General features: G+C 68.4%; 49 protein-coding genes and 2 tRNA genes (2 of these 51 running past the window's edge). 44 read left to right on the top strand and 7 right to left on the bottom strand.

The annotated features are described in order from the left end of the window. The 35 genes from trpB to ACFONC_RS05975 all read left to right on the top strand — a co-directional run. A protein-coding gene (gene trpB / locus ACFONC_RS06145; protein ID WP_386743076.1) for a tryptophan synthase subunit beta crosses the window boundary here: on the top strand, positions 1-882 show its 3' portion. The gene continues 318 nt to the left of window position 1, outside the view; 882 of the gene's 1,200 nt are visible here — the last part of the coding sequence; its start codon lies beyond the left edge, outside the window; the stop codon is at positions 880-882. A gap of 55 nt (positions 883-937) precedes the next feature. Then, on the top strand, positions 938-1,747 hold the full coding sequence (gene trpA, locus ACFONC_RS06140; RefSeq protein ID WP_386742829.1) for a tryptophan synthase subunit alpha: 810 nt from the start codon (positions 938-940) through the stop codon (positions 1,745-1,747). Between the two features lie 65 nt (positions 1,748-1,812). Then, complete coding sequence (accD, locus tag ACFONC_RS06135; protein ID WP_386742828.1) at positions 1,813-2,709, top strand: acetyl-CoA carboxylase, carboxyltransferase subunit beta; 897 nt, start codon at positions 1,813-1,815, stop codon at positions 2,707-2,709. After that, positions 2,706-4,076: a phosphoglucosamine mutase gene (glmM, locus tag ACFONC_RS06130; RefSeq protein ID WP_386742827.1), complete on the top strand. Its 1,371-nt coding sequence runs from the start codon at positions 2,706-2,708 to the stop codon at positions 4,074-4,076. Before accD ends, glmM begins: the two co-directional genes overlap by 4 nt. A gap of 145 nt (positions 4,077-4,221) precedes the next feature. Then, a complete protein-coding gene (locus ACFONC_RS06125; RefSeq protein ID WP_386742826.1) occupies positions 4,222-5,175 on the top strand; it encodes an isopenicillin N synthase family dioxygenase in 954 nt (317 codons plus the stop codon). 244 nt (positions 5,176-5,419) lie between these two features. Next, positions 5,420-6,175, top strand: coding sequence for a triose-phosphate isomerase (tpiA, locus tag ACFONC_RS06120; RefSeq protein ID WP_386742825.1), 756 nt, complete (start codon positions 5,420-5,422; stop codon positions 6,173-6,175). A 49-nt stretch (positions 6,176-6,224) separates the two neighbouring features. Beyond that, positions 6,225-6,671: a preprotein translocase subunit SecG gene (gene secG / locus ACFONC_RS06115; protein ID WP_386742824.1), complete on the top strand. Its 447-nt coding sequence runs from the start codon at positions 6,225-6,227 to the stop codon at positions 6,669-6,671. A 52-nt stretch (positions 6,672-6,723) separates the two neighbouring features. Beyond that, positions 6,724-6,808 (top strand) — tRNA-Leu (locus ACFONC_RS06110). A gap of 143 nt (positions 6,809-6,951) precedes the next feature. Next, complete coding sequence (locus ACFONC_RS06105; protein WP_386742823.1) at positions 6,952-7,308, top strand: NADH-quinone oxidoreductase subunit A; 357 nt, start codon at positions 6,952-6,954, stop codon at positions 7,306-7,308. After that, positions 7,299-7,886 (top strand): NuoB/complex I 20 kDa subunit family protein, encoded by a 588-nt coding sequence (locus ACFONC_RS06100; protein ID WP_386742822.1) that lies wholly within the window; start codon positions 7,299-7,301, stop codon positions 7,884-7,886. The genes ACFONC_RS06105 and ACFONC_RS06100 overlap by 10 nt, the downstream gene beginning before the upstream one ends. Beyond that, positions 7,879-8,694 carry an NADH-quinone oxidoreductase subunit C gene (locus ACFONC_RS06095; protein ID WP_386742821.1) on the top strand — a complete coding sequence of 272 codons (816 nt, stop codon included), beginning with the start codon at positions 7,879-7,881 and terminating at the stop codon, positions 8,692-8,694. The genes ACFONC_RS06100 and ACFONC_RS06095 overlap by 8 nt, the downstream gene beginning before the upstream one ends. Beyond that, entirely contained in the window at positions 8,691-10,001 is a 1,311-nt protein-coding gene (locus ACFONC_RS06090; RefSeq protein ID WP_386742820.1) for an NADH-quinone oxidoreductase subunit D, read from the top strand. Before ACFONC_RS06095 ends, ACFONC_RS06090 begins: the two co-directional genes overlap by 4 nt. Beyond that, positions 9,998-10,525 carry an NADH-quinone oxidoreductase subunit NuoE gene (gene nuoE, locus ACFONC_RS06085; protein ID WP_386742819.1) on the top strand — a complete coding sequence of 176 codons (528 nt, stop codon included), beginning with the start codon at positions 9,998-10,000 and terminating at the stop codon, positions 10,523-10,525. Before ACFONC_RS06090 ends, nuoE begins: the two co-directional genes overlap by 4 nt. A gap of 14 nt (positions 10,526-10,539) precedes the next feature. Further along, a complete protein-coding gene (gene nuoF, locus ACFONC_RS06080; RefSeq protein ID WP_386742818.1) occupies positions 10,540-11,910 on the top strand; it encodes an NADH-quinone oxidoreductase subunit NuoF in 1,371 nt (456 codons plus the stop codon). Next, the gene (gene nuoG, locus ACFONC_RS06075; RefSeq protein ID WP_386742817.1) at positions 11,907-14,138 is read left to right on the top strand and encodes an NADH-quinone oxidoreductase subunit NuoG; all 2,232 of its coding nucleotides are present in this window, start codon (positions 11,907-11,909) and stop codon (positions 14,136-14,138) included. Before nuoF ends, nuoG begins: the two co-directional genes overlap by 4 nt. After that, positions 14,135-15,211 carry an NADH-quinone oxidoreductase subunit NuoH gene (nuoH, locus tag ACFONC_RS06070; RefSeq protein ID WP_386742816.1) on the top strand — a complete coding sequence of 359 codons (1,077 nt, stop codon included), beginning with the start codon at positions 14,135-14,137 and terminating at the stop codon, positions 15,209-15,211. The genes nuoG and nuoH overlap by 4 nt, the downstream gene beginning before the upstream one ends. Further along, positions 15,211-15,699, top strand: a complete 489-nt coding sequence (gene nuoI / locus ACFONC_RS06065; RefSeq protein WP_386742815.1) for an NADH-quinone oxidoreductase subunit NuoI — start codon at positions 15,211-15,213, stop codon at positions 15,697-15,699. The genes nuoH and nuoI overlap by 1 nt, the downstream gene beginning before the upstream one ends. A 7-nt stretch (positions 15,700-15,706) precedes the next feature. Then, positions 15,707-16,354, top strand: coding sequence for an NADH-quinone oxidoreductase subunit J (locus ACFONC_RS06060; RefSeq protein WP_386742814.1), 648 nt, complete (start codon positions 15,707-15,709; stop codon positions 16,352-16,354). Next, positions 16,354-16,677 (top strand): NADH-quinone oxidoreductase subunit NuoK, encoded by a 324-nt coding sequence (gene nuoK, locus ACFONC_RS06055; RefSeq protein WP_386742813.1) that lies wholly within the window; start codon positions 16,354-16,356, stop codon positions 16,675-16,677. The genes ACFONC_RS06060 and nuoK overlap by 1 nt, the downstream gene beginning before the upstream one ends. Positions 16,678-16,693: 16 nt before the next feature. Further along, entirely contained in the window at positions 16,694-18,757 is a 2,064-nt protein-coding gene (gene nuoL / locus ACFONC_RS06050) for an NADH-quinone oxidoreductase subunit L (RefSeq protein ID WP_386742812.1), read from the top strand. 19 nt (positions 18,758-18,776) lie between these two features. Beyond that, the gene (locus ACFONC_RS06045; RefSeq protein ID WP_386742811.1) at positions 18,777-20,288 is read left to right on the top strand and encodes an NADH-quinone oxidoreductase subunit M; all 1,512 of its coding nucleotides are present in this window, start codon (positions 18,777-18,779) and stop codon (positions 20,286-20,288) included. Between the two features lie 42 nt (positions 20,289-20,330). Beyond that, positions 20,331-21,782 (top strand): NADH-quinone oxidoreductase subunit NuoN, encoded by a 1,452-nt coding sequence (gene nuoN, locus ACFONC_RS06040; protein ID WP_386743075.1) that lies wholly within the window; start codon positions 20,331-20,333, stop codon positions 21,780-21,782. 272 nt (positions 21,783-22,054) lie between these two features. Beyond that, positions 22,055-22,131: transfer RNA gene (locus ACFONC_RS06035), tRNA-Met, on the top strand. A 188-nt stretch (positions 22,132-22,319) separates the two neighbouring features. Further along, complete coding sequence (rimP, locus tag ACFONC_RS06030; RefSeq protein WP_386742810.1) at positions 22,320-22,922, top strand: ribosome maturation factor RimP; 603 nt, start codon at positions 22,320-22,322, stop codon at positions 22,920-22,922. A gap of 7 nt (positions 22,923-22,929) precedes the next feature. Continuing rightward, on the top strand, positions 22,930-24,441 hold the full coding sequence (gene nusA, locus ACFONC_RS06025) for a transcription termination factor NusA (RefSeq protein ID WP_386742809.1): 1,512 nt from the start codon (positions 22,930-22,932) through the stop codon (positions 24,439-24,441). Between the two features lie 245 nt (positions 24,442-24,686). Next, on the top strand, positions 24,687-27,287 hold the full coding sequence (infB, locus tag ACFONC_RS06020; protein WP_386742808.1) for a translation initiation factor IF-2: 2,601 nt from the start codon (positions 24,687-24,689) through the stop codon (positions 27,285-27,287). After that, the gene (gene rbfA / locus ACFONC_RS06015; RefSeq protein ID WP_386742807.1) at positions 27,287-27,652 is read left to right on the top strand and encodes a 30S ribosome-binding factor RbfA; all 366 of its coding nucleotides are present in this window, start codon (positions 27,287-27,289) and stop codon (positions 27,650-27,652) included. The genes infB and rbfA overlap by 1 nt, the downstream gene beginning before the upstream one ends. A 207-nt stretch (positions 27,653-27,859) precedes the next feature. After that, a complete protein-coding gene (truB, locus tag ACFONC_RS06010) occupies positions 27,860-28,831 on the top strand; it encodes a tRNA pseudouridine(55) synthase TruB (protein ID WP_386742806.1) in 972 nt (323 codons plus the stop codon). Positions 28,832-28,994: 163 nt separating this feature from the next. Next, positions 28,995-29,255 carry a 30S ribosomal protein S15 gene (gene rpsO / locus ACFONC_RS06005; protein WP_386742805.1) on the top strand — a complete coding sequence of 87 codons (261 nt, stop codon included), beginning with the start codon at positions 28,995-28,997 and terminating at the stop codon, positions 29,253-29,255. Between the two features lie 126 nt (positions 29,256-29,381). Beyond that, the gene (pnp, locus tag ACFONC_RS06000) at positions 29,382-31,490 is read left to right on the top strand and encodes a polyribonucleotide nucleotidyltransferase (RefSeq protein WP_386742804.1); all 2,109 of its coding nucleotides are present in this window, start codon (positions 29,382-29,384) and stop codon (positions 31,488-31,490) included. Positions 31,491-31,793: 303 nt separating this feature from the next. Next, positions 31,794-32,429 carry a DUF5671 domain-containing protein gene (locus ACFONC_RS05995; protein WP_386742803.1) on the top strand — a complete coding sequence of 212 codons (636 nt, stop codon included), beginning with the start codon at positions 31,794-31,796 and terminating at the stop codon, positions 32,427-32,429. Beyond that, a complete protein-coding gene (locus ACFONC_RS05990) occupies positions 32,426-32,881 on the top strand; it encodes a hypothetical protein (protein WP_386742802.1) in 456 nt (151 codons plus the stop codon). The genes ACFONC_RS05995 and ACFONC_RS05990 overlap by 4 nt, the downstream gene beginning before the upstream one ends. A 117-nt stretch (positions 32,882-32,998) precedes the next feature. Further along, positions 32,999-33,454: a MarR family transcriptional regulator gene (locus ACFONC_RS05985; RefSeq protein ID WP_386742801.1), complete on the top strand. Its 456-nt coding sequence runs from the start codon at positions 32,999-33,001 to the stop codon at positions 33,452-33,454. After that, positions 33,451-35,181 carry a chloride channel protein gene (locus ACFONC_RS05980; protein ID WP_386742800.1) on the top strand — a complete coding sequence of 577 codons (1,731 nt, stop codon included), beginning with the start codon at positions 33,451-33,453 and terminating at the stop codon, positions 35,179-35,181. The genes ACFONC_RS05985 and ACFONC_RS05980 overlap by 4 nt, the downstream gene beginning before the upstream one ends. A gap of 304 nt (positions 35,182-35,485) precedes the next feature. After that, the gene (locus ACFONC_RS05975; protein ID WP_386742799.1) at positions 35,486-36,115 is read left to right on the top strand and encodes a trimeric intracellular cation channel family protein; all 630 of its coding nucleotides are present in this window, start codon (positions 35,486-35,488) and stop codon (positions 36,113-36,115) included. Positions 36,116-36,210: 95 nt separating this feature from the next. Here ACFONC_RS05975 and ACFONC_RS05970 read toward each other — a convergent pair whose 3' ends face one another. From ACFONC_RS05970 to ACFONC_RS05955, 4 genes are all read right to left on the bottom strand, one after another. After that, entirely contained in the window at positions 36,211-37,515 is a 1,305-nt protein-coding gene (locus ACFONC_RS05970; RefSeq protein WP_386742798.1) for a hypothetical protein, read from the bottom strand. A gap of 240 nt (positions 37,516-37,755) precedes the next feature. Beyond that, positions 37,756-39,108 (bottom strand): DUF1501 domain-containing protein, encoded by a 1,353-nt coding sequence (locus ACFONC_RS05965; protein WP_386742797.1) that lies wholly within the window; start codon positions 39,106-39,108, stop codon positions 37,756-37,758. Positions 39,109-39,118: 10 nt separating this feature from the next. Beyond that, complete coding sequence (locus ACFONC_RS05960) at positions 39,119-41,137, bottom strand: DUF1800 domain-containing protein (RefSeq protein WP_386742796.1); 2,019 nt, start codon at positions 41,135-41,137, stop codon at positions 39,119-39,121. A 119-nt stretch (positions 41,138-41,256) separates the two neighbouring features. After that, positions 41,257-42,660, bottom strand: coding sequence for a GntP family permease (locus ACFONC_RS05955; RefSeq protein WP_386742795.1), 1,404 nt, complete (start codon positions 42,658-42,660; stop codon positions 41,257-41,259). 170 nt (positions 42,661-42,830) lie between these two features. Between ACFONC_RS05955 and ACFONC_RS05950 the strand changes: the two genes are divergently transcribed. Both ACFONC_RS05950 and ACFONC_RS05945 read left to right on the top strand, forming a co-directional pair. Next, a complete protein-coding gene (locus tag ACFONC_RS05950; protein WP_386742794.1) occupies positions 42,831-45,104 on the top strand; it encodes a TonB-dependent receptor in 2,274 nt (757 codons plus the stop codon). Positions 45,105-45,723: 619 nt separating this feature from the next. Continuing rightward, entirely contained in the window at positions 45,724-49,047 is a 3,324-nt protein-coding gene (locus tag ACFONC_RS05945; RefSeq protein WP_386742793.1) for a PAS-domain containing protein, read from the top strand. Between the two features lie 116 nt (positions 49,048-49,163). On the opposite strand, the gene ACFONC_RS05940 is transcribed toward ACFONC_RS05945, so the two are convergent. Then, entirely contained in the window at positions 49,164-49,829 is a 666-nt protein-coding gene (locus ACFONC_RS05940; RefSeq protein WP_386742792.1) for a response regulator transcription factor, read from the bottom strand. 97 nt (positions 49,830-49,926) lie between these two features. Between ACFONC_RS05940 and ACFONC_RS05935 the strand changes: the two genes are divergently transcribed. From ACFONC_RS05935 to ACFONC_RS05905, 7 genes are all read left to right on the top strand, one after another. After that, a complete protein-coding gene (locus tag ACFONC_RS05935) occupies positions 49,927-51,759 on the top strand; it encodes a 3-hydroxybutyrate oligomer hydrolase family protein (RefSeq protein ID WP_386742791.1) in 1,833 nt (610 codons plus the stop codon). A gap of 339 nt (positions 51,760-52,098) precedes the next feature. After that, positions 52,099-52,719: a CDP-alcohol phosphatidyltransferase family protein gene (locus ACFONC_RS05930; RefSeq protein ID WP_386742790.1), complete on the top strand. Its 621-nt coding sequence runs from the start codon at positions 52,099-52,101 to the stop codon at positions 52,717-52,719. An 89-nt stretch (positions 52,720-52,808) separates the two neighbouring features. Continuing rightward, positions 52,809-53,831: a class III poly(R)-hydroxyalkanoic acid synthase subunit PhaE gene (gene phaE, locus ACFONC_RS05925; protein WP_386742789.1), complete on the top strand. Its 1,023-nt coding sequence runs from the start codon at positions 52,809-52,811 to the stop codon at positions 53,829-53,831. A gap of 1 nt (position 53,832) precedes the next feature. Continuing rightward, the gene (locus tag ACFONC_RS05920) at positions 53,833-54,903 is read left to right on the top strand and encodes a class III poly(R)-hydroxyalkanoic acid synthase subunit PhaC (protein ID WP_386742788.1); all 1,071 of its coding nucleotides are present in this window, start codon (positions 53,833-53,835) and stop codon (positions 54,901-54,903) included. Between the two features lie 85 nt (positions 54,904-54,988). Beyond that, positions 54,989-55,189 (top strand): PspC domain-containing protein, encoded by a 201-nt coding sequence (locus tag ACFONC_RS05915; RefSeq protein ID WP_386742787.1) that lies wholly within the window; start codon positions 54,989-54,991, stop codon positions 55,187-55,189. Between the two features lie 23 nt (positions 55,190-55,212). After that, a complete protein-coding gene (locus ACFONC_RS05910; RefSeq protein ID WP_386742786.1) occupies positions 55,213-55,650 on the top strand; it encodes a hypothetical protein in 438 nt (145 codons plus the stop codon). 375 nt (positions 55,651-56,025) lie between these two features. Continuing rightward, on the top strand, positions 56,026-56,442 hold the full coding sequence (locus ACFONC_RS05905) for a hypothetical protein (RefSeq protein WP_386742785.1): 417 nt from the start codon (positions 56,026-56,028) through the stop codon (positions 56,440-56,442). Positions 56,443-56,614: 172 nt separating this feature from the next. Here ACFONC_RS05905 and ACFONC_RS05900 read toward each other — a convergent pair whose 3' ends face one another. Continuing rightward, the gene (locus ACFONC_RS05900; protein ID WP_386742784.1) at positions 56,615-57,436 is read right to left on the bottom strand and encodes an NRDE family protein; all 822 of its coding nucleotides are present in this window, start codon (positions 57,434-57,436) and stop codon (positions 56,615-56,617) included. An 8-nt stretch (positions 57,437-57,444) separates the two neighbouring features. Further along, positions 57,445-57,476: the 3' end of an arsenate reductase (glutaredoxin) gene (gene arsC / locus ACFONC_RS05895; protein WP_386742783.1), read on the bottom strand. The gene runs 337 nt beyond the window's last position; only the last 32 of its 369 coding nucleotides appear in the window; its start codon lies beyond the right edge, outside the window — the gene reads right to left on this strand; its stop codon occupies positions 57,445-57,447.

The following is a 57,476-nucleotide window of genomic DNA, read 5'->3' as shown; positions in this document are numbered from 1 at the left end:
GGCAAGACCCGGATCATCGCCGAGACGGGGGCCGGCCAGCACGGCGTCGCCAGCGCCACCGTCGCCGCGCGGCTCGGCCTGGAGTGCGTGGTCTACATGGGCGCCACCGACATCGAGCGCCAGAAGATCAACGTCTACCGCATGCAGCTGCTCGGTGCACGCGTGGTGCCAGTGACCAGCGGTTCGGCGACGCTCAAGGACGCGCTCAACGAGGCGATGCGCGACTGGGTCACCAACGTGCGCGACACCTTCTACATCATCGGTACCGTCGCCGGCCCGGACCCGTACCCGCGCATGGTGCGCGATTTCAACGCCGTGGTCGGGCGCGAGGCACGGGCGCAGATGCTGGCCGAACAAGGCCGCCTGCCGGACGCGATCACCGCTTGCGTGGGCGGTGGCAGCAACGCGATCGGCCTGTTCCACGCCTTCCTCAATGATCCAGGCGTGCGCATTGTCGGCGCGGAAGCGGCGGGCGAGGGCATCGCCAGCGGCCGCCACGCCGCGTCGCTTGCTGCCGGTCGCGTCGGCGTACTGCACGGCAACCGCACCTACGTGCTGTGCGACGACGACGGGCAGATCACGGAAACGCATTCGGTGTCCGCGGGCCTGGATTATCCCGGCGTCGGTCCCGAGCACGCCTTCCTCAAGGACACCGGCCGCGCCGAGTACCTGGGCGTGACCGACGACGAGGCGCTGGCCGCGTTCCACCTGCTGGCGAAGACCGAGGGCATCCTTGCCGCGCTCGAGTCCAGCCACGCCATCGCCCAGGCCATCAAGCTGGCACGTGACATGCCGAAGGACGCGATCGTGCTGTGCAACCTGTCCGGCCGCGGCGACAAGGACGTCCACACCATCGCCGCGCGCGAAGGGATGGATCTGTGAAGCGCGGAACGCCTGGCATTTGGCTCCCTCCCCTTGAAGGGGAAGGAGAAGAACGATGAGCCGCATCGACAGCAAGTTCGCCCAGCTCAGGGCCGCCCACCGCAAGGCCCTGATTCCCTTCGTCACCGCTGGCGACCCATCGCTCGAATCGCTGGTGCCGGTGATGCATGCGCTGGTGCAGGCCGGTGCCGACGTGATCGAGCTCGGCGTACCGTTCTCCGACCCGATGGCCGACGGCCCGACCATCCAGCGCAGTTCCGAACGCGCGTTGGCGCGCGGCGCCGGGCTTCCGTACGTGTTCGAAAGCGTGCGCGCGTTCCGCCAGCGCGACGCCGCCACGCCGGTGGTGCTGATGGGCTACCTCAACCCGGTCGAGGTTCGCGGCGCGGACCGCTTCGCCCGGGAAGCCGCCGATGCGGGCGTCGACGGCGTGCTGCTGGTCGACCTGCCGCCGGAAGAAGCCGACGGCTTCCGCGAGGCCTTCGCCGCGCACGGCGTGGCGCTGGTGCTGCTGGCGTCGCCGACCACGACGCCCGAACGGCTGGAAACGCTGTGCGCGCAGGTGCAGGGCTACCTGTATTACGTCAGCCTGGCCGGCGTCACCGGCGCATCCGGGCAGCTCGACACCGGCGCCGCCTCCGCGCGCCTGCGCACGATCCGGGCCATGAGCGCGGCTCCCGTGGTGGCCGGGTTCGGTATCCACGATGCCGCGAGCGCCGCGGCCATGGCCGTCGATGCGGACGGGGTCGTGGTCGGCAGCGCGCTGGTCGCCGCGATGGCCGGTGCGGGCGACCCGGCGGAGGCGGCCGCCCGCGCCGCCGCCTTCCTGGCGCCGCTGCGCGCGGCGCTGGACCAGGCAGGCTGAATTGGCCCCGTGCGCTAAACTTTCCGGCCTGACGCGGCCACCGCCGCCCCAAGGCAAGTAATCGAATGTCCTGGCTGAAGAAAGTGATGCCTGCCCGCATCCGCACCGAACCCGGCGCACCCAAGAAGCGCAGCGTCCCCGAGGGGTTGTGGGAGAAATGCGACCGTTGCGGCTCGGTCCTGTACCGGCCCGAGCTCGAGGAAAACCTCGAGGTCTGCCCGAAGTGCAACCACCACCGGGCGATCCGCGCCCGCGTACGCCTGCGCGCGTTCTTCGATGCCGACAGCACGCAGGAGATCGGCGCCGCGCTCGGTCCGACCGACGTGCTCAGGTTCAAGGACCAGAAGAAGTACGTCGACCGGATCAAGGCCGCGCAGAAGAGCACCGGCGAGCGCGATGCGCTGGTGACCCTGCAGGGCACGCTCAAGCAGCAGCCGCTGGTCGCCAGCGCCTTCGATTTCGCCTTCATGGGCGGCTCGATGGGCTCGGTGGTCGGCGAGCGCTTCACCCTCGGGGCCGAGCGCGCGCTGGAGATCGGTTCGCCGTTCGTGTGCTTCTCCGCCAGCGGCGGCGCGCGGATGCAGGAGAGCCTGTTCTCGCTCATGCAGATGGCCAAGACCTCGGCCGCGCTGGCGCGCCTGCGCGCGGCCGGATTGCCCTACATCTCGGTGATGACCCATCCGACCACCGGCGGCGTGTCGGCCTCGTTCGCGATGCTCGGCGACATCAACCTGGCCGAGCCCGAAGCGCTGATCGGCTTCGCCGGCCCGCGCGTGATCGAGCAGACCGTGCGCGAAACCCTGCCCGAGGGCTTCCAGCGCTCCGAGTTCCTGCTCGACCACGGCGCCATCGACCAGATCTGCGACCGCCGCGAGCTGCGCGACCGCATCGCCACGCTGCTGGCGTTGTTGACGGGGCAGCCGCAGCCGGAGGACGACACGGTCGTCGAGGCAAACCCATGAGCAGGAAGTATTTCGGCACCGACGGCATCCGCGGCCGCGTGGGCGAGGGCCCGATCTCGGCCGACTTCCTGCTGCGGCTGGGCAACGCCTACGGCCATGCGCTGTGTGCGGCGGCCGCGGCGGCCGGCGAGAAGCGCGGCGGCGAATGGCGCAAGCCGCAGGTGATCATCGGCAAGGACACGCGGATCTCGAACTACATGTTTGAGGCCGCGCTCGAAGCGGGGCTGTCCGCGGCGGGCGTCGACGTGCAGCTGATGGGGCCGATGCCGACGCCAGCGGTGGCGCACCTGACCCGCTCGCTGCGCGCCGACGGCGGCATCGTCATTTCCGCCTCGCACAACCCGCACTACGACAACGGCATCAAGTTCTTCTCCGCCGAGGGCGAGAAGCTCGACGACGCCACCGAATTGGCCATCGAGGCGGCGCTGGACAATCCGTTCAGCACGGTGCCCTCCGAACAGCTGGGCAAGGCCGTCCGTACCCGCGACGCCGTGGGTCGCTACGTCGAGGCCTGCAAGAACTCGGTCTCGCGCAACTTCGACCTCGACGGCATGCGCATCGTGGTCGACTGCGGCCACGGCGCCACCTACCAGATCGGCCCGATGGTGCTGCGCGAGCTCGGTGCACGCGTCGACGCCATCGGCGTGGATCCCAACGGCCTGAACATCAATGACGGCGTCGGCTCGATGCACCCCGAGGGCCTGTCGGCGCGCGTGCGTGAGATCGGCGCGGAACTGGGCATCGCCTTCGACGGCGATGGTGACCGGGTGCTGTTCGTCGACGGCGACGGCCTGGTTCGTGATGGCGACGACCTGCTGTTCGTGCTGGCCAGCGACTGGAAGGCCAGCGGCCGCCTGCGCGGGCCGGTGGTCGGTACGCTGATGAGCAACTACGGCTTCGAGCGCGCGCTGGGCGAGGCGGGCATCGGCTTCGTTCGTGCCAAGGTCGGCGACCGCTACGTGCACCAGGCGTTGCTCGAGCACGGCAGCAACCTCGGTGGCGAGGCCTCCGGCCACCTGCTGTGCCTGGACCGGGCCACCACCGGCGACGGCATCGTCAGCGCCCTGCAGGTGCTCGAAGTGCTGCACCGTCGCGGCATCAGCCTGCGCGAGGCGCTGCGCGGCCTGCAGAAGGTGCCGCAGCAGACGGTGAACGTGCGCTGTTCCAACGGCGCGAAGCCTGCCGAAGCCGACAGCGTGAAAGCCGCGCTGGCGACGGCCCAGGCCGGCGTTGCCGGGCGCGGGCGCGCGTTCCTGCGTCCGTCCGGGACCGAGCCGGTGGTGCGGGTCACGGTGGAGGCCGACGACGACGCGCTGGTGCAATCCACGCTCGAATCGCTGGTCGCCGCGGTCCGGGCTGCCGCCTGAACGCGCCCGCCGTCGCGGCCTGTCCGCGCCGCGTGGATACGGGCGCCGTCCGGCTGGACTAATCTATCGATCGCGGCGTGCCTGTTTCATTCGCCGGCCGCAGCGATCAATGTCCCGAGCAATGAACCCAGACAAGAGCCTTCGCATGCCTGCCCGAATCCCCACACTCGACATTCGCCGATTCACCCACCCGGCCAGCCCGCAGGATCGGCAGGCTTTCGTCGACGAACTCGGCGCGGCCTATCGCGAGTGGGGCTTTGCCGGCATCCGCAACCACGGCATCGCGCAGTCGCTGATCGACGACGCCTACGGCGTGTTCAAGGCGTTTTTCGCGCTGCCCGAGGACATCAAGAAGCAGTACCACGTGGCGGGCGGCGGCGGTGCGCGCGGTTACACGCCGTTCGGCGTGGAGACCGCAAAAGGCGCCAAGCACTTCGACCTCAAGGAGTTCTGGCATATCGGCCGCGAGATCGCTGGCGACTCGAAATACCGTGATGTCATGCCGCCGAACCTGTGGCCTTCCGAGGTCGACGGCTTTCGCGAGAAGGGGTATGCCCTGTACCAGGCGCTCGACGAACTCGGCGCCCAGGTGCTGGCCGCGCTGGCGTTGCACATCGACCTGCCGGAGTCCTGGTTCGCCGACAAGACCGATTTCGGCAACTCCATCCTGCGCCCGATCCACTACCCGCCGATCACCGCCGACGACATCCCCAACGTGCGTGCCGGCGCGCACGAGGACATCAACCTGATCACCCTGCTGGTCGGCGCCAGCGCGGCGGGCCTGGAGGTGAAGTCGAAGCAGGGCGAGTGGGTGCCGTTCACCTCCGACGCGGACACCATCGTGGTCAACATCGGCGACATGCTGCAGCGCCTGACCAACCACGTGTACCCATCGACCACCCACCGCGTGGTCAATCCGCCGGGCGAACAGGCGCGGCAGCCGCGGTACTCGGTGCCGTTCTTCCTGCACCCGAACCCGGACTTCATGATCGACGTGCTGCCGTCGACGGTCACCGCCGACAACCCGAGCCGCTACCCCGAACCGATCACCGCGCAGGGCTACCTCGAGGAGCGGCTGCGGGAGATCAAGCTGAAGTAGTTCCCGGGAGTGTCGGGAGATTCCCGGGAACTCCGGCCCCCCGGAACCTTTGTGGGAGCGGCTTCAGCCGCGAGCTTTTTGCTTCCGGCTGGAATCATGCAAGAAGCTCGCGGCTGAAGCCGCTCCCACAACAGTCGCAAGCCCGCGGCTGAAGCCTGCTCTGAGCCTGTCGAAGGGCCGCTTCCACAAGGCTTTCCGCACCCCCATCGGCTATCCTTGCGTGCCTTTCCACAGGAGTCGCCCGATGCGTCGCAGGATCGTTGCCGGTAACTGGAAGCTGCATGGCAGCCGTGCCTTCGCCACGGAACTGCTCGGCGGCGTGGCCGCGGGCCTGCCGGTGGCCGGCGTCGAGGTCGTGGTGCTGCCGCCGCTGCCGTACCTGGGCGACCTGATCGAGGATTTCGAGGAGCAAGGCCGCCTCGAGTTCGGCTCGCAGGACGTGAGCTGCAACGAGAAGGGTGCTTACACCGGCGAGGTCTCCGCGGCGATGATCGCCGACGTGGGCGCGAAGTACGGCCTGGTCGGCCATTCCGAGCGGCGCCAGTACCACCACGAGAGCAGCGAGCTGGTGGCGCGCAAGTTCGTGGCCGCCAAGGCCGCCGGGCTGGTGCCGATCCTGTGCGTGGGCGAGACCCTGGAGCAGCGCGAGGCCGGGCAGACCGAGTACGTGCTCGCCGGCCAGCTCGACCCGGTCTTCGAACTGGCCGGGAACGCGGCGCTGGACGGCGCCGTGGTGGCCTACGAACCGGTCTGGGCGATCGGGACAGGCCGTACGGCGACCCCCGGCCAGGCCCAGGCCGTGCACGCATTCATCCGTGGCGAGGCCGCGGGGCGCGATGCTACAATCGCCGGCTTGCTACCGCTGCTGTACGGCGGCAGCGTGAAGCCCGACAACGCGGCCGAGCTGTTCGCGCAGCCCGACGTCGATGGCGGGTTGATCGGCGGGGCATCCCTCGTTGCCGCCGATTTCCTGGCCATCGCCAAGGCGGCGGCTTCCTGAATCCACCGAGCGGTTCCCGGCCGGGAATCCACCACCCAGAGTCCATGCGATGTTGATGTTGGTCCTCAACGTGTTGTTCGTGCTGGTCGCGATCTCGATGATCGCGCTGATCCTGATGCAGCGCGGCGCGGGCGCGCAGGCCGGTTCCGGCTTCGGCGGCGGCGCCTCGGCCACCGTCTTCGGCGCGCGCGGCTCGTCGAACTTCCTGTCCAAGGCCACCAAGTGGCTGGCGATCGTGTTCTTCGCCATCACCCTGTTCATGGCCTGGCACGTGACCCGGACCTCGCAGCCCGGGCTGGCCCAGCAGGACCTGGGCCTGATGGCGGAGGTGCCGGCCGCGCCGGCGCCCGCCAACGGCGACGCAGCCGTGCCTTCGGCGACTGCGCCGGCGGTGCCGTCCGCGCCCGCGCAGCCTGCCGATGCAGGTGCCGCCCAGCCGGCGCAAACGCAATCACAACCGCCCGAGCAGACGCAACCGGTACCGCAGGGCGATTGAGACACTTACAATGCCCGTGTTTCGCGCCCGGAGCGGCGCGCAACGAAACATTGCCCAGGTGGCGGAATTGGTAGACGCACTACCTTGAGGTGGTAGCGGCTTAGGTCGTGGGGGTTCGAGTCCCCCCTTGGGCACCAGAAGCGGAAGGCCTGCACCTTGGTGCGGCTTTCCACTACAACGCCCGCGGCATGCAGGATGCGTGCAGCGGCAGAGGGGTTCCGGCGGGATGCGGAACCCGAGCAATGGCCGCTCGCGCGGTCAGTAGCCGAGAGAAGCAAGCGTGCTGGCCGAATACCTGCCGACCCTGCTGTTCCTTTTCGTTGCCACGGGCATCGGTATCGCCCTGATCGTGATCGGCAACCTGCTCGGGCCCAAGCGGCCGACGGCGGAGAAGCTCTCCCCGTACGAATGCGGATTCGCCGCGTTCGAGGACTCGCGGATGCAGTTCGACATCCGCTACTACCTGATCGCCATCCAGTTCATCGTCTTCGACCTGGAAATCATCTTCATCATCCCGTGGGCCACGGTGTTCCGCCAGCTGGGCGTGCTCGGCCTGGTCGAGATGGGCATCTTCGTGGGCATGCTGCTGCTCGGTTTCATCTACGTCTGGAAGAAGGGAGCCCTGGAATGGGAGTGATCCAGTCCATTCAGAAGGCTGCGGACTTCATCAGCAACCCGCTGCCGGAAGGTCGCGTCGACGACATCCTGCGACCGGAAGGCGATAACCCGCTGACCGAACGCGGTTTCGTCACCACCAGTTCCGACGTGCTGCTCAACTGGGCGCGCACCGGTTCGATGTGGCCGATGACGTTCGGCCTTGCCTGCTGCGCGGTCGAGATGATGCACGCCGGCGCCTCGCGCCTGGACCTGGACCGCTTCGGCGTGGTGTTCCGCCCGTCGCCGCGCCAGTCGGACGTGATGATCGTGGCCGGCACCCTGGTCAACAAGATGGCCCCGGCGCTGCGCAAGGTCTACGACCAGATGCCCGACCCCAAGTGGGTGATCTCGATGGGCAGCTGCGCCAACGGCGGCGGCTACTACCACTACTCCTACGCCGTGGTGCGCGGCTGCGACCGGATCGTCCCGGTCGACGTCTACGTGCCCGGCTGCCCGCCGACGGCCGAGGCCCTCGTGTACGGCATCCTGCAGCTGCAGAAGAAGATCCGCCGCGCCACCAACTTCGGCGAGAACAAGACGGGGCTGCGCAATGGCTGAGCAAGCCGGTCACGAAGCCGGTCGCGAGACGGCATCGGCATTCGCCGATCGCCTGCGCGCGCGCTTCGAGGGCGCCGAGGTCGGCGTGGCCATGTCGCGCGGCGAGGTGGGCATCGTGTTCTCCCCGGACGCCTGGCACGATGGCTGCCGCGCGCTGCGCGACGAGTTCGGCTTCGAGATGCTGGCCGACCTGTGCGGCATCGACTACCTCGGCTACGGCAGCGACGAGTGGGATACCGACGTGTCCTCCGAAGGCTTCAGCCGCGGCGTCGAGGGCAGGGGGCCGGGACGCTTCAAGTACGGCGAGCGCCCGAGCCGGCAGGCGCCGCAGCCCGAAGCGACCGAGATCACCCCGATTCCGCAGCGACGCTTCGCCGCGGTGGCGCAATTGCTTTCGGTCGAGCATAACCGGCGCGTGCGCGTGACCTGTTTCGCGGCCGACGACAGCCTGCCGATCGTGGCCTCGGTCACCGACCTGTGGCCGGGCGCGAACTGGTTCGAGCGCGAGGCGTTCGACCTGTTCGGCATCGTCTTCCAGGGCCACCCGGACCTGCGCCGGATCTTGACCGACTACGGCTTCGTCGGCCATCCGTTCCGCAAGGATTTCCCGCTGATCGGCAACGTCGAGGTCCGCTACGACGCCGAGAAGCAGCGCGTGGTGTACGAGCCGGTGACCTCGGTCGAGCCACGCGTCCTGGTGCCGCGCGTGATCCGTGACGATGCGCGCTACGCCACCGCCATCGGCGAGGACAACGACCTCAAGGTCCGCGGCACGATCGGACCGGCCGATGCAGGAGCCGCGAAATGAGCGCCCATCCGCACGTCTCCAGCGCGCCCTTCGCCAGCAACGTGGCCGAGGCGCGGCAGGAGATCCGCAACTACACGATGAACTTCGGCCCGCAGCACCCGGCCGCGCACGGCGTGCTGCGCCTGATCCTGGAGATGGACGGCGAAGTCGTGCAGCGCGCCGACCCGCACGTCGGCCTGCTGCACCGGGGCACCGAGAAGCTGGCCGAGTCCAAGCCCTTCAACCAGTCGATCGGTTACATGGACCGGCTCGACTACGTGTCGATGATGTGCAACGAGCACGCCTACGTGCTCGCGATCGAACGGCTGATGGGGATCGAGGCGCCCGAGCGCGCGCAGTGGATCCGCACGCTGTTCGACGAGGTGACGCGGATCCTCAACCACCTGATGTGGATCGGCTCCAACGCCCTCGACCTGGGCGCGATGGCGGTGATGCTCTACGCGTTCCGCGAGCGCGAGGAGCTGATGGACGTGTACGAGGCGGTATCGGGCGCGCGCATGCATGCGACCTACTATCGCCCCGGAGGCGTCTACCGCGACCTGCCCGAGCGCATGCCGCAGTACCGCGAGTCGAAGTGGCGCAAGGGCTCCTCGCTCAAGCGCTTCAATGCCTGGCGCGAGGGTTCGATGCTCGATTACCTGGAAGCCTTCGCGAAGGACTTCCCGGATCGCATCGACGAGTACGAAGTCCTGCTGACGGACAACCGGATCTGGAAGCAGCGCACCGTCGGCATCGGCGTGATCCCGCCGGAACAGGCGCTGGCCTGGGGCATGACCGGCCCGATGCTGCGCGGTTCGGGCGTGGCCTGGGACCTGCGCAAGAAGCAGCCCTACGCGAAGTATGCCGAAGTCGATTTCGACATCCCCGTCGGCGTTACCGGCGACTGCTACGACCGCTACCTGGTGCGCGTGGCCGAGATGCGCCAGTCGGTGCGGATCATCGAGCAGTGCGTGCGCTGGCTCAAGGCCAATCCCGGGCCGGTCATGATCGACAATTTCAAGGTCGCCCCTCCCCGCCGCGAGGAGATGAAGGACGACATGGAAGCGCTGATCCACCACTTCAAGCTGTTCTCCGAAGGCTACTGCGTGCCGGCCGGCGAAACCTATGCCGCGGTCGAGGCGCCGAAGGGCGAGTTCGGCTGTTATCTGGTTTCCGACGGCGCCAACAAGCCGTTCCGCGCGCACCTGCGTGCGCCCGGGTTTGCCCACCTGTCGTCGATGGACGAGGTGGTGAAGGGACACATGCTGTCCGACGTGGTGGCGATGATCGGTACCTACGACATCGTGTTTGGTGAGGTTGATCGATGAAGGCCACCGGCAATTTCGAGAACGCGCGCAACGTCGACCCGATGGTCGTGCTGTCCGACGACGTGCGCGCGCACATCGACCACTGGGTGGCGAAGTTCCCGCCGGACCGCAAGCGTTCGGCGGTCATCCAGGGCCTGTTCGCCACCCAGCAGGCCAATGGCGGCTGGCTGAGCGACGAGCTGATCGCCGCGGTTGCCAAGTACCTTGGCATCCCGCCGGTGTGGGCGTACGAGGTCGCGACCTTCTACTCGATGTTCGAGACCAGGCCGGTTGCCCGCAACAACGTCGCGTTCTGCACCAACATCAGCTGCTGGCTCAACGGCGCAGAGGACCTGGTGAGGCACGCGGAGCGGAAGCTCGGCTGCAAGCTCGGCGAATCCACCGCCGATGGCCGCGTGTACCTCAAGCGCGAGGAAGAATGCGTCGCCGCGTGCTGCGGCGCGCCGGTGGTCGTGATCAACGGCCATTACCACGAGAAGCTCGACACCACGGCGGTGGACGAGCTGCTCGACGGACTGAAGTGAGGCTGGACGCAGGCATGGCGCATCAACACACCCACGTCTCGGAAGGCTACGGCCCCGTCGGCCCCGCGCCGAAGGAGCACCAGGCCGTCTACACCACGCTGCATTTCGACAAGCCGTGGTCGTACGAGAACTACCTCAAGACCGGCGGCTACCAGGCGCTGCGCAAGATCCTGACCGAGAAGATCGCGCCGGCCGACGTGATCGAGATGGTCAAGCAGTCCGGCCTGCGCGGCCGCGGCGGCGCGGGCTTCCCGACCGGCCTGAAGTGGAGTTTCATGCCTAAGGACAGCGGCATGCAGAAATACATCCTCTGCAACTCCGACGAGTCCGAGCCGGGCACCGCCAAGGACCGCGACATCCTGCGCTACAACCCGCACTCGGTGATCGAGGGCATGGCGATCGCGTGCTATGCCACCGGCAGCACCGTGGCCTACAACTACCTGCGCGGCGAGTTCCACCACGAGCCCTTCGAACACCTTGAAGAAGCCACCGCCGAGGCCTATGCCAACGGCTGGCTGGGCAAGGACATCCTCGGCAGCGGCATCGACATCGACATCTACAACGCGCTTGGCGCCGGCGCCTACATCTGCGGCGAAGAGACGGCGCTGATGGAGTCGCTGGAAGGCAAGAAGGGCCAGCCGCGCTACAAGCCGCCGTTCCCGGCCAACTTCGGCCTGTTCGGCAAGCCGACCACGATCAACAACACCGAGACCTACGCCTCGGTGCCGGCGATCGTGCGCAACGGCGCGCAGTGGTTCCTCGACCTGGGCAAGCCGAACAACGGCGGCTGCAAGATTTTCTCGGTGTCTGGCCACGTCGCCAGGCCCGGCAACTACGAGATCCGCCTCGGCACGCCGTTCGCCGAACTGCTGGAGATCGCCGGCGGCATGCGCAACGGCCATAAGATCAAGGGCGTGATCCCCGGCGGTTCGTCGATGCCAGTGCTGCCGGGCGAGACGATGATGCAGCTGACCATGGACTACGACAGCCTGCAGAAGGCCGGTTCGGGCCTTGGCTCGGGCGCGGTGATCGTGATGGACGAGACCACCTGCATGGTCCGTGCCTGCCAGCGGATCGCGCGCTTCTACTTCCAGGAAAGCTGCGGCCAGTGCACGCCGTGCCGCGAGGGCACGGGCTGGATGTACCGCATGCTCACGCGCATCGTCGACAAGCAGGCCACGCTCGACGACCTGCAGATGCTGCGCGCCGCGGCCGGGCAGATCGAAGGCCATACCATTTGTGCCTTCGGCGAGGCCGCCGCGTGGCCGGTGCAGGGTTTCCTGCGCCATTACTGGGACGAGTTCGAGTACGCGATCGTGAACAAGCGCTTCCTCGTGGATGACGAGCGCGATGGCACCGTGGTGCCGAAGGCGGTGGCCGCGTGAGTGCACAGCCCGTCAATCCGAACCTGCCGCCGGACCAGGTCACCGTCTTCATCGATGGCGTCGAACTGGCCGCGCCCAAGGGCTCGATGATCATCCAGGCCGCCGACAAGGCCGGCATCCCGATCCCGCGCTTCTGCTACCACGACAAGCTGGCGATCGCGGCCAACTGCCGCATGTGCCTGGTCGAGGTCGAGAAGATGGGCAAGCCGGCGCCGGCCTGCGCCACGCCGGTGATGGACGGCATGAAGGTGTCCACGCGCAGCGACAAGGCGTTGAAGTCGCAGCGCAACGTGATGGAGTTCCTGCTGATCAACCATCCGCTCGACTGCCCGATCTGCGACCAGGGCGGCGAGTGCGAGCTGCAGGACCTGTCGCTGGGTTACGGTCGCTCGGTCTCGCGCTTCTCCGAGCGCAAGCGCGTCGTGCCCGACGAGGACATGGGGCCGCTGGTCGCCACCGACATGACGCGCTGCATCCAGTGCACGCGCTGCATCCGCGTTACCGGCGAGATCGCCGGCACCTACGAGCTGGGCGGCATGCAGCGCGGCGAAAACCTGCAGATCGGCACCTACGATGGCAAGCCGCTGACCACCGAACTGTCGGGCAACGTGATCGACGTGTGCCCGGTCGGCGCGCTGACCAACAAGGTGTTCCGCTTCCGCGCGCGTCCCTGGGAACTGATCGCGAAGGAATCGCTGGGTTACCACGACGCGCTCGGCAGCAACCTGTTCCTGCACGCGCGCCGCGGCGACGTGTTGCGCGCGGTGCCGCGCGACAACGAGGCGGTCAACGAGTGCTGGCTGTCCGACCGCGATCGCTATTCGCACCAGGGCCTGCAGGCCGAAGACCGCGCGGTGAAGCCGCTGCTCAAGGAAGGCAACGACTGGCGCGAGGCCTCGTGGGAGGAAGCGCTGGCCAAGGCCGCCAGGATCCTGCGCGACAACGCCGCTGATGACCTCGGCATCCTCGTCCATCCGTCGACTTCGAACGAAGAGGGCGCGCTGCTCGCTCGCCTGGCCGACGCACTGGGCACGGGCAACCTCGACCACCGCATCGCCCAGCACGACCTGTCCGACGGCGCCAGCGCCGAGGCGTTCGGCATGCCGGTCGCGGAGATCGAGAACGCCGACGTGATCCTCATCGTCGGCAGCCAGCTGCGTTTCGAAGTGCCGCTGCTGCACCAGCGCGTGCGCAAGGCCTGGAAGCGTGGCGCCAAGGTGCACGTGGTCAACCCGGTCGACTTCGACTTCGCATTCGACATCGCCGGCAAGCAGATCGTCGCGCCGTCGCGGATCGCCGATGCGCTCGGTTCGGCGGAGCTGGCGGAGGCTTTCAACGGCGCGACCCGCGCGGCGGTCATCGTCGGCGCGGTCGCGGAGAACGGCATCCACGCATCCGCGATCCGCAAGGCCGCGGCGGGCTTCGCCAGCGCAAACAATGCCGCGCTGTGCCGGATCCCGCAGGGCGCGAATGCGCTTGGCCTGGCGCGCCACGGCGTGCTGCCGGCCTCGCGCGATGCCAACGCGATGCTCGCGCAGCCGCGCGGTGCCTACGTGATCTACGGCCTCGAGCCGGGGCTGGATTTCGCCGACCAGGCGGCCGCGCTCAATGCGCTCGGCGGCGCCCAGGTGGTGGCCTTCAGCCAGTTCGCGTGCAATTCCACGCGCGCGGTCGCCGACGTCATCCTGCCGATCGGCGCGCTGCCCGAGATCGATGCCACGCTCACCAACCTCGACGGCCTCGACCAGGTCGCGGTCGCCGGCGGCAAGCTGCCGGGCGATGCGCGTGCCGGCTGGCGCGTGCTGCGTGCGCTGGGCGAGGGGCTGGGCATCGCCGGATTCGACTTCACCGACCTTGCCGGCCTGCGCGCCGGCCTCGCGCCGCGCACGGTCGCGATGGCGGAGTCGGCCGCGCCGGCGACGAAGGGCGAGGGGTTGGAACTCGCGGTCTCCGAAGCGATCTACCGCGTCGACGCCGTCACTCGTCGCGCCGCTGCGCTGCAGGCGCATCCGCTGACCGTCGGCCCGCGCGTGACGCTGCATCCGCAGGATGCGGGCGCTGCGAATCTCGCCGACGGCGCGATGGCCAAGGTGTCGAACGCGGCCGGCACAGCGACGCTCCAGGTCGTGCTCGATGATCGCGTGGCGGTCGGTTCGGCGTGGGTCGAACGCGGCTACGGCGCCACCGCGGCGCTCGCCGCCGGCAGCGCAAGGGTGGAGGCCGCATGAACACCGCGACCTTCCTCGCCGACCTGTTCGGCCCGCTGCACGAATGGCTGCTGTCGCTCGGCGCGATCGGCGTGGTCGCGTGGATCGTGCTGAAGATCCTCGCGATCGCGGTGCCCGTGATCCTGGCCGTGGCCTTCTACGTGGTCTGGGAACGCAAGCTGCTGGGCTGGATGCACGTGCGCCACGGGCCGATGTACGTGGGCCTGGGCGTGTTCCAGGCGTTCGCGGACGTGTTCAAGCTGCTGTTCAAGGAAGTCATCCAGCCGACCAACGCGCACCGGGTGTTGTACATCCTCGCGCCGCTGATCACGCTGGTGCCTGCATTCGCCGCGTGGGCGGTGGTGCCTTTCGATGCGCAGCTGGCACTGTCGAATGCCAACGCCGGCCTGCTGTACCTGCTCGCGATGACCTCGCTGGGCGTATACGGCGTGATCATCGCCGGCTGGGCGTCGAACTCGAAATACGCCTTCCTCGGCGCAATGCGTTCGGCCGCGCAGGTGATCAGCTACGAGATCGCGATGGGCTTCGCCCTGGTCGGGGTGATGATCGGCGCCGGCAGCCTGAACATGACCCAGATCGTGATGGCGCAGTCCGGCAACAACGGATTCCTGGAATGGTTCTGGCTGCCGATGCTGCCGCTGTTCGTCGTGTACTTCGTGTCCGGCGTGGCCGAAACCAACCGCGCGCCGTTCGACGTGGTGGAGGGCGAGTCCGAGATCGTCGCCGGCCACATGGTCGAATACTCGGGCGCGGCGTTCGCGCTGTTCTTCCTGGCCGAGTACGCCAACATGATCCTGGTCAGCTTCCTGGCTTCGATCTTCTTCCTCGGCGGCTGGCTGTCGCCGCTGCACGGCTGGGACATCCCGCTGCTGTCGGTCGACGGCTGGTGGTGGCTGTTCGCGAAGGTCGGCTTCTTCGCCAGCTGCTTCATCTGGTTCCGCGCCACGTTCCCGCGCTACCGCTATGACCAGATCATGCGGCTGGGTTGGAAGGTGTTCATTCCGCTGAGCATCGCGTGGATCGCGGTGACGGCGCTGATGGCGTATTACGGCGTGTTCGAGGCAGGCAAGTGATGAGCAAGTTGACGTCCTGGTTCAGGGGCCTGCTGCTGCTGGAGCTGCTGGCCGGCATGTGGCTGACGCTCAAGTACCTGTTCCGGCCGAAGTACACGTTGATGTACCCGATGGAGAAGACGCCGCAGTCGCCGCGCTTCCGCGGCCTGCACGCGCTGCGCCGCTATCCGAACGGCGAGGAGCGCTGCATCGCCTGCAAGCTGTGCGAGGCGGTCTGCCCGGCGCTGGCGATCACCATCGATTCGGAGCAGCGAGCCGACGGCACCCGTCGCACCACGCGCTACGACATCGACCTGTTCAAGTGCATCTTCTGCGGGTTCTGCGAGGAGTCCTGCCCGGTGGACTCGATCGTCGAAACCCACGTGCTCGAGTACCACTTCGAGAACCGCGGCGAGAACATCGTCAACAAGCAGCAGCTGCTGGCAATCGGGGACCGGCTCGAAACCGAGATCGCCGAACGCCGCGCCGCCGACGCCGCTTTCCGCTGAGGACCGCATGGACTTCACACTACTTGCCTTCCTCGCCTTCGCAGTCGTGACCGTGGTCGCGGCCGGCGCGGTGATCAGCGTCCGCAGCCCGGTGCACGCCGCGCTGTGCCTTGTGCTGACTTTCTTCACGGTTGCCTGCACCTGGATCCTTGCCGACGCCGAGTTCCTCGGCATCGCGCTGGTGGTGGTCTACGTCGGTGCGGTGATGGTGTTGTTCATGTTCGTCGTGATGATGCTCGACATCGACGAAGTGAAGATGCACGAGGGCTACGTGCGATACCTGCCGCTGGGGCTTCTGGTCGCGGTGGTGATGCTGGCCGAGATACTGATGCTGATCGGCATCAAGGCGCGCGCGACGCCGTTCGGCGCCGATCCGGCGCTCACGGCCGGGGTGCCCAACATCGAGTGGCTGGCCGGGCGGCTGTTCACCGGCTTCCTGCTGCCGTTCGAGGTCGCCGCGCTGATCCTGACGGTGGCGGTGATCGCGGCGGTCACGCTCACCCTGCGCAAGCGCGAGGGCACCAAGCACCAGGTCCCGGGTGCGCAGGCGAGGGTCAGGGCGGGGGATCGCTTCCGCATGGTGAAGATGGACGCGAGCAGGCCTGTCCCCGACGCGCCGACGCCGGCCGACGACGCAGGCGGGGAGGGCAAGTGATGGAACTGTTCACGCAGGGACTTTCGCTCGGGCACTACCTGGCGCTGGGCGCCGTGCTGTTCTGCATCAGCGTGGCCGGCATCTTCCTCAACCGCAAGAACGTGATCATCCTGCTGATGTCGATCGAGCTGATGCTGCTCTCGGTGAACATCAACTTCGTCGCGTTCTCGCGCGAAGCCGGCGATGCGGCCGGGCAGGTGTTCGTGTTCTTCATCCTCACCGTGGCCGCGGCCGAGGCCGCGATCGGTCTTGCGATCCTGGTCACGCTGTTCCGCAACCGGCGCACGATCAACGTGGCCGAAATCGATACCTTGAAGGGCTGACGGAATGATGCCGGGCATGGAATTCGCGATCTCGAAAACGGTGCTGCTGGCGATCGTGCTGGCGCCGCTGCTGGGCGCGATCGTGGCCGGGCTGTTCGGCCGCCAGGTCGGCCGGGCCGGCGCGCACTGGATCACCATCCTCGGCGTGGCGGCGAGCTGCGCGCTGTCGATCTACGTGCTGTGGCAGCTGGTCGGGCAGGGCGCCGCGCCGTTCAACGAGAACGTCTACACGTTCTTCCAGGTGGGGTCGATCGACGCGCATGTCGGCTTCATGGTCGACAACCTGACCGCGATGATGATGGTGGTCGTCACCTTCGTCTCGCTGCTGGTGCACGTCTACACCATCGGCTACATGGCCGATGATCCCGGCTACCAGCGCTTCTTCAGCTACATCAGCCTGTTCACGTTCTCGATGCTGATGCTGGTGATGTCCAACAACTTCCTGCAGCTGTTCTTTGGTTGGGAAGCGGTGGGCCTGGTGTCGTACCTGCTGATCGGTTTCTGGTTCAAGCGCCCGACCGCGGTGTTCGCGAACCTCAAGGCGTTCCTGGTCAACCGCGTCGGCGACTTCGGCTTCCTGCTCGGCATCGCCGGGGTGCTGTACTGGTTCGGCACGCTGGACTACGCGACGGTGTTCGCCAACGCCAGCGACAAGATCGGCGGCGGGCAGGTGGTGGCGATCATTTCCGGCCACGAATGGTCGGTCGCCACGGTGATCTGCATCTGCCTGTTCGTCGGCGCGATGGGCAAGTCGGCGCAGGTGCCGCTGCACGTGTGGCTGCCCGACTCGATGGAAGGCCCGACCCCGATCTCGGCGCTGATCCATGCCGCGACGATGGTCACCGCCGGCATCTTCATGGTCGCGCGCATGTCGCCGCTGTTCGAACTCAGCGAGACGGCCCTGAACTTCGTCCTGTTCATCGGCGCGACCACCGCGTTCTTCACCGGCCTGATCGGCATGGTGCAGAACGACATCAAGCGCGTCGTGGCCTACTCGACGCTGTCGCAGCTGGGCTACATGACCGTCGCGCTGGGCGTCTCGGCCTACAGCGCCGGCGTGTACCACCTGATGACCCATGCCTTCTTCAAGGCGCTGCTGTTCCTGGCGGCGGGCTCGGTGATCATCGGCATGCACCACGAGCAGGACATGCGCCGCATGGGCGGCCTGCGCAAGTACATGCCGATCACCTACGTGACGATGCTGATCGGCACCCTCGCGCTGGTAGGCACGCCGTTCTTCAGCGGTTTCTACTCCAAGGACACGATCATCGAGGCCGCGGGACACCACGCGCACGAAGCGGGCAACTGGATCGCGACCTATGGCTACTGGGCGGTGCTGCTGGGCGCGTTCGTCACGTCCTTCTACAGCTTCCGCCTGCTGTACCTGACCTTCCACGGCAAGGAGCGCTTCCGCGACGCGCATGCCGACGGCGGCGGGCACGATGCGCATCACGACGGCCACGGTGTGCACGAGCCGCACGAGTCGCCCTGGGTGGTCACCGTGCCGCTGGTGCTGCTGGCTATCGCCTCGATCGGCGTGGGTTTCTTCACTGCCGGGCCGATGCTGTTCGGCACCGACGTGATGGGCCACGTGAAGCAGCTGCCGTTCTTCCTCGGCGCGATCGACGTGGCCGGGCCGCGCGACGTGGTGGCGGTGATCGGCAACTCGCTGTGGCACGGGCCGGTGAAGTTCGCGTTGCACGGTTTCATGGCGCCCGCATTCTGGCTGGCGGCGGCCGGTTTCGTGGTGGCGACGGTGATGTACCTGTTCAAGCCGGACCTGCCGGCGAAGGCCGCGCGCGTGCTGGCGCTGCCGATCCGCGTCCTGAACAACAAGTACGGGATGGACGACCTGTGGATCAAGGGCCTGGCCGGGGGCAGCGTGCTGCTGGGCAGGCTGTCGCGCCGCAATGACGAAAAAGTGATCGATGGCGCCTTCGTCAACGGCAGCGTGCGCCTGGTCGACCTGTTCTCGGGCGTGCTGCGGCGCACCCAATCCGGACTCCTCTACCACTACGCCTTCGTGATGATCCTCGGCCTGATCGTGCTCCTGGCCGCACTCATCCGCTATTGGCGCTGACGCAACGGAACAAGAACAAGTGTCGAACTTGCCCCTCCTGAGTCTGTTGATCTGGCTGCCGATAATCGGCGGCGGCCTCGTGCTTGCGCTCGGCAACCAGCGCGCCAACGCGGCGCGCTGGCTGTCGCTGCTGATCGCCTTCGTGGTGTTCGTGCTCAGCATCCCGCTGTTCACCGGTTTCGACTACGCCAACGCCGGGCTGCAGTTCATCGAGCGCCGCGAATGGATCCCGGCCTACGACATCCAGTACCACCTCGGCGCGGACGGCATCTCGATCGCGCTGATCCTCCTGACCACGATCACGTCGGTGCTGGTGCTGATCGGCGCCTGGGGTTCGGTGGGCAAGCGCGTGAGCCAGTATTTCGCCACGCTGCTGATCCTCGAAGGCGTGATGATCGGCGTGTTCTGCGCGGTCGACGCGATCCTGTTCTACGCCTTCTTCGAGGGCATGCTGATCCCGATGTTCATCATCATCGGCGTCTGGGGAGGGCCGCGCCGCGTGTACGCGGCGATGAAGTTCTTCCTGTACACGTTCCTCGGCTCGGTGTTCATGCTGGTCGGCCTGATCTACATGTACATGAAGGGCGGCAGCTGGCAGATCCCGGACCTGGTGCAGCTGCCGCTGACGGCCACCGAACAGATGTGGCTGTTCTTCGCGTTCTTCCTGGGCTTCGCGGTCAAGATCCCGATGTTCCCGGTGCATACCTGGCTGCCCGACGCGCACGTCGAAGCGCCGACGGGAGGCTCGGTGGTCCTGGCGGCGATCATGCTGAAGATCGGCGGGTACGGCTTCCTGCGCTTCTCGCTGCCGATCGTGCCTGACGCCAGCCACGAGTTCGCGATGCTGATGATCGCGCTGTCGCTGATCGCGATCGTGTACGTCGGCATGGTGGCATTGGTGCAGGACGACATGAAGAAGCTGATTGCCTATTCCTCGGTCGCGCACATGGGCTTCGTGACCCTGGGCATCTTCATTGCGCTTGCGCTGGTACGCGATGCCGACAACCTCGACGCGGCCCGGCTCGGCCTGCAGGGCGCGATGGTGCAGATGGTGTCGCACGGCTTCATCTCCGGTGCGCTGTTCTTCTGCGTCGGCGTGCTCTACGACCGCATGCACACGCGCCGGATCAGCGACTACGGCGGCGTCGCCAACACCATGCCGTGGCTCGCGGCGTTCTGGATCCTGTTCTCGATGGCCAACTCCGGCCTGCCGGGCACCAGCGGCTTCGTCGGCGAGTTCATGATCATCCTGGCCAGCTTCCAGCAGCACCCGTTGATCGCATTCGCAGCGGCGACCACGCTGATGATCGGCGCCGGTTATTCGCTGTGGCTGGCCAAGCGGGTGATCTGGGGCGAGGTCGGCAACGCCCACGTGGCGGAGCTGAAGGACATCAACATCCGCGAATGGATCGTGCTCGGCGTGTTCGCCGCGGGCGTGCTGCTGATCGGCATCTGGCCGAAGCCGCTGACCGACCTGATGGAGCCCTCCATCGCCCAATTGGCGGCGCAGCTCGCCGCAAGCAAGCTTTAGGACGGTGTTGCGATGATCCCTGGCGTACTGACCCAAGGCGTGATGAACCCGCAGGTGCGGGGGCTGGCCGACATCGCGCCGCTGGCGCCCGAGCTGCTCGTGGTGCTCGGCGCATTCGGCCTGCTGATGCTCGACCTGTTCATGGACGAGCGTCGCCGCATCGTCACCCACGTCGGCGCGATCGTCGTGCTGCTGGCTGCTGCGTGCCTGGTTGCCGCGGGCACGGGCGGGCAGGGCTCGGTGATGCACGACATGTTCATCCGCGACGGCATCGCCGACGTGCTCAAGATCTCCCTGCTGGTGGTGTCGGCGGTGGCGCTGGGCTTTGCGTGGACGTTCATGCGCGAGCGCGGCCTGTACAAGGGCGAACTGCCGATACTGGTGCTGTTCGCCACCGTGGGCATGATGCTGCTGGTTTCGGCCGGCAACCTGACCATGGTCTACGTCGGCCTTGAACTGCTCGCGCTCGGGTCGTACGCGCTCGTGGCGATCGACCGCGACAACGCGCTGTCATCGGAAGCGGCGATGAAGTACTTCGTGCTCGGCTCGCTGGCCTCCGGCCTGCTGCTGTTCGGCATGTCGCTGCTGTACGGCGCCACGCATTCGCTGGACCTGGCGACCATCCATGACCTTGCCGGCGGGCTGGTTGGCGACGACCGCGTCCTGATGCTCACCGGCGTCGTGTTCATCGTGGTCGGCATCGCGTTCAAGTTCGGCGCGGCGCCGTTCCACATGTGGCTGCCCGATACCTACCACGGCGCGCCCACGCCGATCACGCTGTTCATCGGCTCGGCGCCCAAGCTGGCTGCGTTCGGCATGACCTATCGCCTGCTCGAAGCGGGGCTGGCGCCGGCGGGCGACCAGTGGCACCTGCTGCTGGCGGGCCTGGCCGCGCTGTCGCTGGCGATCGGCAACGTCGTCGCGATCGCGCAGACCAACCTCAAGCGCATGCTGGCGTATTCCACCATCTCGCACGTGGGCTTCATCTTCCTCGGCTTCGCCGGGGGCGGCGCCCAGGGCTATGCGGCGGCGATGTTCTACGCGATCAGCTACGCGATCATGGCCACGGCGGCGTTCGGCGCCATCATCATGCTCTCGCGCCACGGCTTCGAAGCCGACCGCATCGACGACTTCAAGGGCCTGAACGCGCGTAATCCGTGGATGGCCGGCCTGGTGCTGTGCATCATGGCCTCGCTGGCCGGCGTGCCGCCGTTCCTGGGCTTCTGGGCCAAGCTGGCGGTGCTGCGCGCGGCCATCGAGGGCGACATGCTGTGGCTGGCGATCGTCGGCATCGTGTTCGCCGTGATCGGTGCGTTCTACTACCTGCGCGTGATGAAGGTGATGTACTTCGACGAGCCCGAGGGCGAGCCGATCCAGGTGCGTCCGGGACGCCCGCTGCAGGTGGTGTTCTCGATCAACGCGATCTCGCTGCTGGTGCTCGGCTTCGCCTGGAGCCCGGTCATGGCGTGGTGCCAGCGCGCCTTCGGAATCTGACGCGGCGAAGCCGCGCTCCGATTTCCCTTCCCTTCAAGGGGAGGGCAAGGGTGGGGATGGGTTTTCGGTCAGTTGGCTGAACAGTGTCCTCATCCTTTGTCTGAGCCACGGCGCGGAATAACGGTGTGCGTGAACAGCAATCGCCCCGTCGGGCTGGACAACCATCCCCACCCTTTCCCTCCCCTTGAAGGGGAGGGAAACCGGTGCGCGCTTCGCGCGATATTCTCAAGGGTTGCAATAAATCCCCGCAGTCACCATAATTCCGCTCCTGATGCGGGGTGGAGCAGTCTGGCAGCTCGTCGGGCTCATAACCCGAAGGTCGCAGGTTCAAATCCTGCCCCCGCTACCAGCTTTTCGCGGTCGACGAAAAGCCTCCACGGAGGCTTTTTTTGATGGCGGCAAGTCGGGCTTGGTCGAGGCAGGCTTCATGCCTCGGCGCCGAAATCCAGTGGTATCGGACAAGGGGCCCATTGGGCCCCTTGTCGCTTTCCGGGGCCGTCCGCGCGACGTACGTTGGCAGAAGCTTCCACGGAACAGATGACCGACAAGGCAACCCAAATCGCGACCCTGCTGGCACCAACCATCCAGTCCCTCGGGCTGGAGCTGCTCGGTGCCGAGTACCTGCCGGCCCCCGGCAGCGCGGTGCTGCGCCTGTACATCGACGTCCCCGCCGGTGCGGAAGAGGGGCGCCAGGTCGGCATCGAGGATTGCGAGGCGGTCAGCCGTGAAGTGTCGGCGCAGCTCGACGTCGAGGATCCGATCAGCGGCAATTACACGCTGGAAGTGTCGTCGCCCGGCGTTGACCGGCCGCTGTTTGCGCCGGCGCAATTCGCGCGGTTCATCGGCGAGCGCGCCAAGGTCGGCCTGAAGCTGCCGCAGGACGGGCGCCGCAGGCTGCAGGGCGTGATCACGGCGGTCGACGGCGAGCGCATCGCCTTCGATGTCGACGGCACGCCGGTCGAGGTCGGCTTCGACAACATCGACAAGGCGCGGCTGGTGCCGGACTGGGTGGCATTGGGCCTAGCGCCTGCGCGGGACAAGTCGGGGCGCGACGCGCGTCCGGGCAAGCAAGCAAAGAAGAAACCCACAGACAAACGAACCAACAAGACGGCGGCGGCAAAACCGTCCCCCGCGGAGTGAGAAACAGATGAGCAAGGAACTGTTGCTGGTCGTGGATGCGGTCGCCAATGAAAAAGGCGTGCCGGAGTCCGTGATCCTCGAGGCGATCGAGGCGGCATTGGCCACCGCGGCCAAGAAGCGCTACCTGGAGCAGGACGTGGTGACGCGGGTCGAGATCAATCCGGAGGACGGCAGCTACCAGACGTTCCGGCGCTGGGAGGTCGTGGCCGACGACGTGGTGATGGAATCGCCCGACCGCCAGATCCGCCTGATGGACGCGGTCGACGAGAGCGAAGGCGCCGAGGTCGGCGACTATATCGAGGAACAGATCGAGAACGTCGATTTCGGCCGCATCGCCGCCCAGGCCGCCAAGCAGGTGATCGTGCAGCGCGTGCGCGAGGCCGAGCGCGCGCAGGTCGTGGACCAGTGGAAGGACCGCGTCGGCGAACTGGTCACCGGCATCGTCAAGCGCGTCGAGCGCGGCAACGTCTACGTCGACCTGGGCGGCAACGCCGAGGCCTTCATCCCCAAGGACAAGGCGATTCCGCGCGACATCGTGCGCGCCGGCGACCGCATCCGCGGCTACCTGTACGACGTGCGCAGCGAACCGCGCGGCCCGCAGCTGTTCATCAGCCGCGCCGCGCCGGAATTCATGATGGAACTGTTCAAGCTCGAAGTGCCGGAAGTCGGCCAGGGCCTGGTTGACATCAAGGCCTGCGCGCGCGACCCGGGCGACCGCGCCAAGATCGCGGTGCTGGCCTACGACAACCGCACCGATCCGATCGGCGCCTGCATCGGCATGCGCGGCTCGCGCGTGCAGGCGGTGAGCAACGAGCTCAACGGCGAGCGCGTCGACATCGTGCTGTGGTCGGACAACCCGGCGCAGTTCGTGATCAACGCGATGGCGCCGGCCGAGGTGCAGTCGATCGTCGTCGACGAGGACAAGCATTCCATGGACCTGGCCGTTGCCGAAGACCGCCTCGCGCAGGCGATCGGCAAGGGCGGCCAGAACGTGCGCCTGGCCAGCCGCCTGTCGGGCTGGCAGCTCAACGTGATGACCCAGGACCAGGTCGCCGAGAAGTCGGAAGCCGAGCAGGCCGCCGCGCGCGCGCTGTTCCAGGAAAAGCTCGAGGTCGACGAGGAAATCGCCAACATCCTGGTCACCGAGGGCTTCAGCACGGTCGAGGAAATCGCCTACGTGCCGGTCGGCGAACTGCTGGCCGTCGAGGGCTTCGACGAGGACATCGTCGAGGAACTGCGTGCACGTGCCCGCGACGCGCTGCTCAACGATGCGCTGGCGGTCGAGGAGGAACTCGACGAGAACGCCCCCGCCGAGGACCTGCTGGCACTGGAAGGCATGGACGAGGAGACCGCCTTCGCGCTGGCTTCCCACGGCGTGCGTACCAGCGAGGAGCTGTCGGACCTGGGCGCGGACGAGGTGGTCGAGTTCGGCATCGAGGGCCTGGACGAATCGCGCGCCGCCGCATTGATCCTTGCCGCGCGTGCGGAGGAGATCGCGCGCCTGGAGCGGGAGGGCTGACAGGATTGCCGGCGCGCGCCCAGGGCGCCGCCGGCCACGTTTCGCATGCGCCCGGACATGGAGTCCGGGGGCTGGCATCCCGGGATGCCGCAGTTCAGCCAGGGACGGTGGAGGAGAGGCAGGAGGAAGGCCGATCCGGTCGCAGGCCGCCATCGTGGCGCCGCGCCGGCTCGTTTCCACCACCGCAGTAGAATCGTTCCATCACGCGCAGGGCCAAGGCCCCCGCCAAAGGACACGGAAACCGAATGTCGCAGCAAACCACCATCCGCAAGCTTGCCGCACTGGTGAACACGCCGGTCGAGAAATTGCTGGAGCAGCTGGCCGAGGCCGGCATGAACTTCAGCGATCCGGACCAGGTCGTCTCCAGCACCGAGAAGGTCAAGCTTCTGGGCTTCCTGCGCCGCACCCACGGCAAGGCCGACAAGGCTGCCGAGGATGCGGTCGTACCGAAGAAGATCACGCTCAGCCGCAGCCGCAAGCAGGAGCTCACCGTCGGCGGCGGCAAGAACCGTTCCACGGTCGATGTCGTCGTGCGCAAGAAGGTCACGCTGGTCAAGCCGGGCGAAGCCGCTGCCGAGGCAACGCCGGCGGCCGCAGCCGCGGCCGGCGACGACGAGCGCGCCGAGATCCTGCGCAAGCTCGAGGAATCGCGGCTGCGCAACCTGACCGAGCAGCAGCGCCTGGCCGAAGAGGACAAGCGTCGCGTCGAGGAGGCCGCCGAACGCAAGCGCAAGGAAGAACAGGAAGCCGAGCGCCTGCGCGTCGAGGCGGAAATGGCCGCGGCCGCAGCCGCGGTGCCCCCCGAGGACGAAGCCGCCCCGCGCAAGCCGCACGGCCACGGGCACCCGAAGCCGGCCGCGCCGCGCGGCGACGACCGCGGCGGGCACAAGCACAAGACCCGCGGTTCGCATGCGATGGTCGCAGGGGTCGAAGACGACGAGAGCGCCGCGCGCTTCGCCGGGCAGTTGCACCTGTCCGCGGCCGACCGCGCGCGGCGCACCACCGCGCGTCCCAAGTCCCGTGCCACGCGCCAGAACCGCGACCAGGCCCGCACCGGCACCGGCTTCACCCGGCCCACCGCGCCGGTCGTGCGCGAAGTGGCGATCGGCGAGGCGATCACCGTGGCCGACCTCGCCCAGAAGCTGGCGATGAAGGGCGGCGACGTGGTCAAGGCGCTGTTCAAGATGGGCGTCATGGCGACCATCACCCAGAGCATCGACCACGACACCGCGGTGCTGGTCACCGAAGAACTGGGCCACACCGCGGTGCGCGCCGACGCAGACGACGCCGAGAGCGAACTGCTCGCGCATGTCGAGAACGTGCAGGGCGACAAGGCCGCCCGTCCGCCGGTGGTCACGATCATGGGCCACGTCGACCACGGCAAGACTTCGCTGCTCGACTACATCCGCCGGACCAAGGTCGCCACTGGCGAGGCAGGTGGCATCACCCAGCACATCGGTGCGTACCACGTCGAAACCGACAAGGGCGTCATCAGCTTCCTCGACACCCCCGGCCACGCAGCGTTCACTTCGATGCGAGCGCGCGGCGCGAAGCTCACCGACATCGTGGTGCTGGTGGTCGCGGCCGACGATGGCGTGATGCCGCAGACGATCGAGGGCGTCCAGCATGCCCGGGCGGCCGGCGTGCCGCTGATCGTCGCGATCAACAAGATCGACAAGTCCGAAGCCGACCCGTCGCGGGTCAAGAACGAACTGCTCGGCCAGGACGTGGTGGCCGAGGAGTTCGGCGGCGACACCCAGATGGTCGAACTTTCGGCCAAGACCGGGCAGGGCGTGGACAACCTGCTCGACGCGATCTCGCTGCAGGCCGAGGTGCTGGAGCTCCAGGCCGTGGCCGAGGGGCGCGCGACCGGCGTGGTGATCGAATCCTCGCTCGACAAGGGCCGCGGCCCGGTGGCGACAGTGCTGGTGCAGCAGGGCCAGCTTGGCAAGGGCGACTACCTGGTGTGCGGCGTGCAGTACGGCCGCGTGCGTGCCCTGTTTGACGAGAACGGCAAGCAGGTGCCCACCGCGGGTCCGTCGATCCCGGTGCAGGTGCTGGGTCTGTCGGGCGTCCCCGATGCGGGCGACGACTTCGTGGTGGTCGAGGACGAGCGCCTGGCCAAGGAAGTCGCGCAGCAGCGCGACGCCAAGCGCCGCGAGACGCGCCTGGTCAACCAGGCGGGCAACCGCATGGAAGACATCATGGCGCAGATGGGCGAAGGCACCGGCCAGCTCAGCCTGCCGCTGATCATCAAGGCCGACGTGCAGGGCTCGGTGCAGGCGCTGACCCAGGCGCTGACCGGCCTGTCCAACGACCAGATCCGGATCAACGTGATCGGTTCGGGCGTGGGTGGCATCACCGAGTCCGACGCGCAGCTGGCCGCGACCTCCAAGGCCACGCTGATCGGCTTCAACGTCCGCGCCGACGCCTCGGCGCGCAAGGTGATCGAGGGCAACGGCGTTGACCTGCGCTATTTCTCGATCATCTACGACGTGATCGACCAGGTGAAGCAGGTCGCTTCGGGCATCCTCGGCGTCGAGATCCGCGAAGAGATCATCGGCACGGCCGAGGTCCGCGACGTGTTCCGCAGCTCCAAGTTCGGCGCGGTGGCCGGCTGCATGGTCGTGGAGGGCGTGGTCAAGCGCAACAAGCCGATCCGCGTGCTGCGCGACAACACCGTGATCTTCGAGGGCGAGCTGGAATCCCTGCGCCGCTTCAAGGAGAACGTCGACGAGGTCCGCAGCGGCACGGAGTGCGGCATCGGCGTGAAGCAGTACAACGACGTGCAGCCGGGCGACCAGATCGAGTGCTTCGAGCGCATCGAAGTCCAGCGCACGCTCTGATGCCGCAGAAGTCCTTCCATCGCACCGATCGCGTTTCCGCCCAGCTCCGCCGCGAGCTGGGCACGCTGGTGCGCGATGCGGTGGCCGAGCATGGCCTGCCGTCGGTCAGCGTTTCGGACGTGGAAGTCACGCGCGATCTGGCGCACGCCAAGGTGTTCGTCACCGCGCTGCAGCCCGAGCGTGCGGCCGAAGCGATGAAGGGGCTCAAGGCCGTCGCGCCGGAAGTGCGTTACCGGCTCGCGCGCGCGGTGAATCTGCGCCACGTGCCGGAGCTGCACTTCCACTACGACGATTCGGTCGACCGCGGCGAACGCATCGACAACCTGCTGCGCGACCTGCCCGACACTGGCGACGACGAGCCGTAGGCCGGAGCTACGCCCCCGACGGCCTTACCCGCCGGCGATTGCATCGGACCGACGTGCACCAACCCGTAGGATGGGTAGAGCGAAGCGAAACCCATCGCTCCACGCGATAACACCATGCGCGATGATGGGTTTCGCTTCGCTCTACCCATCCTACGAAAGCCGCTCCTGCAAGAGCTTTGGCATGCGGCTCGCATCTACAATGTCTGCATGAGCAAACCGCCGCGCACCCGGTTCCGCAGCCTCGACGGCATCCTGCTGCTGGACAAGCCGCGCGGGCTCAGCTCCAACCAGGCGCTGCAGCGGGTGCGCCACCTGTTCCGCGCACGCAAGGCCGGGCATACCGGCAGCCTCGATCCGCTGGCGACGGGCCTGCTGCCGGTCTGCTTCGGCGAGGCGACCAAGATCGCCGGCGGCCTGCTTGGCGCACGCAAGGCCTACGACGCGGTCGCGCGGCTGGGCATCGTCACCGACACCGACGACGCCGACGGCCAGCCATTGCGCGAACGACCGGTGCCCGCGCTGTCCATCGACACCATCGACGCCGCGCTGCTCACGCTCACTGGCCGCATCCGCCAGCGCCCGCCGATCTACTCGGCACTCAAGCGCGGCGGCGAGCCGCTGTACGCGAAGGCGAGGCGCGGCGAGGTGGTGGAAGTCGAGGAGCGCGAGATCGACGTGCACGCCTTCGAGCTGCAGTCGGCGGCCGACCTGCTCGACGCCGGGCAGCCGCTGCTGCGCCTGCGGGTCGAATGCGGGTCGGGCACCTACGTGCGCAGCCTGATCCGCGACCTGGGCGAAATCCTGGGCTGCGGCGCGCACGTCGCGGAGCTGCGGCGGCTGTGGGTCGATCCCTTCCGCGAGCCACGGCTGTGGACGATCGAGGCCCTGCAGGCGCTGGCCGAACGAGGCGAACGCGGGCTCGATGCCTGCCTGCTGCCGGTGGAAAGCGGCATGGCCTCGTGGCCGGAGGTCGAGGTCGACGCGGCGCAGGCGGCCCGGCTGTCGCACGGGCAGGGCGTCGCCGGGGGCTTCCATCCGCAGGGGGCGGTGGCGATCTTCGACCCGGGCGGGCGGGCGCTGGGGCTGGGCGAGGTGGACGGCGAGGGGCGGTTGCGGCCGCAGCGCTTGTTCAGCTGGGCCTGCGCCCAGCCGGACAGCCCGGCAGTTCAGGTTCCCTGAGCTTGTGACCGGTGCCGCCAGGCGCTACAATTTTGCGGCTTTTTCAAGCACTTTCGCACCACGACACCCCCAAGCAAACGGCGAGCCGAGCGGTGCGCAGGCCATGCAACGGCATGGCGTCGCGTTCCTGCAAGCCACGCATCTACCCAGAGGCAGACACCAGATGTCCATCGATACCAGCACCGTCATCAACGAACACAAGCGCGGCGACAACGACACCGGCTCGCCGGAAGTCCAGGTCGCCCTGCTCACCGCCCGCATCGTGCACCTGACCGAGCACTTCAAGACCCACAAGCACGACCACCACAGCCGTCGTGGCTTGCTGCAGATGGTCAACCGCCGCCGCAGCCTGCTCGATTACCTGCACCGCAAGGATGCCGCGCGCTACAAGGCGCTCATCGAGAAGCTCGGCCTGCGCCGGTAACCCCGGACGACACCGCGGCGCAGCAATGCGCCGCGGTTCTTTTTTGGATCGCTTCGCGCGATCCGCCCGGTCGGCGGCAAGGGCCTCCTTCCGGTTCATCGCAAGAGTCATCCAAGGAATACACACGTGGCAAAAGTTACCAAGAGCTTCCAGTACGGCAACCAGACGTACACGATCGAGACCGGTGAGATCGCCCGCCAGGCCGGCGGCGCCGTCATCGTTTCGGTCGACGGCACCGTGCTGCTGGTCAGCGCAGTCGCCAACAAGACCGCGCGCGAGGGGCAGGACTTCTTCCCGCTCACCGTCGACTACCAGGAGAAGTTCTACGCAGGCGGCCGCATTCCGGGCGGCTTCTTCAAGCGCGAAGGCCGCGCCACGGAGAAGGAAACCCTGATCTCGCGCCTGATCGACCGCCCGATCCGTCCGCTGTTCCCCGACGGTTTCCGCAACGAAGTCCAGGTCATCGCCACCGTGATGTCGATGAACCCGGAAGTCGACGGCGACATCCCGGCCCTGATCGGCGCGTCCGCCGCGCTGGCGCTGTCCGGCGCGCCGTTCGGCGGCCCGATCGGCGCCGCCAAGGTCGGCTACAAGGACGGCCAGTACCTGCTCAACCCCACGAAGACCGAACTGGTCGACTCCAAGCTCGAGCTCGTCGTCGCCGGTACCGCCAACGCGGTGCTGATGGTCGAATCCGAAGCCCAGGAGCTGTCGGAAGACGTGATGCTCGGCGCCGTGATGTTCGGCCACCAGCAGATGCAGGCCGCGATCAACGCGATCAACGAGCTCGTCGCCGAAGCCGGCAAGCCGAAGTGGATGTGGGAAGCCCCCGCCGCCGACGCCAACATGGTCGCCGCGCTCAAGGCCGCCATCGGCGACCGCCTGACGCAGGCGTTCTCGGTGCGCGACAAGCTCGAGCGCAAGGACGCCATCTCGGCGCTGAAGAAGGAAGTGGTCGCCGGCCTGGCCGAGCAGATCGAAGCCAACGGCTGGAACCCGGCCGAAGTCTCCAAGCAGTTCAGCGAGCTCGAGTACGAAACCATGCGCGGCTCGGTGCTGAGCACCAGGGTCCGCATCGACGGCCGCGCGCTCGACACCGTGCGCCCGATCGCTTCCAAGGTCGGCGTGCTACCGCGCACCCACGGCTCGGCGCTGTTCACCCGCGGCGAGACCCAGGCCATCGTGGTCACCACGCTCGGCACCGCGCGCGATGGCCAGATCATCGACGCCGTCTCCGGCGAGTACAAGGAACACTTCCTGTTCCACTACAACTTCCCGCCGTACTCGGTCGGTGAAGCCGGCCGCATGATGGGCCCGAAGCGCCGCGAGATCGGCCACGGCCGCCTTGCCAAGCGCGGCGTGCTCGCCGTGATGCCGACGATGGAAGAGTTCCCGTACACCATCCGCGTCGTCTCGGAGATCACCGAGTCGAACGGCTCCTCGTCGATGGCCTCGGTCTGCGGCAGCTCGCTGTCGCTGATGGACGCCGGCGTGCCGATCAAGGCGCCGGTCGCGGGCATCGCCATGGGCCTGGTGAAGGAAGGCGACGACTTCGTCGTGCTGTCCGACATCCTCGGTGACGAGGACCACCTGGGCGACATGGATTTCAAGGTCGCCGGCACCGAGAGCGGCATCTCCGCCCTGCAGATGGACATCAAGATCCAGGGCATCACCGAGGAGATCATGAAGGTCGCGCTGGCCCAGGCCAAGCAGGGCCGCCTGCACATCCTCGGCGAGATGGCCAACGCGCTGACCGCGCCGCGCCCGGAGCTGAGCGACTTCGCGCCGCGCCTGATCACCATCAAGATCCACCCCGACAAGATCCGCGAAGTGATCGGCAAGGGCGGCTCGGTCATCCAGGCGATCACCAAGGAAACCGGCACCCAGATCGACATCCAGGACGACGGCACCATCACCATCGCCTCGGTCGACGCCGCCGCCGGCAAGGCCGCCAAGGACCGCATCGAGCAGATCACCTCCGACGTCGAGCCGGGCCGGATCTACGAGGGCAAGGTCGTCAAGCTGATGGACTTCGGCGCCTTCGTCACCATCTCCCCCGGCAAGGACGGCCTGGTGCACGTATCGCAGATCTCCAACGAGCGCGTCGAGAAGGTCTCCGACAAGCTCAAGGAAGGCGACATCGTCAAGGTCAAGGTGCTGGAAGTCGACAAGCAGGGCCGCATCCGCCTGTCGATGAAGGCCGTCGAGGAAGGCGAGGGCGCCACGGCCGAATAAGCCGTCGCGACATCGCAGTGCAATCCGGAAAAGCGGGCCTCGGCCCGCTTTTTCTTTGGCCGCACGTCGGGGCCACGCCCTCGACACCCGCGAACCCCGCCGCAGGTCGGGGCTACGCCCCCGACGCCCCACGAACCCACCGTAGGTCGGGGCTACGCCCCCGACGCCCCGCGAAAAGCCGTCGGGGACGTAGCCCCGACCTACGGCTCCCGGATATCGAGTGCGTCCTCTCCGCATCGAAGCCAGATCGCCACCAGGCCGGGCCCTGCTAAAGTCGCCCGCACCCGACCACGGAGCGCCCGCATGGCCGCAGGAGCACAGGAACTCGAAACCTTCGTCCGCGAAGCGCTGACTCGCGGGCAGTCGCGCGAAGCGATCGCACAGGCGCTTGCTGCGGCGGGCTGGACCGAAGCGCAAACCCGCGACGTGCTGTCTGCCTATGCGGACGTCGATTTCCCCGTCCCCGTGCCACGCCCGCGCGCCTCGCTGTCCGCGCGCGAAGCCTTCCTCTACTTGGTCCTGTTCGCCTCGCTGTACTACGCCGCATTCCACGTCGGCAGCCTGCTGTTCGATCTGATCAACGCCGCATTCCCGGATGCCGCCTCCGGCCGCGGCTACTTCGGCTCCTCGATGCGCTGGTCCACGGCGTCGGTGATCATCGCCTTCCCGGTCTTCGTGCTGCTCGCGCGCCACTTGGCGCGCGAAACCGAACGCCAGCCGATCAAGCGCCTCTCGCCCGTGCGCCGCTGGCTGACCTACCTGACCCTGTTCCTCGCGGCCGTCGCCCTGATCTGCGACGTCACCACGCTCGTCTACAACCTGCTCGGTGGCGAACTGAGCATGCGCTTCGTGCTCAAGGTGCTGGTGGTGGGCCTGATCGCCGGCGGCGTGTTCGGCTACTACCTGTGGGACCTGCGCCGCGAAGAGGTGGAACCGTGAGCGCGCGTCCGGTCGGGCAGTGGCTGCTGGTGCTGGCCGGCCTCGTGGTCGTCGCGACGGTGGTCGGCGCAATCGCGGTCATGGGTTCGCCCGGCGAGCAGCGCCAGATGCGGATCGACGAACAGCGCGTCCAGGACCTGCGTTCGATCGAGGCCGCCGTCCGCCTGTACCGGAACGATGAAGGCAGCCTGCCCGACGACCTCGCAACCATCGACGCACGCCCCGGCGTCGCGCTCGACCTGGCCGATCCGCAAACCGGTGCGCCCTACGAGTACCGGCGCACCGGCGCCGACGCATTCGAACTCTGCGCGAGCTTCGCTACCGACAGCGCGACCCGCAAGGCGCGACGGAACTGGCAGGGCATCGAATGGGCCCATGGTACCGGGCGCCATTGCTTCACGTTCCGCATCGAGGACAAGGATCGGGCGACCGCCGATTCCACCGCACCCTGAGCGGCGCACGACACGCCGGTCCATGATGAACTCACGACAGCAGTCGTTTCCTGCCGGCGCCTTGGCCAGATACACAACGATGTTGTATATTCCGCGCCCGTCCCGCCGGCGCCGCGCATGCTTGGAAAACCGCAGTTCGAGGCCCTGTCGGAGTTCCGCTTCCGGCTAGCGCAGTTCCTGCACTTCAGCGAGTCGGCCGCGCGCGCCGAGGGCGTGACTCCGGCGCAGTACCTGTTGCTGCTGCACCTGCACGGCTTCCACGGACGCAGCTGGGGCACGGTCGGCGAGCTGGCCGAACGCCTGCAGGCCAGCCACCAGGCGACCGTCGCGCTGGTGCAGCGCTGCGAGCGCAATGGCCTGGTCGCCAAGCGGCGCAGCCGCAGCGATGCACGCTGCGTGGAGATCCGGCCCACGGCGCGCGCGCGGGCGCTGGTGCGCCGCGTCGCCCGCTGCCACGCCGAGGCGCTGGCGGGGATGGACGACGTGTTCCGCGCAGCCAGCGCGGCGGGCGAGGCGGTCGGCGCGCAGTCGCGCGCGCGGCACGGCAAACAGGCAAGGGGTGGCGATCGATGATGCACAAACGTGATTTTTCCGGCAGCAATCGCCTGTTGCTGCTGTCCGCCTTCGCGGTGGTGATCGGTGGGCTGAGCACGCTCGGCGCGTGGCTGCTGCTGGCGATGATCCGCTTCTTCACCAACCTGTTCTTCTACCAGACGCTGTCGCTGGCCGAGACGTCGCCGGCCGACAACACGCTCGGTGCGTGGGTGATCGTCGTGCCCGCGCTCGGCGGCCTGATCGTCGGGCTGATGGCGCGCTACGGCAGCGACAAGATCCGCGGCCATGGCATCCCCGAGGCGCTGGAGGCGATCCTGTTCGGCAAGAGCCAGATGTCGGCCAAGGTCGCCGTGCTCAAGCCGCTGTCGTCGGGCGTGGTGATCGGCAGCGGCGGCCCGTTCGGCGCCGAAGGCCCGGTGATCATGACCGGCGGCGCCGCGGCATCCCTGCTGGCGCAGGCTTTCCACCTGACCTCGGCCGAGCGCAAGGCCTTGCTGGTCGCCGGTGCATGCGCGGGCATGACCGCGGTGTTCGGCACTCCGCTGGCGGCGATCCTGCTGGCGGTGGAACTGCTGCTGTTCGAACTGCGCCCGCGCAGCCTGCTGCCGGTGGCGCTCGCGTGCACGGTGGCCGGCTTCCTGCGCCCGCTGTGGGCCGAGGCCGGGCCGCTGTTCGCGATGCAGACGCCGCCCGCCGACACCATCGCGCTGGTGTCGTGCGTGGCCGCGGGACTTGCCTGCGGGATGCTGTGCACCGCGATGAGCAGCATCCTGTACAAGGTCGAGGACGCCTTCGGTCGCCTGCCGATCCACTGGATGTGGTGGCCGGCGCTGGGCGGGCTGGTGGTGGGCCTGGGCGGCTGGCTGGAGCCGCGCGCGCTGGGCGTGGGTTACGACGTGATCGGCGACCTGCTGGCCGATGAACTCGCCCTGCAGGTCGTGGTCGCATTGGTGCTGGTGAAGGCGGTGATCTGGGTGGTCGCGCTGGGCTCCGGCACGTCCGGCGGCATCCTCGCGCCGCTGCTGATGATCGGCGCCGGGCTGGGCTGCGTGCTCGGGCCGTGGCTGCCCGGCGGCGACGTGCGGCTGTGGGCGCTGGTGTGCATGGCTGCCACGCTCGGCGGCACCATGCGCGCGCCTCTCATGGCGGTGGTGTTCGCGTTCGAGCTGACCTGGGACACCAACGCGCTGCTGCCGACGATCCTGGGCTGCGTGGTGGCCTACGGGTTTTCGGTGGTCGCGATGCCGCGCTCGATCCTCACCGAGAAGATCGCCCGCCGTGGCCTGCACGTGTATCGCGAGTACGGTGTCGACCCGCTCGAGCGCCACTTCGTCAGCGAGGTGATGACCGCCGATGCGGTGACGATCCCGGCATCCACGCCGGTGCCCGAAGTGCAGGCGCGCTACTTTGGCGTCGGCCAGAAGCATCGCGCCTATCCGGTGGTCGACGAAGACCGTCTGGTCGGCATGATCGACCGCGACGACCTGCCGCCCGACGTGGTGCAAGACGAAACGCAGCCTGTGGGCGAACTGCTGCAGGGCATCGCCGCCCCGCACGCGCTGGCCCAGGAAACCTGCCGCGCCGTGGCCTCGCGCATGGCGGCGCTTGGCCTGCAGCGGCTGCCGGTGGTGGAGTCCGAGCAGTCGCAGAAGCTGCTCGGCGTGGTCAGCCGCAGCGACCTGCTCAAGCCCGCCCAACAGCTGCACGAAGAAGAGTCCCGCCGCGAACGCTTCCTCCGCCGCTAGCAAACGCCCACCGCCGAACGTCGTCCCTCCCTTCGTTATCCCCCTCCGTCCACATCCCTTCCTTCGACGTCATCCGCCTTTCCGTCGTCATTCCCGCTTTCGCGGGAATGACGAGCGAACAAGCAACTGCCTGGAGGTTCTCCGGCCGCCAAACATGGCGACCCACCCCGCGGAAGGTTAGGCTTGCATCGCCCCGGCCCACGTATTCATGCAATGGAGGCGTGATGCATCCCCCTGATCCAGTGCCTGCGCCCCCGGCCGCGACCAGCCACGCCAGCATCCCGCAGGCACGCAGGGCCCATCCGTGAACGAAGAACTCCTGCTGTTCACCATGCTCGACATGGCCGGCACTTTCGCCTTCGCCATCAGCGGCGCGATTGCCGCGCGGCAGAAGAACCTCGACCTGTTCGGCATTATCGCGATCGCCTTCATGGTGGCCTGCGGCGGAGGCATCATCCGCGATGTCTGCATCGGCGCGATTCCGCCGGCCGGCCTCACCGACTGGCGCTACCTGACGCTCGCCCTGGTCGCCGCGGCGCTGGCGATGGTGGCGTACCCGCTGCTGCAGCGCCTGGACCACCCGGTGCAGATGTTCGACGCGGTGGGGCTGAGCTTCTTCGCCGTGTTCGGCGCCCACAAGGCGCTGGCGCTGGGCTACAACGCCCAGGTCGCGATCCTGATGGGCATCGTCAGCGCCGTCGGCGGCGGCGTGCTGCGCGACGTGCTGCTCAACCGCACCCCGCTGATCCTGCGCAAGGAGATCTACGCCTCCGCCGCGCTCGTCGCGGCCGTGGTGCAGGTGGGCGGCGTCCGCCTGGGACTGTCGATGGATTGGGTGCCCTGGGTCGGCATCGGGCTGTGCTTCGGCCTGCGCTTCCTGGCCATGCGCCATGGCTGGAACCTCCCGCGCTTCGCCCCCCACAGAAAACCGTAGGTCGGGGCTACGCCCCCGACGGCCCTTGATCTTCGCCCGCATTCCTCCAGCGCTACAGCAAAAAACCGTCGGGGGCGTAGCCCCGACCTACGGCTTCAGCGCCAGAACGGGATACGCCAGGATTCCGCTGCGTTCCCGTCATGACCGTCGGCGTCGTCATGCAGCTCGGCTCCGGCACGCGCCACCTGCAGTTCGTGGCGGCCGGGCGCCAGTGCGCGCACGTCGATCATCGCCACCAGTGCGGGGCGGTCGGTGCGCGGGTCGCTGCCGATCTCGTAGGGCACCGGGTCGAGCGGTTTGCCGTCGAGCGTCACCGCGTGCATGCGGCGCAGGCAGGCGAAGGCGCTGTCGGCACCGGCCGCCGGCCCGGTGCAGTCGTGCAGCCCGCTGGCGTCGCGGGTGGGAATGTACGGGACGGTGAGGCGCAGGTAGGACCCGGTGGAGATGGCACTGGGAATGAACGCGGCGGTGTCCTGCAGCGGGTTGCGCTCGTCGTCATAGTGCGCGCTGGCGAGCGTGTGCCGCGCGTCGGCAAACTCGGGGAATCCGGCGTAGTTGCCGGGGAACCTTGAGTTCATGTTGGCGAAAGCGACCAGCCCGACGATCATCGCGACCGCAAGCATCAGCAAGACGGTGGCAGTCTGCGTTAGGCGGTCGCCGCCATGGCTGGAAAGCAGGGTGAAGGTGGGGTTGGATGCGCGCTGCGAGAGTCCGAGGCGGGCGTAGGCGCGGAACAGGACGTCCAGCAATCGTGCGGCCCAGCCGTCCCGTCGCAAGCGCTCTCCAAGGCGCCTGTCGACGAGGCCAGCCAGGAACAGTGGCAGTACCACCGCGGCAGCCAGGTAGCCCAGCGTAGTGCCGACATGCAGCGGAGTGCCGAGGATCTCCTGGAGGCCGAAGACCAGGCCGAACAAGGCGATCACCAGCACGCTGATCAGCAGGTAGGTCGTGGCCAGCGCCACGCCGACCGCGAACACCACGGTGGCGCGGTTGTCGGCGCGGTCGATCGAGGACCCGGCATCGCCGTAGCGCGCAGCTTCGATCCCGCGCTGGATCGGGCCGATGCGCAGACGGTCCCAGTGGATCCCGCCGGGAAATACCGAGTGCATGCCGACCACGGCGATCCACTGCGCGCGCAGCAGCAGGTGGATGGCGAAGGTCGCGGCGAGCGTCAGGGCGCAGCACATCAGGTAGACGTAGAGCAGGAATAGCAGCTGGCTCCAGTCGCTGTCCAGGCGCGCGCTCAGGTCGAAGAAGCGCGCGTCCAGCCAGCCCGGCAGCTGCAGCATTGCGAAGATGGCGACGCCGGAGATCAGCAGCTCGACTTCCCAGGTCGGCGTGGTCCGGCGTGGAAGGCTGGAAGTGGCGTCGTCCGCAGGCGGCGGCACGGGATCGGTCATGGTTTTCCCCCAGGCGGAGCGTGCAGGCTGGCAAAGCGGGTGGCGAGGTGCAAGTGCGAGCCGGGCAGGGAGTGCGCGGAGTGATGGGCATCGCCATCGGTCCGCCCCGCCGCCTTAGGTCGGGGCTACGCCCCCGACGTGCGCGCGGGTTGGATATCCGTCGAATGATCCCGGATCCGGTGCGGGGGGATCAAAGGCCGTCGGGGGCGTAGCCCCGACCTACGGCGGACTTTCGCGGTTTCAGGCCGGCGTCATGTCGCTGCCCTGCACGATACCCAGTGGCGAGTAGCCGGTGTAGCCGGGGAACACGGCGCTGAGGTGGTTGTTGCCCATGCGGCGGATCAGCAGTTCCGAGAGCACGCGGCGGAAGTCGGTGGTGACCGGGACGTCGCCGAAGTAGGGCGAGAGGATCTCCGGGTCCAGGCCCTTCCAGCTGCCGTAGAGCTTGCGGCCGTTGACCGCGCCGCCGAGTACGAGCAGCGGGTTGCCGTAGCCGTGGTCGGTGCCGCGGCTGCCGTTCTGGCGCACGCGGCGGCCGAACTCGGACTGCACCACCACCGTCACCCGGCCGATCTCGCCGCCGGTCTTGAGCTCGCCGTAGAACGCGGCCAGCGCCTGCGACAGGTCGGCGACCTGGTTCTGGTAGTAGTGGTAGCCGGCGCCGGCCGTGCCCTGGCCGTCGTGGGTGTCCCAGCCACCCAGGTCGACCGCGGCGTAGCGCATGCCGAGGTTGAAGCGGATCGACTGCGCCACCGTCCACAGCTGGCGCGCGAACGTGCTGTCCGGCCAGGTGGCCGGCATGTCCGCGTACGGCTGGCCGGCGATCACGCGCAGCGATGCGTCCGCGCTGCGGCCGGAGGCTTCCAGCCCGGTCTGGCCTTTCCACAGGGTGGCCAGGGTTTCGTTGACGCCCTTGAGTCCGGCCGGCGAGTCTTCGCGCGTGCGCTGCCAGGCCCAGGCGCCGGAATTGAGCGCGAAGTCCGACGGGCTGCCCATCGTCAGCGCCTCGGTGGAGCCGAGCATGTTGGCCGGCGTGCGGCTGTTGACCGCGAGCGCGGGCATGGCGGCGTTGCCGGGCGCGCCGGGCTGCGAGTTCCAGGCGCGGGTGAGCCAGCCGGTGCCGGCGCCCTTGGTGCCGGGCGTGCCCAGGTCGAGGTAGAGCTGGGCGTCGAAGTGGCTGCGGGTGACCGTGGTCAGCAGGCCGCAGCTGTTGACGATGGCGAGCTTGCCGTCGGTCCAGATGTCGCGCAGGCCGGTGGCCGACGGGTGCAGGCCGAAGCCGGTGGCGGCGCCGCTGGACAGCGTGAGCGGCAGCGCGGCATACGTGCCGGTGGCGGGGATCGACAGGTCCGGGCGCGCTTCCTCGTAGAAGGCGCGGTCGTTGCCCGACACCGGCGGCACCAGGTTCAACCCGTCGATGCCGCCGCGCAGGAACACGTGCACGATCGTGTCGTACGGATTGGCCGCGGCGTGCGCGGGATCGGAGAACAGCAGCGACGGTCCGGCCACGGCGCCGACGGCGGCGGTCGCGCAGCAGCCCTTGAGGAATTCGCGGCGGTCGAGGAGCAGGCGGTCCTTGGATGAGCTTGGCATGGCGGGCTCCTCAGCGGGCCAGGAATTCGGGGGACATCAGCACCAGCGACACCATCGAGCGCAGCCGCTGCTGGTTGTAGTGGCGCTTGAGGTCGTTGCCGGCCCAGCTGTCGGTGTCGGCGATAACCTCGCCGGCGCTGCCGTTCTGGCGCATGAAGTCGACCAGCACGCTGCGCCGTGCCGGCAGGTAGCCGAGCAGGCGCTTGCACCAGAAGTCGACCAGGTTGGTCGACGTCCACTGCGGCACGCCGCTGCGCGTGACCTCCAGGATCGGCAGCAGCGGCACGTCGGCGGACCTGGTCTCGGTCAGCCAGTTGAGCAGCTTCCAGGTCATGCCGAAGCTGTTGGAACCCGACCACGCCACTGCCGTGTCCGGGTAGCCGTTGGGCGCCGGCCAGTCATAGGGCGTGTGGCCGGTGAAGCCCATCCGCCAGCCGAACTCGCCGCTCTTGTCGTCGTCCACGTTCGGCGTCCAGTCGCTGCCGGACAGGCGCAGCGCCGCGGCCACCGCCTCGAACGGACGCCGCCGCTTCTGGCCCCAGTTGTTGAACGCCGCGTCCGACAGCAGGATATGGCGCAGGGTGCGCTTGATCTGGTCGGGCTTCTGCCAGTTGGCGCGGAACACGGCCGCGGCGCTGTCGATCAGCTGCTGGCTCGGGCGGTCGGCGCAGAAGCGGCGGATCAGCTTCTTGCAGATGAACTTGGCCACGCGCGGGTGGCTGGCGATGCGGTCGAGGATGTCGCGGCCGTCCTTGAGCGCCGGCTGTTCCGGGTTGAGGAACATGCCCAGCGGGAACTTCGGCCCCGCGTCGTGCCAGCTGGAGCGGTAGACGAAGGTGCCGTCGTCCTCGGTGGGGAACTCCCAGTGGCCGTCCTTGATCGTCCAGCCGGTGAACGCGGCGGCGGTTTCGTACACATCGACGTCGGTGTAGCCGATCGGGTACGACGGGTCCTCGGGGCAGGGCGGGACCTGGAACGGGTCCATGAAGCCCAGGTAGTTCTCGCTGCCGAAGGTGTGCAGCTCCATCAGCTCGCGGGCGAAGTTCTCGTTCGGGCCGGCGCGGGTATTGGACTTGTTGTCGAGGAAATACTGCATCGCCGTGCTCTGCGCCACGGCCTCGAGCATGGTGCGGAAGTTGCCGAAGGCGTTGGCGCGGATCACGTCGCGGTCGTAGTGCACGTACACCGGGCCCGCCGAGTAGTCGGTGGCCATGACGTTGAAGTGGTCGTGCCAGAACGTCACCAGCAACTCACGCAGCTGGCGCTTCGAATGCACCGCACGCACCAGCGAAGCGCGCTGGACTTCCCACGCCGGGCGCATGCGCACTTCCCACGCCGGGTCGCCGAGCACGTGCTCGCTCCACAGCTGTTTCAGGCTCTTGCCCAGGGTGGTGTAGCCGGCGGCGGCCAGGCGCGACTCGACGGCGCTGTCGTCGATCGCCTCCCAGTCGAGCTGGTCGTCCACCCACAGCGTCAGGCGCTCGACGTCATTGCTGCCGATCGCGTTGAACGCGGCGATGTCGGATGCGGTGGCGCCGTAGCTCATGTTGCCCAGGGCACGGATCGCCAGCGACGGCCTGGGCAGGGTGATCCGCTGCGGTGCGGACATGCCGCCCATCGACGGCGCGTCGGGGAAGCCGGGCGCGGGTGGGTCGGCGATCGCGACGTGGCCGTCCGGGTCGCCGGCGCTGCCGTCGAAGAACGTCGTGACCGCGTTGGAAACCGCCGCGCGCGAAGGCGGCATGGCGGAGGTGTCGGGCGCTGCGGGCGCGGCTTCGGCATGCGCAGCGGGCATGGGCTGGTAGTGCAGTGGCCTGCCGTTGCCGTAGCGCTGCTCGATGGCCACGCGGGCGCGGGCCACTTCGGCCTCGCGGCGGGCGCTGGCAACCCGGCGTTTCACGGGTGGATCCGCCGGCGCGGTCGCGGGCGTGGCCGCGGGAGACAGGAAATCGGCGGGCGCCGGGCACTGCAGGCCGGCTTCGGCAAGGCGCGCGGAAGGCGCCGCGCCGGACGACATCGGATTCGACATTGGCTGTTTCCCCAGCGAAAACTCCCTGTAGGGAGAGTATGGGGTGAATCCCCGCGCGGTTGTGACCGCGCTCGCATAGCCGGGTCCGGGTGCGCGGAGGGGGCGCCCCGCGCGGGGGCTCAGATCAGTCCGGTGGCGTAGAACACCCCGATCACCACGAACACCGCCAGGGTCTTGATGATGGTGATCGCGAACACGTCCTTGTAGGCCTGGCGGTGGGTCAGGCCGGTGACCGCGAGCAGCGTGATCACCGCGCCGTTGTGGGGCAGGGTGTCCATGCCGCCGGAGGCCATCGCGGCGACGCGATGGAACACTTCCAGCGGGATCCCGGCCGCGTCGGCGTTGGCGATGAAGGTCTCCGACATCGCCGCCAGCGCGATGCTCATGCCGCCGGAGGCCGAGCCGGTGATGCCGGCCAGCGCCGTGACGGTGACCGCTTCGTTGACCAGAGGATTGGGGATCGCCCCCAGCGCGTTGGCGACCACGAGGAAGCCGGGCAGGGCGGCGATCACCGCGCCGAAGCCGTACTCGGACGCGGTGTTCATCGACGCCAGCAGCGCGCCGCCGATCGCGTTCTTCGTGCCTTCGGCGAAACTCGCCAGCACCGGTTTCCAGGCGAACGCCATCACGGTGAGGATGCCGACCAGCAGTGCGCCTTCCACCGCCCAGATCGCGGCGATCTTCGACACGTCCTGCACCACCGGCGCGGCGTTGCCGACCACGGCCGGCACGAAGGCGTGGCTGTCTCCGTAGAACCGGGGGATCCAGTCGGTGAACAGCTTGTTGGCCACGCCCACCAGCAGCAGCGGCAGGATCGCGATGAAGGGGTTGGCGAGCTTGCCGCCGGTGAACTCGGCCGGCTCGTTCACCAGCGTGGCCGGGTCGCCGTAGCCTTCGCCGGACTTGAGCGCGGCGCGCCGGCACCAGTCGAGGTAGAGCATGCCCACGACCAGGATGAACACGCCGCCCAGCGTGCCCAGCCACGGTGCGGCCCAGGTGTTGGTGCCGAAGAACGAGGTCGGGATGATGTTCTGGATCTGCGGCGTGCCCGGCAACGCGTCCATGGTGAAGGTGAACGCGCCCAGCGCGATGGTGCCGGGGATCAGGCGCTTGGGGATGTCGCTCTGGCGGAACAGCTCGGCCGCGAACGGATACACCGCGAACACCACCACGAACAGCGACACGCCGCCGTAGGTCAGCAACGCGCATACCAGCACGATCGACAGCATCGCCCGCTGCGCGCCGACGATGCGGATGGTGGCCGCCACGATCGCCTTCGAGAAGCCGGAAATCTCGATCAGCTTGCCGAACACCGCGCCCAGCAGGAACACGGGGAAGTACAGCTTCAGGAAGCCGACCATCTTGTCCATGAACAGGCCGGTGAACATCGGCGCGACCAGCGACGGGTCGGTCAGCAGCACCGCGCCGAGCGCCGCGATCGGCGCGAACAGGATCACGCTGTGGCCGCGGTAGGCGACGAACATCAGGAAGCACAGCGCGGCGAGGACGATAAGGAACGACATCCATGACTCCACCCGCCGGAGTCGGCCGGCGTGGAGGGCGAGTGTCGCGGCGCATGGCCTGGCGGCCCATTGTCCGAAGGTACGATGCCGCACGCCGTGCGGCGGCCATAGCCTTGCGACCAATCTGCGGCGCATGCCGCGCGGCGTGCACCTTGAGGGAGAGAGATTCGATGAAGCGCAAGCACTTGAGCCTGGCGATCGGTTGCGTCCTGCTGTCACCGGCGGCCTGGGCACAGCAGCAGGCCGAGCCCGTGGAGCAGCAGGCGCAGGCCGCTGTCCCGGCCACCCAGGACAGCAGCGAGGCCCGCACGCTCGACGCGGTCACCGTGACCGCGCGCCGCCGCACCGAGTCGATCCAGGACGTCCCGGTCGCGGTCAGCGCCTTCAGCGAGGACGACCTGGCCAACCTGCAGGCCAGCGACGTCACCGGCCTGCAGGGCGCGGTGCCGAACCTCAACATGGTGCAGGGCCGCGGCTCGGCGAACAGCGTCAACGTCTTCATCCGCGGCATCGGCCAGCCCGACGCGCTGCAGACCTTCGACCCGGGCGTGGGCATGTACGTCGACGACGTGTACTACTCGCGCATCAACGGCGCGATGTTCTCGCTGTTCGACATCGGCCAGGTGGAAGTGCTGCGCGGCCCGCAGGGCACGCTGTACGGCAAGAACTCCACCGGCGGCGCGATCAAGCTCACCACGAAGAACCCGTTCGACAACCAGGGTGGTTCGGTGGAAATGCTGGTCGGCGACTACGGCCGCAACGAGGGCCGCTTCTACCTCAGCGGCAGCCTCAGCGACACCGTCGCGGCGAGCATCGCCGGCGCGTCGATCCGCAACGACGGCTACGTGCGCGATCCGGACACCGGCCGCCATTTCAACAACGAAGACACCAAGGCGCTGCGGGCCAAGGTGGCCTTCGCGCCGACCGACAGCTTCCGCGCCACCCTGTCGCTTGACCACACCGAACAGGACGTCGCCCTGACGCTCGGGCGGCCGATGGCGCCGCTGATCCAGACCGACCTGGCGCTCGGGCCGGTGGTGCTGCACCCGGGTTCCAGCGGCGACTGGGACTACCGCGCCCGCACCTCGTTCGACCCGCCGGGCCACGGCCAGACGCTGGAGCACACCGGCGGTTCGCTGTCGATGGAGTGGGACATCAACAGCCAGTGGCTGTTCAAGAGCATCAGCTCGTACCGCAAGCTCAAGACGCATTCGTTCATCGACATCGATGCGTCCGAGTACGAGCTTGGCGACGTGCTGGTGGCGATGAACCAGGACCAGGCCAGCCAGGAGTTCCAGCTGCAGTACGACAACGGCAGCAACCTGCATGGCATCTTCGGCGCCTACTACATGCGCGAGAACGTGCCGTCGCACCAGGAGGCGTATGCCGACGACCTGTTTGCGCTTGCCGGCATGCCGATCGACTTCCTGCGCACGATCGACGACGACCTGACCACGACCAGCGTGGCCGCGTTCGCCCACGTCAACTGGGAGTTCGTGCCGACCTGGACGCTGGCTGCCGGCGTGCGCTGGACACGCGACAAGAAGGAATACGATCGCAGCACCAGCACGTTCTGGGGCGCCCCGTTCGGCGCGCTCAATGAGACCGTCGCCTTCAGCGCCGAACACGACTGGACCGCCGTCACCCCGTCGGTGAGCCTGCAGAAGGCGTTCAGCGACAACGTGATGGGTTACGTGTCGGCCAACCGCGGATTCAAGTCGGGCGGCTTCAACGGGCGGGCCAACACGGTGTACGACACGCAGCATGCCGAGTTCGATCCCGAGTACGTGTGGACCTACGAGATCGGCCTGAAGGCAAGCTCCGCCGACAACCGCCTGCGCGGCAGCGTGGCGGCGTTCAAGAGCGACTACAGCGACTTCCAGGCGCGCGTGTCCCAGGACGTGGGTACGTTCCCGGTGCTCAACGCGGCCGAGCTGGACATCCAGGGCATCGAGTTCGAAGGCAGCGCGCTGCTGGGCGAGGCCACCATGCTCAGCGCGCAGGTGGGCTGGCTGGATGCGGACTACGCGCGCTTCGACGATTTCCGCCTCGACCCGACCTACCCGGGCTACGACCCGAACCTCAACCACGACCACGTGCCGTTCTCGCCCAAGGTCACCGCGCGGGTGGCACTGCAGCAGGGCTTCAGCCTCGGTGACGCCGGTTCGCTGACCATCGGCGGCGACGTGTCCTACCGCGACAAGACCTGGCTGTCGGTGGACAACCGCGACGTGCTCAGCCAGGGGGCCTACACCCTGGTCGGCCTGTACGGCGTGTGGGATTCGCCGCAGTACAGCTGGCAGGTGCGCGCCGGCGTGCGCAACCTGACCGACGAGAACTACAAGACCGAGGGCCAGGAGTTCGCCAGCGTCGGCAACATCCAGACCGCGTACTACGGCCTGCCGCGCAACTGGTATGTGTCGCTGCGGTACAACTTCTTCTGAGTTCGATGGGTGCATGGGAATCAACGGCGGGCTTCGGCCCGCCGTTTTTTTTACCTCGAGCCGGTGCCCTCGCAGGAGCGGCGGAAGCCGCGAGCGCTTGCTCTTGGCCCGAAGGCAGGGGGAGGCTGGGAGGGGGTTGCGTCGGCGCAGGTGCAACTGGACGCAGGCATCGCTCGCGCCCACGCAACCCCTCCCCAACCCTCCCCTGCCTTCGCAGGGGAGGGAGCAAGAGCTCGTGGCTTCCGCCGCTCCTGCGAGGGCAACAGAAGGTCGCGGGAGTTTGCGTAGGTCGGGGTCACGCCCCCGACGGCTCTTGATCGTTGGTTGTTTGAAGAAGTATCGACAGCGAATCACCGACGCGTCGTCCCGACCGGGGTATGCGGATAGCAGGCCATGGATGGCCTGCGGCGGCGAGTCAGGCATGGATGCCTGACCGAGCCGGGGAGCATGCCCCGGCCGGGACGCCGCTGCCTCCGAAGCCCGTGAACAGGCTGTTTGCCTATGCAGATGCAGGGCTTGATCGGTCGCGAAGATCAATGCCGGCGGATATGCTCAGCCGTGACGGGGGAGCGCGCTTGGACCACTGCCTGACATCGCCGGCAACACCAGGACCGCGCCGATGCTGAGCATCGGCGTCGTGGTGCTGGCCGCGGTGCTGTGGCTGGGGGTGATGTTCGGCACCGCGCTGTACGGCGAGCGCCATCCTGCGGTGCTGGCGCGGCACTGGCGACACGTGTACGCGCTGTCGCTGGCGGTGCACTGCACGTCGTGGTCGTTCTACGGCACGGTCACCCAGGCCGCCCGCTACGGCTGGCCGCTGCCACCGACCTTCCTCGGTGCGATCGCCTTCTACGCGCTCGCCGTGGCCTTCATGGTCCGCCTGGTGCGGCTGGCGCGAGAGACCAACGCGACCTCGCTTGCCGACCTGATCGCCACGCGCCTGGGCAAGGACGCGTGGCTGGCTGCGGTGGTGACGCTGGTCGCCGCACTCGGCCTCATCCCCTACATCGCGCTGCAGCTCAAGGCGGTGACGATGAGCTTCGTCACCCTGACCGGCGACGGTGCGCGCGGCGACGTGTCGCTGTGGCGCGACGGCTCGCTGTACGTGGCACTGGCGATGGCGCTGTTCGCGATGCTGTTCGGCACCCGGCGCGCGAGTGCGGTCGAGCACAACCGCGGGTTGGTGCTGGCGATCGCGTTCGAGTCGATGTTCAAGCTGGTGGCGATGCTGGCGCTGGGCGCGTTCGTCTGGTTCGGGCTGGGTGCGCTGCCGGAGGCGCCGCCGCCGATCTCGCAGCAGACGACCGACGGTTTCGCGCCGCTGGTGCTGCTGGGCGCGCTGGCGATGTTCATCCTGCCGCACCAGTTCCACGTCGGCGTCGTCGAATGCCGTGACGAGGGCGACGTGCGCACCGCGCGCTGGCAGTTCCCGCTGTACCTGCTGCTGATCGCGCTGCCGGCGCTGCCACTGGCGCGCGCGGGCACCGCGCTGCTCGGCGACAGCGTGCCGTCGGACATGTACGCGCTGGCGCTGCCGTTCTCGCGTGGCCATGAAGGTGTCGCGCTGTTCGCTTTCCTCGGTGGCCTGAGTGCTGCCACCGGCATGGTGGTGGTGAGCACGCTGACGCTGAGCCTGATGATCGGCAACCACTGGTTCGCGCCGGGCCTGCTGCGCGGGGCGTGGTCGCACGGCGGCGACGACGGCGACCGGCGCGGCGACGTGCTGCTGCTGCGGCGCGTGGGCATCGCCGCGACCATGCTGCTGGCCTGGGCCTACAGCCGCCAGATCGCCGGCAGCGACGCGCTGGCGGACGTGGGCGCGGTGTCGTTTTCGGCACTGGCGACGCTGGTGCCGGCGCTGGCGTTCGCGGTGTGGCGGCCGCAGACGCCGGCGCGCGCGGCGACCGTCGGCATCGTCGTCGCCTTCGCGGTGTGGGCCTGGGTGATGCTGGTGCCGATGTGGGTAGCGGCGACCGGCGGCGACGCGGGCTGGCTGCAGCGCGGGCCGCTGGGCATGGCGTGGCTGTCGCCCGATGGACTGTTTGGCCTGACGGGCTGGAGCCGGCTCGGGCGCGCTGTGGGCGCGAGCCTGTTCTTCGGCACGCTGGCGACGACCCTGGCGGCGACGGTGCGCGTGGCGCCCGATCGCCACGCCACGCGCGGCTCGGACCTGCGCACGTTGCGCGGCGCGGGGCGGCGCTTCCTGCCGGCGCGCAGCGTCGACGAGCTGCTGGCCGGTGCGCCTGCAGCCGGGCCGGTGCCGGCGCGCATCGAAGCGCGGCTCGAACGCGAGTTGGCCGCGGTGCTCGGCAGCGCCTCGGCGCGACTGCTGCTCGATGCCGCGCGCCGCCAGGCGGGGCCGGATCTGGACACCGTCGCCGCGATCGTCGGCGAGGCCTCGCAGGACCTGCGCTTCAACCAGCGCGTGCTCGAAGGCGCGCTGGAGAACATGAGCCAGGGCATCAGCGTGGTCGACGCGCAGCTGCGGCTGGTGGCGTGGAACCGGCGCTACGCGGAGCTGTTCGATTTCCCGCCGCAGCTGCTGCAGATCGGCCGCCCGATCGCCGACCTCAGTCGCTGGGCGCTGTCCCGGCTGCCGCCCGGCGGCGACCTCGAAGCTGCGCTGCAGCGGCGCCTGGCCTTCATGCGCGCGGGCAGCCCGCACCTGACCGAGCGGGTGATGCCCGACGGCAGCATCGTCGAGATCCGTGGCAACCCGATGCCCGGCGGTGGCTTTGTCGCCACCTACACCGACGTCACCGATTTCCGCAGCGTCGAGCGTGGCCTGCGCCAGGCCAACGAGACGCTGGAGCAGCGCGTCGGCGAACGCACCGCGCTGCTCGAATCGGCCAAGCGCGAGGCCGAGCACGCCAACGATGCGAAGAGCCGCTTCCTCACCGCGATCGGCCACGACCTGATGCAGCCGCTGCACGCGGCGCATCTGTTCACCGACACGCTCTCGCAGCAGATCGCCAATCCCGCGCAGCGCGAGGCGGTGCGCCAGGTGCGCGGCGCGCTGGACTCCACTACTGATCTGTTGACCGGGCTGTTCGACATGTCGCGCCTGGAAGCCGGCGGGCTGGTGCCGCAGCCGCGCGAGTTTCCGCTGGCCGAAGTGCTGGAGCCGCTGGCCTCGGAGTTCCGCGCGCTGGCCGCCGAGCGCGGCCTGCAGTTCGACTGCGTGCCGACGGCCGCCTGGGTGCGTAGCGACCCGCAACTGCTGCGCCGGGTGCTGCAGAATTTCCTCGCCAACGCGGTGCGCTATACGGCAAGTGGCGGCGTCCTGCTCGGCGTGCGCCGCGCCGGCGACGCGCTGCGGATCGAGGTGCACGACACAGGCCCGGGCATCGAGCCGGCGCAGCAGGCGGCGATCTTCGAGGAGTTCCGGCGCGGCGACGGTGCGGCCGGGCAGGGCCTGGGGCTGGGCTTGGCGATCGCCGACCGTATTGCGCAACTGCTGCAGGCGCCGCTGACGCTGCGCAGTCGCGTTGGCCACGGGACGGTGTTCGCGCTGGCGGTGCCGCGCGCCGCGACGCGTGAGCCTGCGGCGGGCGGTGCGAAGAAGGGCATTGCCGGCATCCGCGTGCTGATCGTCGACAACGAACCGGCGGCGCTGCAGTCGCTGCGCGCGCTGCTGGAGGGGTGGGGCTGCGAGGTCGACGCGGCGGTCGATGGCGACGCCGCGGAAGCGGCGATGGCGGCGAACGATGCCTCGCTGTGGCTGTTCGACTATCACCTCGACGACGGAGACACCGGAGCGGCGCTGCATGCGAGGCTGGCGAGGCGCTTCGGTGCGCAGCCTGCGCTGATCCTCAGCGCCGACGGCAGTGACGCGGTCCGCCGCGCCGTGCACGAAGCCGGCCTGCCACTGCTGTCCAAGCCGCTCAAGCCGCTGGCGCTCAAGTCCGTCCTCGACCGCCTGCTTGCCGCCCGCGCCGCGTAGGTCGGGGCTACGCCCCCGACACCCGCGAGCGCTCCGGAGGTGATGCACGTGCGATCGGATGCCGGATGTGCGTGGGGTGATTCATGGCCGCGGGGTGTCGGGGGCGTAGCCCCGACCTACGGCTCCAGGTGGCGCGCCGGGTCGCTGAGTTCGAGTTCGCGCAGCACCACGCCGGCCTGGGTGCGGTTGCGTACGCCGAGGCGGTCGAAGATCGCGGACAGGTGCGCCTTCACCGTGCGTTCCTGCACGTCGAGGCGGTCGGCGATCTGCTTGTTGAGCAGGCCTTCGGCGACCAGCACAAGCACCCGGAACTGCTGCGGCGACAGGCTGGCCAACCGCGCAGCCAGGGCGCTGTCGTCGGCCGAGGACTGCGCCCGCGTCACCGCCGCGCGCAGCGACGTCGGTAGCCACTGTTCGCAGGCCATCACGCTGCGGATCGCGTCGCGCAGGTCGTCCAGCCCCGCGCTCTTGGGCAGGTAGCCGGCGGCGCCGTGGTCGAGTGCGCGCCGCACCACGCGCGGGTCGTCGTTGGCCGAGACCACGATCACCGCCACGCCCGGATACTGCGCGCGGATCGCGGCCAGCCCGGCCAGGCCATGGTTGCCGGGCATGTGCAGGTCGAGCAGGACCAGGTCGATCCCCGGTTCGACGTCGAGCGCGGCCAGCACGCTTTCCAGCGAGTCGGCCTCGCGCACCTGCAGCGCGTCCATGGCGTCGGCCGCGGCCTGGCGCAGGGCGGCGCGGAACAGCGGGTGGTCGTCGGCGATCAGCAGCGTGGGCATTGCTGCGATTCTCGCAGGAATCCGGGCGCCGGCGGGCCGCCGCGCACTGGTACCAAAGTACGATGATCCCAACGCCAGGGCTTGCTACTGTCGCGGCATGATCAGGATTCCTGCGAATGCCGCCACCGCCCTGTCCCTCGCCCTGCTGCTCGGCGCCTGCGCCAGCGGCCCCCAGCGCAGCGCCACGGAGGCTCCGATGTTCACGTCCGAACGCAGCAGCGACCACCGCGGCAGCGACGACCTGCTGACCGCCGGCCTCGGCCTCGACGGCCTGCGCGCGATGGTGCCGCCGGCGTTCGCCGATGCCGCGCATCCCACCGCCGCCGAGTTGCGTCGCCGCGCGATCTGGAGCAACTGGCGCGGCATTGCCGACCTCGCTCCGGGTGGCGGCTACGGCACGTTGTACGGCACCACGGTTGCAGTTCCGGGGCGCGAGTTCTCGGCGCTGGTGAAGGTGGAGGGCGCGAGCCAGCCGCACCGGGTGCTGGTGCAGGTGCCGGATGCGTTCGACGCGTCGCGCCGCTGCGTCGTGGTTGCGCCGGCATCCGGTTCGCGCGGCGTGTACGGCGCGATTTCCATCGCTGGTGCGTGGGGACTGCCGAAGGGGTGCGCGGTCGCCTACACCGACAAGGGCGCGGGCACCGACTATTTCGATCTCGACGCGCAGGTCGGCGTGCGTGCCGACGGCACCACCGGTGCGCTCGGCGATGGCGAGCTGGCTTTCGAACCGGATGCGCCGGTCGCTGCCAGCGGCGTGGCGGTCAAGCACGCACACTCAAAGGACAACCCGGAGGCCGACTGGGGCCGGCACGTGAAGCAGGCGGCGCAGTTCGCGCTGCATGCGCTGGACGAAGCCGTGCCGGATGCCGCGCCGTTCACCTTCGACAACACGCGGGTGATCGCGGTCGGCATCTCCAACGGCGGCGGCGCGGTGCTGCGCGCGGCCGAACTGGACGGCGACTGGCTGGACGCGGTGGTCGCGGGCGAACCGAACGTGTTCGTCGAGGGCGGGCGCCCGCTCTACGACTTCGCCACCGAGGCCGCGCTGCTACAGCCCTGCGCGCTGCTGCACCTGGCGCCGGAATCGATGGCGCAGCCGCCGATGCGCGCGCAGGTCGAGCCGCTGTGGGCGCTGCGCTGCGCGTCGCTGAAGGCGGCGGGGCTGGTCAGCGGCGACAGCGTCGCCGAGCAGGCGAAGTCGGCGTACGACACGATGCGTGCCAACGGTTGGACCGACGAGGCGCAGCGTTCGGGCGCGGCGTCGAGCGGCTTCGACCTGTGGCGCTCGGTGGCGGTGACCTACGCCTCGGCGTACGGCCGCTACGGCGTTGGCGAGCATCCCTGCGGCTACGGCTTCTCCGCGCAGAACGCTGACTTCAGCACGCGTGCAGCGACCGCCGAAGAGCGCGCCGCATGGTGGCCGGACGCGGCCGGCATCCCGCCGGGCAACGGCGTCGGCATCATCGACAGCAAGGTCGTGCCGCCGGATCTCACCCTGCCGGGCCTGCAGTGCCTGCGCGCGCTGTGGGACGGGCAGGGCGGCGACGCAGACCGCGTGCGCCAGGGCATTGCCGAAACCCGCGCCTCGCTGCCGCGCGAAGGGTTGCCGGTGATTGTGGTTCACGGCCTAGACGACGGCCTGATCCCGCCCGCCTTCAGCAGTGCGCCCTACGTGGCCGCGGCGCAGGCCGCCGGCCGCGAGGTGCGCTACTGGCAGGTGGAGAACGCCGAACATTTCGACGCCTTCCTGGGTTTCCCCGACTATGCCGCGCGCTACGTGCCGTCGCTGCCGTACGTGTACGCCGCGCTGGACCGGGTTGATGCATACCTCGACGGTAATGCGCCGTTGCCGGCGGACGCAGTGATCGCCACCACGCCGCGCGGCGCGGGCAAGGCGCTGGAGGCGGCGAACCTGGCGATCCCTCGGTAATCTGGCTCCGCGCGAGTCCCTGTAGGAGCAGCGGAAGCCGCGAGCTTTCAGTTCCCTCCCCTGCGAAGGCAGGGGGTGAGGAGGTGCGCTTGCGAGCCATCGGCTCGCGCGCCGACGAACGACCGCCAGCTGCGCTGGCGGGCCGGACGGGTTGGGGAGGGGTGTCTTCGGGATCGCTGTGAACCGTGACAACCCCCTCCCAGCCTCCCCCTGCCTTCGCAGGGGGAGGGGCAAGAGCTCGCGGCTTCCGCCGCTCCTGCACGGGCTGGCAAGACGGCCTGCATCACGCCGCCACGCGGGATCTGGCAGCCTGTCGACTCCTTTGACCAGGAATCGACCATGCAGCGCCCCCGCCATTTCTCGATGCTGCGCGAGTTCCAGCTCGCCGACTGGTTCACGCTGGCCAATGCGTTCTGCGGGACCGGCGCGATCTTCGCGGCGATGCGCTTCCTGCAGGAGGGTGTGGTCCGCGACCTGGTCGTGGGCATGGCGCTGATCCCGCTGGCCTTCATCTTCGACGCCCTCGACGGGCGCATCGCGCGCTGGCGCAAGGTCGCCTCCACGCTGGGGCGCGAGCTGGACTCGCTGGCCGACGTGATCTCGTTCGGCGTCGCTCCTGCGGCGCTGGGCTACGCCTGCGGCCTGCAGGGCGGCTGGGACTGGGTGGTGCTGAGCTACTTCGTCGGCTGCGGCGTCAGCCGGCTGGCGCGCTACAACGTCACCGCCGAGACCCTGGCCGACGGCGGCGACAAGGTGAAGTACTTCGAGGGCACGCCGATCCCGACCAGCCTGGCGATCGTCATCCTGCTTGGCGTGGCCGCATACGTGGGCCGCATCGGCGGCGACCTGTGGTTCGGGGTATGGCAGGTCGGTCCGTGGCAGCTGCATCCGCTGGTGCTGGTGTACGCGCTGTCGGGAACGCTGATGATCAGCAAGACCCTGCGGATCCCCAAGCCCTGAACCGCCGAAACGGTCATCGTTGCGTTGCTATGATCGTGGCCTGATCCGGGAGGAAGGTGATGCGCGACAGCGGGCAGGGTGGAGGAGCGATGCCAGGCGATTTCGAGGCCCTGGCACGCCAGTACTGGAATGCCTGGGGCGACGCCCTGCGCAGTGCGTCGCCGGGCGCCGGGCAGGCGGGCACGCAGCCGTGGCAGGCAGCGCTGGACTGGTGGAGTCGTGCCGCGCAGGGGAGCCCCTCCGGAGGCAACGACACGTTCGAACGCTTCAATGCGCAGGCGGGGCAGTGGTTCGGGCAGATGCAGCAGGTTGCCGCGCAGTTTGGCGGCGGGCAGGCCAGCGCGGCCGAGGTCGCCGCGGCGTGGAAGCGGGCGATGGAGTCGGCCGGCGGCAATCCCTTCGCCGACCTGATGCGCGGCATGCGCGGGCCGGGGCTGCAGGGTTTCGAGCAGTGGTTCGAACAGGCCCGACCGTACCTGGACGGCCTGCGGGGTGAAGCCCTGTCATGGCTGCGCACGCCGACGTTCGGCTTCGCCCGCGAGCACCAGGAACGCTGGCAGCGGCTGGCACTGGCGATGGCCGACTACCAGCAGTGCACGCAGGCATACGACGCGCTGATGCAGGAAGCCACGCGTGATGCTTTCGCGATCTTCGAGGACAAGCTCGCCGAGCGCGAGGAACCGGGGCGGCAGATCCAGTCGGCGCGGGCGCTGTTCGACCTGTGGGTGGACGCAGCCGAGGACGCCTACGCGAAGATCGCGCTGTCGCACGGGTTCCGCGAGGTCTACGGCAAGCTGGTCGATGCGCAGATGCGCCTGCGCGGCGGCGTGCAGCGCGAGGTGGAGCAGGCCAGCGCGCTGTTCGGCATGCCCACGCGAACCGAGCTCGATGGCGCGCATCGCAAGATCGTGGAGCTGGAGCGGCAGGTGCGGCGTTTGCGTGACGGCATCGGGAGCGCACAAACCAGCCCCGCCGCGAAAAGGCCTTCGGCAAGGAAACCCGCGGCAAAGAAGGCTGTTGCGAACAAGCCTGCTGCGAAGAAATCCGTCGCGAAGAAGCCAGCGGCGGTGAAGAAGCAAGCCGCCACGAAGACCGCGAAGGGGAAGCGCTGACATGACCGGACCGCTCGACATCACCCCGGATCGCCTCGCGGCCGAAGCCGCCGCATTCCAGCGGAAACTCGTCGCCGGCCTGGACACGCTGCGCGATGTCGACGACGTCGACTACGGCGCGACCGAAAAGGAAGAAGTCTGGCGCGACGGCAAGGTCGTGCTGTATCGCTACAAGGGCGAAGGCAAGCCCACCGCGAAGGTGCCGCTGCTGATCAGCTACGCGCTGGTCAACCGCCCGTACATGGTCGACCTGCAGGCGGACAAGTCGATCGTGCGCAACCTGTTGGCGCGCGGCGAGGACGTCTACATCATCGACTGGGGCTACGCCGATCGTTCCGATCGTTTCCTTACGCTCGAGGACTACATCGAGCGCTTCCTCGGCGGCGCCGTCGACCATCTGCGCGACGCACACGGCCTGGACGCGATCAACCTGCTCGGCATCTGCCAGGGCGGCGCGTTCTCGCTGTGCTATGCATCGCTGCATCCGGACAAGGTGCGCAACCTGGTCACGATGGTGACGCCGGTTGACTTCCACACCGACGACAACATGCTGTCGAACTGGACCCGCGGCATGGACGTGGACCTGTTCGTCGACACGCTCGGCAACGTGCCGGCCGACCTGATGAACCTGTGCTACCTGACGCTCAAGCCGTGGCGGCTGTTCGCGCAGAAGTACGTCGGGCTGGTCGACATCCTTGACGACAAGCGCAAGGTCGAGGATTTCCTGCGCATGGAGAAGTGGATCTTCGATTCGCCCGGCCAGGCCGGCGAGGCGTTCCGGCAGTTCGTCAAGCAGTTCTACCAGGCCAACGGTTTCGTCAACGGCGGCATCGTGATCGGCGACCGTGAGGTGCACCTCGGCCTGGTCGAGATGCCGGTGCTCAACATCTACGCCGAACAGGATCACCTGGTGCCGCCGGCGGCGTCGAAGCGGCTGAAGGAGCTGGTCGGCAGCAAGGACTATTCGGAACTGTCGTTCCGCGGCGGCCACATCGGCATCTACGTCTCCGGCCGCGCGCAGAAGGAAGTGCCCGGCACCATCCATGAATGGCTGGCAAGGCGTTCAGGCTGAAGGTTCCGCCGGGCACGTCCGTGTCGACGCCGCTTAACGCAAGCCAGGCTAGACTCGCTTTCGTCCTCCCAGCGCCTTCCCGACGATGAGCGAACCGAAACCCTTTGCCCGATCGATCAACGACCGCGTCCTGGCCGGCGTCGTCGGTGGCATCGCCCATCGCTATGGCTGGAACTCGACGCTGCTGCGGGCGATCTATGTCATCGTGTCCGTCGCGTCGGCCGCTTTCCCCGGCATCCTGGTGTACCTGATCCTGTGGCTGCTGATGCCCGAAGGCAACGATTGAACGCAGCGCATGCCGAGCCTGGCATGCCGCGCATCGTGCTGCGCGCCCTGCAATTGCTGGGAGTGGCGTGGACGCTGCCCAACACCGTCGCCGGGTTGCTGCTTGGCTTGATCGGCCTGCCATTCGGTGCGCACGTGCACGTGCGCGGACGCGAGCTTGCGATTGTCTTCCACGACTGGCCATGGGGACCTGGTGGCGCGATCACGCTGGGCAACGTGATCCTGCATACGGGCGAATCGCTCGACTCGCCGTGCATGACCTACGCACACAACGCAGGCCACGCGAACGAGCCGTCGATCGTACTTGCCGATCACGAGCGCGCGCACGTCTACCAGTACATGGTGCTCGGCCCGTTGTTCCTGCCGCTGTACCTGCTGTGCGGCGGCATCAGTGCGCGCAACCGCTTCGAGCGCGCGGCCGATCGCTATGCAGGCCTAGGGCATGGATGGTGGCCGTGGTGAACGCCACGCATCGCGCCTGGCGACGTGCCGACGACGTGCCGACGAACGGTCGGCCTGTTTTACATCCTGCTAACGGCCATCGCGATAACCTGCTTGCGTCGAAGAAAAAGCGGAAGGCGAAAGCCGGAAGCAATCGCTTCGGCAACAGAAGGCTCAGCCGATCGGAGAAATCCGGAAGACTGGGCCTTCTACTTTTGTGCGTTGCAAACTCGCTGCCTCCCTTTGCGTTCAATCGCCTGCGCGCGATGCCGGAACCAATGCTGGAGGATGTGCCTGCAACTGCCCGCATCTTCTTCCGCCGATGTGAATGCGCCTGTCCAGGGCGTGCGCTAGGCTCTTGCCAGCGCACGCGCGGCGGGCGAGGGGAGGGCGGTGATGAACCTAGACGAGTTCCGGGCGCTGACACCATGGTCGTTCTTCCTGCCGATCGCGCTGGCGGTTGCGGTGGGCGTACTGGTCGCCAACGGACTGGGCGCGGTGCTGTTCGGAGGCAGCGACGTGGATGAGCCCACGGCCGACGCCACTGAAGCGGCTGCGGCAGACGAGAACGGCAAGGCGCCGGCCGCCGTTGAAGCTGGCTCCGTGCAGGCCACGGCCACTGCGAAGCAGCCTGCGCCGGCCAAACCACTGCCCACGCTCGAACCGGTGAGCCTGCCAGGTCCCAGCGGCGCCCGTCGCGACGGCGAAGTGCGCGCCTGCATCGGCGGCACGGTGGCCGTGCGCGCGGAGAACGGCTGGGAGCAGGAAGTGGTCAACGATGCGCCGGCGCGTTGTATTGCCAGCTCCAGCTAGGGAAACTCCGATTAATCGCTTCCGATCGTCATTCCCGCGAAAGCGGGACAAGCGCGAAGCGCGCAGAACGGCCGCAGGCCGGCCCGCAGGGCGAGCGAAGCAGTCATCCAGTGCCTTTGCGCTTCGCGGGCCTGAAGTCGCTGCGCCCACGCTTTCGCGGGGATGACAGGTGTTATCCCGGGCTTCTCCAAGGCCGGGCCTCGCCGGCCAGCGGGAGATTGACCACGCTCTCTCCCAGCTGCACCGCATCGGGCCCGAAGCGGCGCTCGGCGAACACGATTCCCTCCTCGCCGACCAGCACCACGCTGCTGCAGCGCGTGCCGTAGCGCGCATCGCGCACGAACGCCGGCGACAGCATCCGCTCCAGTTCAAGCCCGACGCCGGTATCGGGAAGCGCTTCATCCGGCGCGACACGGACATCCGCCAACGCATCGAGCAGCGGTGCCAGCGCATCGATATCGGGCATCGCCGGCGCCGACGCGGCAGGAGAGCGCAACCAGGCCTCCAGCGCCCGCGTCGCATGCGCGCTTTTCGGCCAGGGCGCATCGAACGCGCCGTTCGACATCGCATGCAGCCCGGGCTCCACCGTGAAGTTGGCAAACCCCGGGTGATTACTGGCGAACGCCAGGCCATCCCCGTCCCAGGCCAGCAGGTTGAAGCGCCCGAACTCGGCCGCCACCGGCGCGAGCGCCTGCAGGGACGCGCCGGCCAAGCTTTCACCGCGGACGAAATCGCGCACCAGCGCACCGCGCGAGCGCGGCGCGTCTTCGTGGGCGATGCCGGCGCGCACGTTGGTCACCGCAGCCAGCCGGCCGCGCGTGGAAACCTGCAGCCAGCCGCCGCCCTGGACGAGGTCACGCCCGCCGTAGACATCCGGCGCGTCCGGGTCGAAGCCTGCTGCCGCGGTCGGCCGCGCGTGGGCTTCGTCGCGGTTGGCGATCAGCGCCAGCGGGAAGCGCGGGTGCACGCGCCAGGCGAGGGCGATCAGGCACATCGTCCGGTTCAGCCCTTCGCAGGCAACAGCTCGAGCACGC

The sequence above is a fragment of the Luteimonas soli genome, from assembly GCF_042648865.1.
Taxonomy (GTDB): Bacteria; Pseudomonadota; Gammaproteobacteria; order Xanthomonadales; family Xanthomonadaceae; genus Luteimonas; species Luteimonas soli.
The sequence above is the reverse complement of the archived record's forward strand: the minus strand, read 5'-3'. Positions and strand labels throughout refer to the sequence as shown.

Bases quoted from the DNA above. Each gene is read 5' to 3' on its own strand.
- trpA (WP_386742829.1), top strand. From the start codon at position 938: ATGAGCCGCATCGACAGCAAGTTCGCCCAGCTCAGGGCCGCCCACCGC.
- accD (WP_386742828.1), top strand. From the start codon at position 1,813: ATGTCCTGGCTGAAGAAAGTGATGCCTGCCCGCATCCGCACCGAACCC.
- glmM (WP_386742827.1), top strand. From the start codon at position 2,706: ATGAGCAGGAAGTATTTCGGCACCGACGGCATCCGCGGCCGCGTGGGC.
- ACFONC_RS06125 (WP_386742826.1), top strand. From the start codon at position 4,222: ATGCCTGCCCGAATCCCCACACTCGACATTCGCCGATTCACCCACCCG.
- tpiA (WP_386742825.1), top strand. From the start codon at position 5,420: ATGCGTCGCAGGATCGTTGCCGGTAACTGGAAGCTGCATGGCAGCCGT.
- secG (WP_386742824.1), top strand. From the start codon at position 6,225: ATGTTGATGTTGGTCCTCAACGTGTTGTTCGTGCTGGTCGCGATCTCG.
- ACFONC_RS06100 (WP_386742822.1), top strand. From the start codon at position 7,299: ATGGGAGTGATCCAGTCCATTCAGAAGGCTGCGGACTTCATCAGCAAC.
- ACFONC_RS06095 (WP_386742821.1), top strand. From the start codon at position 7,879: ATGGCTGAGCAAGCCGGTCACGAAGCCGGTCGCGAGACGGCATCGGCA.
- ACFONC_RS06090 (WP_386742820.1), top strand. From the start codon at position 8,691: ATGAGCGCCCATCCGCACGTCTCCAGCGCGCCCTTCGCCAGCAACGTG.
- nuoE (WP_386742819.1), top strand. From the start codon at position 9,998: ATGAAGGCCACCGGCAATTTCGAGAACGCGCGCAACGTCGACCCGATG.
- nuoF (WP_386742818.1), top strand. From the start codon at position 10,540: ATGGCGCATCAACACACCCACGTCTCGGAAGGCTACGGCCCCGTCGGC.
- nuoH (WP_386742816.1), top strand. From the start codon at position 14,135: ATGAACACCGCGACCTTCCTCGCCGACCTGTTCGGCCCGCTGCACGAA.
- nuoI (WP_386742815.1), top strand. From the start codon at position 15,211: ATGAGCAAGTTGACGTCCTGGTTCAGGGGCCTGCTGCTGCTGGAGCTG.
- ACFONC_RS06060 (WP_386742814.1), top strand. From the start codon at position 15,707: ATGGACTTCACACTACTTGCCTTCCTCGCCTTCGCAGTCGTGACCGTG.
- nuoK (WP_386742813.1), top strand. From the start codon at position 16,354: ATGGAACTGTTCACGCAGGGACTTTCGCTCGGGCACTACCTGGCGCTG.
- nuoL (WP_386742812.1), top strand. From the start codon at position 16,694: ATGGAATTCGCGATCTCGAAAACGGTGCTGCTGGCGATCGTGCTGGCG.
- nuoN (WP_386743075.1), top strand. From the start codon at position 20,331: ATGAACCCGCAGGTGCGGGGGCTGGCCGACATCGCGCCGCTGGCGCCC.
- rimP (WP_386742810.1), top strand. From the start codon at position 22,320: ATGACCGACAAGGCAACCCAAATCGCGACCCTGCTGGCACCAACCATC.
- nusA (WP_386742809.1), top strand. From the start codon at position 22,930: ATGAGCAAGGAACTGTTGCTGGTCGTGGATGCGGTCGCCAATGAAAAA.
- infB (WP_386742808.1), top strand. From the start codon at position 24,687: ATGTCGCAGCAAACCACCATCCGCAAGCTTGCCGCACTGGTGAACACG.
- rbfA (WP_386742807.1), top strand. From the start codon at position 27,287: ATGCCGCAGAAGTCCTTCCATCGCACCGATCGCGTTTCCGCCCAGCTC.
- truB (WP_386742806.1), top strand. From the start codon at position 27,860: ATGAGCAAACCGCCGCGCACCCGGTTCCGCAGCCTCGACGGCATCCTG.
- rpsO (WP_386742805.1), top strand. From the start codon at position 28,995: ATGTCCATCGATACCAGCACCGTCATCAACGAACACAAGCGCGGCGAC.
- ACFONC_RS05995 (WP_386742803.1), top strand. From the start codon at position 31,794: ATGGCCGCAGGAGCACAGGAACTCGAAACCTTCGTCCGCGAAGCGCTG.
- ACFONC_RS05985 (WP_386742801.1), top strand. From the start codon at position 32,999: ATGCTTGGAAAACCGCAGTTCGAGGCCCTGTCGGAGTTCCGCTTCCGG.
- ACFONC_RS05980 (WP_386742800.1), top strand. From the start codon at position 33,451: ATGATGCACAAACGTGATTTTTCCGGCAGCAATCGCCTGTTGCTGCTG.
- ACFONC_RS05970 (WP_386742798.1), bottom strand. From the start codon at position 37,515: ATGACCGATCCCGTGCCGCCGCCTGCGGACGACGCCACTTCCAGCCTT.
- ACFONC_RS05965 (WP_386742797.1), bottom strand. From the start codon at position 39,108: ATGCCAAGCTCATCCAAGGACCGCCTGCTCCTCGACCGCCGCGAATTC.
- ACFONC_RS05960 (WP_386742796.1), bottom strand. From the start codon at position 41,137: ATGTCGAATCCGATGTCGTCCGGCGCGGCGCCTTCCGCGCGCCTTGCC.
- ACFONC_RS05955 (WP_386742795.1), bottom strand. From the start codon at position 42,660: ATGTCGTTCCTTATCGTCCTCGCCGCGCTGTGCTTCCTGATGTTCGTC.
- ACFONC_RS05950 (WP_386742794.1), top strand. From the start codon at position 42,831: ATGAAGCGCAAGCACTTGAGCCTGGCGATCGGTTGCGTCCTGCTGTCA.
- ACFONC_RS05945 (WP_386742793.1), top strand. From the start codon at position 45,724: ATGCTGAGCATCGGCGTCGTGGTGCTGGCCGCGGTGCTGTGGCTGGGG.
- ACFONC_RS05940 (WP_386742792.1), bottom strand. From the start codon at position 49,829: ATGCCCACGCTGCTGATCGCCGACGACCACCCGCTGTTCCGCGCCGCC.
- ACFONC_RS05935 (WP_386742791.1), top strand. From the start codon at position 49,927: ATGATCAGGATTCCTGCGAATGCCGCCACCGCCCTGTCCCTCGCCCTG.
- ACFONC_RS05930 (WP_386742790.1), top strand. From the start codon at position 52,099: ATGCAGCGCCCCCGCCATTTCTCGATGCTGCGCGAGTTCCAGCTCGCC.
- phaE (WP_386742789.1), top strand. From the start codon at position 52,809: ATGCCAGGCGATTTCGAGGCCCTGGCACGCCAGTACTGGAATGCCTGG.
- ACFONC_RS05920 (WP_386742788.1), top strand. From the start codon at position 53,833: ATGACCGGACCGCTCGACATCACCCCGGATCGCCTCGCGGCCGAAGCC.
- ACFONC_RS05915 (WP_386742787.1), top strand. From the start codon at position 54,989: ATGAGCGAACCGAAACCCTTTGCCCGATCGATCAACGACCGCGTCCTG.
- ACFONC_RS05910 (WP_386742786.1), top strand. From the start codon at position 55,213: ATGCCGCGCATCGTGCTGCGCGCCCTGCAATTGCTGGGAGTGGCGTGG.
- ACFONC_RS05905 (WP_386742785.1), top strand. From the start codon at position 56,026: ATGAACCTAGACGAGTTCCGGGCGCTGACACCATGGTCGTTCTTCCTG.
- ACFONC_RS05900 (WP_386742784.1), bottom strand. From the start codon at position 57,436: ATGTGCCTGATCGCCCTCGCCTGGCGCGTGCACCCGCGCTTCCCGCTG.